This is a genomic window from Prauserella sediminis (assembly GCF_014195435.1).
Taxonomy (GTDB): Bacteria; Actinomycetota; Actinomycetes; order Mycobacteriales; family Pseudonocardiaceae; genus Prauserella; species Prauserella salsuginis.
In genome coordinates this window covers 2,264,569-2,321,503 of the sequence record NZ_JACIBS010000001.1, presented here as the reverse complement: position 1 = coordinate 2,321,503, position 56,935 = coordinate 2,264,569, and the positions used below count along the sequence as shown (strand labels likewise).

Below are 56,935 nucleotides of genomic sequence, written 5' to 3'. Positions count from 1 at the left end.
CGGCCTCTTCGTCGCCGCCGAGCTCGAACGCCTCGTGGATCGCACGCACCGCGTCGTCGACCTGCTCGTCGCGGATCAGTACGGAGATGCGGATCTCGGAGGTGTTGATGATCTCGATGTTGACACCGGCGTGGGCCAGCGCCTCGCAGAACGTCGCCGTGACACCCGGGTGCGAGCGCATGCCCGCACCGACGAGCGACACCTTGCCGACGTGATCGTCGTAGAGCACTGCCGAGAAGCCGATCTGCTCCTTGAGCGCCTCGAGCTCGCTCACCGCGCTCGGCCCGTTCGCCTTCGACAGGGTGAAGGTGATGTCGGTGCGGCCCTGGGTGTTGGACACGTTCTGCAGCACCATGTCGATGTCGATCTCGGCGTCCGCGACCGCGCGGAAGATGCTGCCCGCTGCGCCCGCATGGTCCGGGACCCCGGTGACCGTGATCTTCGCTTCGGACCGGTCGTGCGCCACACCGGTGATCAACGCCTGTTCCACGGGGATCTCCTCAATCGAGCCGGCCACCGTTGTGCCCGGCTTGTCGCTGTAGGACGAGCGAACCCGGATCGGCACGCCGTACCGCCTGGCGTACTCGACCGAGCGCAGGTGCAGGATCTTCGAGCCGCTCGCCGCGAGCTCGAGCATCTCCTCGTACGGCACCGTGTCGAGCTTGCGGGCATCCGGCACGATCCGCGGGTCCGCGGTGTACACACCGTCCACATCGGAATAGATCTCGCACGCGTCGGCCTCGAGCGCCGCGGCGAGCGCGACGGCCGTCGTGTCCGATCCGCCACGGCCCAGCGTGGTGATGTCCTTGGTGTCCTGCGCAACGCCCTGAAAACCCGCAACCAGTGCGATGTAGCCCTGGTCGAGTGCCTCGGTCACGCGCCCCGGCGTGACGTCGATGATGCGGGCGTTTCCGTGCACGGACGTCGTCACGACGCCCGCCTGCGAGCCGGTGAACGACCACGCCTCGGCGCCCTGCGCCGAGATCGCCATCGCGACAAGCGCGTTCGAGATCCGCTCGCCCGCGGTCAGCAGCATGTCCATCTCGCGCTCCGGCGGGACGGGATTCACCTGCTCCGCGAGGTCGAGCAGCTCGTCGGTCGTGTCCCCCATCGCGGAGCACACGACGACCACCTCGTTGCCTGCCTTCTTCGTGGCAACGATGCGCTCGGCGACACGCTTGATCCGGTCTGCGCTCTCCAGCGACGAACCGCCGTACTTCTGGACTATGAGCGCCACTTTGGCCGAACCTCCTCGAAGGAGCGGCGCCCGCTCGGCGGCCTTGTCGCAAAGGTGCGCACGCTCCGTATCGTCGTGACCAGGGTACCGATCGTTCACCCGGATGCCATTCGGCCTTGTGACTCCTCGCACGCCGCCGAGCTGCTGGTTTCCGGGCCCATGGAGGTGCGGAATGGGTGGCGGACAACAGGAAACGGCCGTCGGCGTGCACTCGCTGATCACCCTGCGGAGAAGCCCCCGGGCCCTCGACGCAATGAGCGACGTCACATCGGAGCAGATTCGCAGGCTCCTCGAGGCGGCCCGCTGGGCGCCCTCGTTCGGCAACACCCAGCCCGCGCGGTTCCTCGTCGGCCTCCGTGGTGACGAGACCTACGCGCGCGTGCTGGCAGCGTTGACGGAGCGGAATCGGGCGTGGGCCCACCGGGCGGGTGCGCTGCTGATCGGGTCGGCGGTGCGGCGCAACGCCAAGGGAGACGTGCCGTACGCCGAGTACGGCGTCGGGCTCGCGGCGGAGAACCTGGCGCTGCAGGCCGTGGCCGAGGGCCTGGCCGCGCATCAGATGGCGGGCTTCGACGCGGAGCAGGTGCGACGGGACTTCGACGTACCCGCCGACGTGGAACCGCTGGTGGCGATCGCCGTCGGGGTCCAGGCCGACGCGGAGGTACTCGGGGAACCGCGGGACGTCCAGCGGGAGCGGGCCCCGCGCTCCCGCCTGCCGCTCTCGGAGATCGCCTACGCCGGAACGTGGGGCGAGCCCCTGCGGTGACGCTGCGGTTGCGCTCAGTGCCGGCGTGAGCGCCCCCAAGGGCACCCTGGTCGCGTTGGGCGCGACGAATCCTCCCCTGATCATGGCGCAACAGCGAGCGCAACCCGTGCCCCCTTCACGGAGTGCGAGGGGAAGAAAGGGCGCGTTGAGTGCGACCAATGTGCCCTTGGGGGCGCCGCACCGCTCAGGCGCCGCCACCGACGCGGCGGATCACCTTCGCCACGATCGACGACACGACGAGCCAGAAGATCGCGGCGATGCCGTAGTTGATCAGAACCAGCAGTTTCGGATCCGCGGGCTGGAACAGGTCGTGGAACCCGACCGCGAGGTTCTCCGAGGTGTCGGCCACCCACTGCACGATGCCGTTTCCGGGGTTCGCCTCGCCGATCACGAAGACGACGTGGAGCACCAGGATCAGCGCGAACGCGAGGCCGACCCACCGGACGATCCCTGCGAGCAGGCCGACGCCCCGTTCGCGGACCGCCGTCCAGTCGACCGACGGCTCCTTCGCCTCACGCTGCGCACGCCGCGAACCGCCGGTCTGGCCGGCCGCCTTCCCGTTCGCCGCGTCGGGGGTGCCGTTCTGCGTCGCCGCCTGCGGCGCACCGCTGCCGCCGGACGTCGCTTCGGGAGCCGGCGGCTGATGCACCTGAGTGGCCTCCGTGTCGGCGCCACCACCCGCGCTACCCTGCGCGTTCTTCTCCGTGTGCTCACCCATGACCGCAGTCTGACACGTCGCATGGCCGATTGCTACGGGCCAGTAACCTGCAACGATGTTGCGCCGTAACATTTCGGTGTCGGGACCCACTCTCGCCAATGGGCCCGTCGTTGGGTTAGCCTCGCTCTCGTGGCACGCGCACTTCTGCTTCGCTGCCGCGACGGGGCCTGATCGGACCGGCTCCTCGTCGCGGGGTTTCGTCGTGCCGGTCTGAAGACCGAGGCCCTTTCAGCAGCGAGCAGGAGCATTCAGCACCATGAGTACGCCCGAGAGCGGAATCTCCGAAGTACCTTCTTCCAGTAGCCACATCCGTAAGCCGTCGCGTCCGGCGCCCGCCGACCAGGCCGTGTGGAACTTCCAGCGTGGCTCGTCCATGCCGTACCACCGCTACGAGCCGTGGCACCGGCTGGTCGAGGACATCCGGCTGCCCGACCGCACCTGGCCGGACAACCGCATCGAACGCGCCCCGCTGTGGTGCGCGGTCGATCTGCGCGACGGCAACCAGGCACTGATCGACCCGATGTCGCCCGCCCGCAAGCGCAAGTTCTTCGACCTGCTCGTGCGGATGGGCTACAAGGAGATCGAGGTCGGTTTCCCCGCGGCCAGCCAGACCGACTTCGACTTCGTGCGCGAGATCATCGCCGACGGCGCGATCCCCGACGACGTCCACATCCAGGTCCTGACGCAGTGCCGCCCCGAGCTGATCGAGCGCACTTTCCAGGCCCTCGAAGGTGCGCCGCGCGCGATCGTGCACATCTACAACTCGACGTCGATCCTGCAGCGCCGCGTGGTGTTCCGCGAGGAGCGCGAGGGCATCAAGAAGATCGCGCTGCAGGGCGCCTTGCTGGCCGCCGAGTACGCGAACAAGTACTCCGACACCGAGTTCCGCTTCCAGTACTCGCCCGAGTCGTACACCGGTACGGAGCTGTCGTACGCGGTCGAGGTCTGCAATGCCGTGGCCGACATCTGGCAGCCCACGCCGGAACGGCCCGCGATCATGAACCTGCCCGCGACCGTCGAGATGGCCACGCCCAACGTCTACGCCGATTCGATCGAGTGGATGGGCCGCAACCTCGACAAGCGCGACTCGATCATCCTGTCGCTGCACCCGCACAACGACCGCGGCACCGGCATCGCCGCCGCCGAACTGGGCTATCAGGCGGGCGCCGACCGCATCGAGGGCTGCCTGTTCGGCAACGGCGAGCGCACCGGCAACGTCGACCTCGTCGCGCTGGGTATGAACCTGTTCAGCCAGGGCGTCGACCCGCAGATCGACTTCTCCGACATGGACGAGATCAAGCGGACCGTCGAGTACTGCAACCAGCTGCCCGTGCACGAGCGCAGCCCGTGGGGCGGCGACCTGGTCTTCACCGCGTTCTCCGGCAGTCACCAGGACGCGATCAACAAGGGCTTCGCCGCACTGGAGGCCGCGGCGGAGAAGGCGGGCACCCCGGTCGACGAGTTCCCGTGGGAAGTGCCGTACCTGCCGATCGATCCGAAGGACGTCGGGCGCACCTACGAGGCGGTCATCCGCGTCAACTCGCAGTCCGGCAAGGGCGGCATCGCCTACATCATGAAGAGCGAGCACCAGCTGGACCTGCCGCGCCGCCTGCAGGTGGAGTTCTCGCAGGTCGTGCAGCACTACACCGACTCCGAGGGCGGCGAGGTCGACCCGGACACGATGTGGACGGCCTTCTCCCGCGAGTACCTGGAGTCCACCACGCCGCTGAAGCTCGAGCACGCACAGGTGGCCGCGACGTCGGACGGCTACGAGGTGAACGCGACCGTGCTGGTCGACGGCGACGAGCGCGAGATCAACGGCCGCGGCAACGGGCCGATCGCCGCGTTCTTCGACGGCCTGGCCACCGTGGGCTACGACGTGCGGCTGATGGACTACAGCGAGCACACCATGTCTCCGGGTGACGACTCGCGCGCCGCCTCGTACATCGAGTGCGGCATCGGCGACAACGTCTACTGGGGTGTCGGCATCGACCCGTCGATCGTCACGTCCTCGCTGCGCGCCGTCGTCTCGGCGATCAACCGCGCGCACCGCTGATCGGCCACGCGCCCCACCGAGGGGCCGCGCACCACTGAGGAATCCGCGAACGCGGGGTGGGCACATGCCCGCCCCGCGTTCGCGTTTCCGCCCGGTCGCCCGCCGCCCCCTCTCAGCGACGCGCCTTCTCTGGCCCGTGTCGCGTGGTCCGGGGAGGTCGTCCGCTAATCCTGGAGTCACGCGGACGCGCAGCTGACCCCGACGGCCCGTGTTGCGGCTTCCGGAAGACGATCCTCACGCACCCGGTTCGCCGAACTGGGCGGCCTCGGCACGGATCGCGTCGAGGACCGCGCGCACCGCGGGACGCCGATCCGGCGCACCGGGGCGGATCACGGCCTCGACGTGCCTGGCGGCCTTGATGCCGGCGAGCGGTTTGCACCGCACCTTTGCCGTGTCCACTGTGTACCGTGGCAGGAGCGCGATGCCGTGGCCCGCGGCGACGAGCGATTCGATGATCCGGAAGTCGTTGATCCGCTGCACCACCCGCGGCCGGACACCGGTCCTGGTGGCCAGCGACATCAGCAGGTCGTCGACGGGGAATCCGACGTCGACGCTGATCCAGGACTCCGCGGCCAGGTCTGCGAGCTCGACGCGGTCGGCGCCCGCGAGCGGATGCTCCGGGGGCAGTGCCACGTCGAGGGGCTCCCGCAGCAGTGGCAGGACCTCGAGCCGTTCGGAGGCGACGGGCGGGGCGTACTCGTCGCGGTGCATCACCACGATGTCGAAGTCGGCCATGAGCCCCGGCACTTCCGGTGGCGTCATGTCGACATCGCGGACGTCCAGCTCGAGGCCGTCGACGGCCTCGACCTGTCGCAGCAGTCCCGGCAGCAGTACGAGGGCCGCCGACGGGAACACCGCCAGCCGCACACGTCCGCGTGGGGTGCTGCGGAAGGTGTCGAGTTCGGCCTCCGCGCGGTCGATCGCGCCGAGCACGTCGTCGGCCCGCGCGACGAGCGCGGTTCCGGCGTCGGTGAGGCGCAGTCCGCGGCCGTCAGGCTCGGTGAGGACGAGTCCGACTTCGGCCTGCAGCGCGCGCAGCTGTTGTGACACCGCCGACGGCGTGCAGCTCAGGGCTTTCGCGGCCTCCGACACACTGCCCCGATCGGCGAACTCCCGCAGCGTCCTCAACTTGCCCACATCCACGAGGAAATTGAAGCATAACTACATACTTTCTGCAAATATTCTCGCTGGACTACAGAGTCATGGGGCTGCAGGCTGGAGCCATGGCGCTGAGAGATCGACTGCTCGCCGCGTTCGTCGCCGTCATCTGGGGTTGCAACTTCCTGGCGATCCACGCGGTACTGACCCACTTCCCACCGCTGTTCGCGGGCGCGATCCGGTTTCTCGTCATCGCCGTCCCCACGATGCTGCTGATCCCCCGTCCCAAGGTGAAGGCGCGCTGGCTGATCGGCTACGGCCTCGGCTTCGGGACGTTCCAGTTCGCGTTCCTGTTCGTGGGCATGTACACGGGAATGCCCACGGGCCTCGCGTCGCTGGTGCTGCAGTCCTCGGCGCCGTTCACGGTGCTGCTCGGCGCGGTGATGCTGCGGGAACGGCTGTCGCGCAGGCAGCTGGCGGGCATCGCACTCGCCGTCGTCGGCATGGCCGCCATCGCCTGGCAGCGCGCCGAGTACGCCGCCCTGCTGCCGGTGATCCTGACGCTGCTGGGCGGGCTGAGCTGGGCTGCGGGCAACCTGTGTTCCAGGCAGGCGAAGCCGGACAACCCGTTGCACTTCACGCTGTGGATGAGCGTGGTGCCGCCACTGCCCATGCTCGCGTTGTCGCTGGTGTTCGAGGGACCCGAGCGCCAATGGCTGTCGCTGGCGACCCTGGACGAGGCGTGGCTCGCGCTGGCCGGACTCGCCTACATCGTCCTGCTCGGTACCGTCCTCGGTTCCGGAATCTGGACCACACTCATGCGCCGCAACCCTGCCAGCTCCGTCGCCCCGTTCTCACTACTCGTGCCGGTGGTCGGGATGACGCTGTCGTTCGTGCTGCTCGACGAACGGCCGACCCCGGTCGAGATCACGGCCGCGGCCGTCGTCGTGGTCGGCGTGTTCCTCGGCTCCACCACCGCACGGCTCATCCGAGGCCGAAGCCGACACCGCGACCCCGTCGTCGATGCCGAAGAGCCCGGCGAGGTGCAACCGAGCGTGTCGCACGTGCCCCCAAAGGCACCATCGGGGCGCTGACCGCAGCCACGCGTCAGCGTGTCCTTGAGGGGTAGTGGTCGGGCCGGAGGTGCCCCAAGGGCACCTTGGGGCACCTCCGCCGGTCACGAGTCGGGGTGGACGAGTTCGGGTTCGACTTCGTGCGAGGTGATCCTGCCCGCGAGGATGTCCTCGGCGTAATGGCACGCGACCCGGTGGCCGCCGCCCACGTCGCGGAGCTGCGGCCGGTCCGTGTCGCACAGCGTTTCCTGTTTCCACGGGCAACGCGTGTGGAACCGGCAGCCCGTCGGCGGATTCGCGGGCGATGGCAGGTCGCCGGTCAGCAGAATCTGTTCCCGCTCGTCCTCGACCGTCGGATCCGGCACCGGAACGGCCGACAGCAACGCCTTCGTGTAAGGGTGCATCGGCTCGGCGTACATCTCGTCGGAGCTCGCCTCTTCGACGAGCGAGCCCAGGTACATCACGCCGATCCGGTCGGAGATGTGCCGAACCACGGCCAGGTCGTGGGCGATCACCAGGTACGTCAGCCCGAGTCGCTGCTGCAGCTCCTCCAACAGGTTCAGCACCTGCGCCTGCACCGACACGTCCAGTGCCGACACCGGCTCGTCGGCCACGATCAGGTCCGGTTCCACGGCCAGTGCCCGCGCGATACCGATCCGCTGCCGCTGACCGCCCGAGAACTCGTGCGGATACTTGTGCAGCGCGCTCTCCGGGAGACCGACGGAGTCGAGGAGTTCCACGAGCCGGGCCCGCGTCGACTCCTTGCCGGAGTCGAGTCCGTGTGCGCGCATGCCCTCGATGAGGATCGACTCCACGGACTGCCGCGGGTCCAGACTGGACAGCGGATCCTGGAAGATCATCTGCATGCGTCGGCGCGACTTACGCAGCCTCTCACCCTTGAGCGTCGACACGTCGATGTCGTCGAACACGACGCGCCCGCCGGTGGGCTCGACGAGCCGCAGCAGGCCGCGGCCCAGCGTGGTCTTGCCGCAACCGGACTCGCCGACCAGGCCGTAGGTCTCGCCGCGCCGGATCGTCAGGTCGACGCCGTCGACCGCGTAGACGTAACCGACGGTGCGTTCCAGCACGATTCCCCGCTTGATCGGGAAATGCACCTCGAGGCCCTCGACGGTGACGAGCACGTCGTCGCCGCCCGCGGCACCGTCACCGGACCGGGACGTGCCGTCGTCGGGCCCGGCCGTGCCGGCGACCTGCGCTCCGGTGACGTCGCCGTCTTCCGGTGTGGCGCCGGTGGCTGCTCTCTCGGTGCCGGTGACGTCCGTCGTCGTGGCGGGTTCGTCGGTCACAGGGCTCCCTCCGTTACGGCATCGCCGATGGCGACGGGGTTGTGACAGCGCAGCATCCTGCCGTCGTCGGCCTTCAGCTCGGGCGGCTCGCTCCAGCACACGTCCGTCGCATTGGGACAACGCGGCGCGAACGCGCAGCCCTGCTCCCATTCGATGTTGTCCGAAACCGAGCCACGGATCGGCGTCAACGGCTCACCCCGCGGCGCGTCGAGCCGCGGGATCGACTGCAACAACCCGTGCGTGTAAGGATGCCGTGACCGCTGGAACAGGTCGTGCCGCTGCGCCTGTTCGACGATGCGGCCGCCGTACATGACGTTGACGTCGTCGCACAGTCCCGCCACGACACCGAGGTCGTGCGTGATCATGATCAGCGCGGTGTCCGTTTCGGACACCAGTTCCGACAGCAGCGACAGGATCTGCGCCTGGATCGTCACGTCCAGCGCGGTCGTCGGCTCGTCGGCGATCAGCAACTTCGGCCTGCACGCCAGCGCGATCGCGATCAGCACACGCTGCCGCATACCACCGGAGAGCTGGTGCGGGTACTCGTCGATCCGCCGCTGCGGATCCGGCAGTCCGACCCGGTCCAGCAATTCGGCGGCCTCGACCCGCGCCTCCTTCCGCGACATTCCGCGGTGACGTTCGAGCACCTCGGTGATCTGCAACCCGATGGTGATCACGGGGTTCAGGGACGACAGCGGGTCCTGGAACACCATGCCCAGGTCCCGGCCACGCCGATCGCGCAGCTGCTTGTCGGAGAGCGTCAGCAGTTCGGTGTCTTCGAACGTCACCGAGCCGCTGATCTCCGCACCGCGTTTGGGCAGCAGCCCCATGATCGCCAGCGACGTCACGGACTTGCCACTGCCCGATTCCCCGACGAGCCCCACGGTCTGCCCCGGTTCGACGGAGAAGCTCACGCCGTCGACCGCGGTGAACGGGCGGGTCCCCTTGCGTTTGAACACGACGCTCAGGTCGCGTACGTCCAGTAGTGCCACGTGAGTTACCGCCTGTTCTTCGGGTCGAGCGATTCCCGCATCGACTCGCCGAGCAGTGTGAAGCCGAGCGCCACGATGATGATCGCGATGGCGGGGAAGAACGCCAGCGACGGTTTCACGCTGAGCAGCTCCTGCGCGTTGCCGAGCATCAGGCCCCACTCCGCGCGCCGCCAGTCGGAATCGCCGAGGCCGAGGAACGACAGCGCCGCCGCGTCGATGATCGCGGTCGCGAGCGTGAGCGTCGCCTGCACGATCACCGGGCCGATCGAGTTCGGCAGCATGTGCCGGAACACGATCGTCTTCCGCTTGACGCCGAGCGCCGTCGCCGCGAGGACGTGGTCGCTCGACCGCTGGGCGATCATCGCGCCCCGCAGTAATCGTGCGAACACCGGAACACCGATCATCGCCACCGCGATGATCACCGTCCACTGACTACCCGGCAGCAATGCCGCGATCGAGATCGCCAGCAGCAGCGAGGGGAGCGACAGCATGATGTCGGTGAGTCGCATCAACAGACTGTCGACCCAGCCGCCGAACGCGCCCGCGAGCCCACCGATGATCATGCCGATGGTGACGCCGATCAGCGTCGCGAACACACCCACGAACAGGGTCTGCTGCGCACCGACGAGCAGCCGGGAGAAGAAGTCGTACCCGTTCTGGTCGCTGCCGAGCAGGAAGCCCGGCATCGGACCCGGGATGTTCGACGGCGTCAGCTCGGACTGCAACTCCGGATAAGGCCGATACGGGTCCTTCGGCGCGATGAACGGCGAGATGATCGCCAGGATGACGAACAGGCCGACGATGACGAGACCGAGGATCGCGACCGGACTGCGGAACGTCCGGCGGAGCGCGTCCATGGCGAGGCTGGTTCCACCCTCGGCCAGCGAGTCGATCTTGTCGGCCTTCCGCGTGGAAAGAATGCTCATCGCACACGCACCCTCGGGTCGATGATTGCGTACGAAATGTCGACCAGCAGGTTGACCAGCACGAAGACCGTGGCGAACAGCAGGATGAGCCCCTGCAGCCGCGGATAGTCACGTTGCTGGATCGCCTGTTCGAGCAGGGTGCCGAGCCCGCCCCAGGCGAACACCTTCTCGGTCAGCACCGCACCCGACATGAGCAGGCCGGTCTGCAGGCCGATCGTCGTCGACACGGGAAGCAGAGCGTTCCGCAGCACGTGGCGCTTGCGCACGATCTGCGTCGTCAGACCCTTCGAGTTCGCCGTGCGGACGAAGTCCTCACCCTGCACGTCCAGCACCGAGGCGCGCGTGATCCGCACGATCACCGCGAACGGAATGCTCGCCAGCGCCACCGAGGGCAGGATCAGATGCAGCATCGCATCCCACGTGGCGTCGAACTCGCCCGTCAGCAGTCCGTCCAATGTGGCGATGCCGGTGATCCTGGTGGCGTCGATCAGCACGTCCTGCCTGCCGGACGGCGGCAGCAACGACATCTCCTGCGTGAAGATGTACTTGAGCAGGAAGCCGAGGAAGAACACCGGCACCGCGACGCCGACGAGCGTGGTGACGACCGTGGCGTTGTCGAGGAACCTGCCGCGGAACCGGGCCGCGATGTAACCCATCGGGATGCCGAACAGCACCGCGAGGAACATCGCCGCGGCGGACAGCTCCAATGTCGCGGGGAACGCCCAGCTGACCTCCTCCATCACCGGGTCACCGGTGATCAGCGAACTTCCGAAGTCACCGGTGAGCACGCGGCCGAGGAAGCGGAAGTACTGGACGAAGATCGGATCGTCCAGCCCCAGCACGGCGTTCATCGCCGCGACCCGCTCCGGGGTGGCCTTGTCTCCCAGCAATGCCGTCGCCGGCCCGCCGGGCAGCATCCGGAGCCACGCGAAAACCAAAATGGACAGTACGAACAGCGTCGGAACCGCCTGTAGCAGCCGACGCACCGTGAACCTGAGCATGAATAGGTGCCTTTGCCCCATGAAGCCGGGAGGCAGCGCTCACGCACGCGGCGCGCACGCAGGCACTGCCTCCCGGTGGGATGTCGAGCAGAGCGTCAGCTCTGGCCCTTGGAAACCGAGACGAACCGCTCGTCGGTCAGCGGGCTCGGGACGAGTCCCTGCACGTCGCCGCCCACGACGATCGCCGGCGGCGACGACGTCAGCGGGACGGCGGGCACGTACTCGGAGATCTTGACCGCGGCCTCCTCGTAAGCCTTCTTCTGCCCCTCGTCGTCAACCGTCGCGTCGGCGTCGGCCAGCGCCTTGAAGATCTCCTTGTCGTTGAAACCGAACTCCGCCTTCTCGCGGCCGAAGAACGTGCCGACGAAGTTGCCGGCGTCGCCGTAGTCGCCGGTCCAGCCGAGCAGGTGGATGTCGTGGTTACCGTGCTTCTGGATATCGTCCTTGAAGCCGCCGTTCCACGGCCGCTGCACCATTTCGACGTTGATACCGGCCGCGTCGAGGTTGTCCGAGACCGCGCCCGCGATGTCCACCGGGTTCGGCATGTACGGGCGGCTGACCTCGGTAGGCACGTAGAACTTGAGTTTCAGGTCCTCGGCGCCCGCTTCCTTCAGCAGCTGCTTCGCCTTGTCCACGTCGTGCTCGTGCTTCTCGACGTCGTCGGTGTAACCGTCGGTTTCCTCCGGCACGAACTGGTACCGGGCCGACGCGCCCTCGGGAAGCTGGTTCTTCGCGAGCTGTTCCTTGTTGATCGCGTACTCGATCGCCTTGCGGACGCGTTCGTCCTTCAGTTCCGGCGTGTTCTTCTGGTTGATGCCCAGATAGAGGATGTTGAACGTCGGGCGGACCATCACCTGGGCGCCCGAATCACGCAACGCCTGGTAGTCGGCGGGGTTCGGCAGATCGTAGCCGTCGATCTGGCCGGAGATCATGTCCTGCTTGCGGGCGTTCTCGTCCGGGATGACTCGGAAGACGATCTTCTCGAGCTTCGGCTTGTCGCCCCAGTAGTCGTCGTTACGCGTCAGCGTGATGGTGTTCGCCGACTTGTCGTAGGACTCGAACTTGAACGGCCCGGTGCCCGTCGGGTGTTCGTTGGCGTAGGCCGGGTAGTTGAACGACTCGCCGCTCTGCGTGACCTCGTCGGCGTTGTGCTCCTTCAGCGCCTCCGGGCTCGACATCGACAGCGACGTCAGGCCGAAGGCGTCGGGGAACGCACCCTTGGCCTCGTTGAGGTTCAGCACCGCGGTGTGCTCGTCCTTCGCCTCGCAGGACTTGTACACCGGGTCACCCGAGGCGTCACCCTTGTTCTCGGCGAAGCCCTCGAACACGTCGCCGTAATAGATCATCTGGCTCTGCGCGGCGGCGCCTGGCATGTTGTACCAGCGGTCGAAGTTGAAGCAGACCGCCTCGGCGTTGAAGTCGGTGCCGTCGTGGAACTTGACTCCTTCGCGCAGCTTGAACGTCCACGTCGTGCCGTCGTCGCTCGGGGTCCACTCGGTGGCCAGACCTGGCTCGAGTTCGGCGGTGCCGGGCTTGTACGCGACGAGCGTCTCGTACATCTGCCGGATCGGGCGGAAGCTTTCGCCGTCGTCGTTGAACACCGGATCGAAGTTCTTCGGCGCGCCGGCGGCGCCGAACACCAACGTGTTCGCGTTTCCGGCGTCCTCGCCACGTTCCGAGGCACAAGCGGACAACGCAAGCGCGCCCGCCAGCCCGATCAGGGCGAGGCGGCGCGTGCGGTTCACCCGTGAGTGGAGCATGTTCGCACCCCTTGAGAAAGGTCAGTCGGGTTACGCCCAGGTGGGCGCAGATGGGGGCAGACCTTAGCGGCTCGTTGCCGGTTCCTTAAGTACTTGAGGTTACGATCGGGCTACTTGACAGTCGTTTCCGGCGACTAATTCACGAATTCGGACACGGATAGTGCCTGAAAACCAAAATTTTCAGCGCCCTGCGACGAATGGATTAGACCGTTCGGACGAGTACGTCACGTCGGCCGCCTCATGAGGTTCGTCCACCGAGAACCAGCCGGCCTCGAAGCGCTGCCACCGCTCCAGGTGCGGTCTGGACCACTCGCCGTCGCGGGCCACCGCGCGCGCCAACCGGGCGTCCCGGTCCGCGTGGTCCAACCAGCACAGCACGGAGGTCGAAGCCCGCACCGACCGGCGGCCCGACGACACGCCTTCCAGTACGAGTACGTCCGGTACCGGAACGTCCACCTGCGCACCGGCGACCGGCTCCCCCTCATCGGTCCACTCGGTGCGCCGGAACCGACCGGGCCTGCCGGCCGCGAGTGGTTCGAGCACCCCCGCGGCCAGCCGCGGCCACCACGACACCGGGTCGTCCCACGTCGCGAAGTCGTCGGTACTCACCAGCGCAGGATCGGCCCCGCGGCCGCGAAGAACGTCGACGACCCGGGCCGCCAGGTGCGACTTCCCCGCACCCGACGGCCCGTCGATCGCGATCAGCCGCACCGCCCCGAGCCGCGGCGGCACGGCGAGAACCCGGTCGGCCAGCTCGCGGGCCGCGTCGACCGCGCGACCGTCACGCACCGTGCCGCAGTCCGGCCCCATGGCGGGTCACAGCGCGCGGCGGCCCGACAGCGCGCGGCCGAGCGTCAACTCGTCGGCGAATTCGAGGTCGCCACCCATCGGCAGGCCGGAAGCCAGCCGCGTGACCGTCAGCCCCGGGAAGTCACGCAGCATCCGCACCAGGTACGTCGCCGTGGCCTCACCCTCGGTGTTCGGGTCGGTCGCGATGATCACCTCGGTGATCTCCTCCGACCCGATACGCGTGAGCAGGTCCTTGATGCGCAGTTGGTCGGGCCCGACACCCGACAACGGGTCCAGCGCACCCCCGAGCACGTGGTAGCGGCCGCGGAACTCACGCGTGCGCTCGACGGCCAGGACGTCCTTCGGCTCCTCGACGACACAGACCGACGTGGCGTCACGGCGCAGGTCGTTGCAGATCCGGCACCGCTCGGCCTCGGAGACGTTGCCGCAGATCTCACAGAACCGCACGCCCTCGGCGACCTTGCCGAGCACCTCGCGCAGCCGCCCGATGTCCTGCGGATCCGAGGCGAGCAGGTGGAACGCGATCCGCTGCGCACTCTTCGGACCGACCCCGGGCAGCCTGCCGAGCTCGTCGATCAGGTCCTGAACGACACCTTCGTACACGCTTACATTCCGGGGAGGCCGAGGTTGCCCATGCCGGGCAGGCCTTCGCCGCCGCCGAGCCCACCCGTGATGGAGCCCAGCTTCTCCTGCTGGAGCTGCTGCGCGTTGCTCGTCGCGTCGCGGACGGCCGCCACCACCAGGTCGGACAGCGTTTCGACGTCCTCGGGGTCGACGATCCCCGGGTCGATGTCGAGCTTCTTAAGCTCGAGCTCGCCGCTGACCGTTGCGGTCACCTTGCCGCCGCCTGCGGTGCCGGTGACCTCGGCGTTGGCCATCTCCTCCTGCGCCTCGAGCATCTGCTGCTGCATCTGCTGCGCCTGCTGCATGATCTGCTGCATGTCGGGCATTCCGCCGCCGGGCTGCGCCATGGTGGTCGATCCGATCTCTCGCTTGAGCTGGCTGTACCGGCCAGCCTAGTCGCCGCACCTGTGGCACCGTGGACACCGTGCGAAGTTCGGGGGGCAGGTTCGCCACCGCGTCGGCCCGCGGGGTCGTTGCGGCGATCGGTATCGGCATGCTGGCGACGGCCTGCTCAGCGGCCGAACCCGCATCCAGCGGCCAAGTGGGCGACCAACGCGCGGCGACCCAGCGTTCGGCGGTCGTCAGCACGGAGCGGAACGCGACCGGTGAACCGGACCGGGCCCCGGACGGGCAGGCACAGGGCCGGCAGTCACGTGCGGCGCCGGGCAGGGACTCCGGCCGGGAACCGCGAGGCGACGTCGTCGTCCTCGATCCCGGGCACAACGGAGGCAACGGGGCCAACCTCGACCGGATCGAACGCCAGGTGCCGAACGGCCGCGGGGCACGCAAACAGTGCAACTCGACGGGCACGAGCACCGCCGACGGCTACCCCGAACACGCCTTCAACCTCGCCGTCGCCCAGCAGGTGCGCAGGCAACTGGCCGACCGTGGCGTCCGCGTCGTACTCACCCGCTCCGCCGACGACGGCGTCGGCCCGTGCGTCGACCAGCGGGCTGCGATCGGCAACCGAAACGACGCCGACGCGGTCGTGTCGATCCACGCCGACGGATCCGCGGCCGAGGCGAACGGCTTCCACGTCATCTACTCCGACCCGCCGTTGAACGATGCCCAGCGGACCGCCGCGCCCAGGCTGGCGCGCGCCATGGTGGCGGGGATGGCATCGACGGGCCTGCCGAAGGCGGACTACATCGCCTCGACCGACGGGCTCGACGGACGCGCGGACCTGGCCGGGCTCAACCTGTCGACGGTGCCCGCGGTGCTCGTCGAATGCGGCAACATGCGCAACCCCGACGAGGCGGCGGCGATGTCGACCGCCGAAGGACACCGCCAGTACGCCGAGGCCATCACCCGCGGAGTACTGCGCTACCTCGACCGCTGATCGCCCGCCACGACCGGGAACCTTCCCGGCGCCGCGGGAAGTTCCCGGAACCTCCCGGAGCGCGGACCGTCACCGCCGGTAGGCCGGAGCCGCGCAGCGAGCAGCGAACTGTCAGTCGATGGGACGGGCACCGAGATGATCCGTCAGGAGCCGCTGTGCGACGTCCTCCGGATCGTCCGAATCGGAGGACGTCGGCGCGGCCTGTGCACTGCCGTTGCCGGACGGGCCCTGCGACCGCTCCGTCCGGGCCGGTCCGGGACCCGGCGGCGGTTCGGGGGCGCCGTACTCGTCGTCCTCCGGCTCCGGAGGCAGCGGAATGTCGGGCTCGGTCGTCGTCACCTTCGGCCCCGCGTCCGCCGAGTCGGTGGCTCCCGACGGACGCTGCTGCCGGGCCGCGTTGTCCGGTGAGGCGTTGTCCCGTGATTCGTTGTCCGGTGATGCGTTGTCGGGTGATGCGTTGTCCGGTGATGCGGCTTGCGCCGCGGCCCCGGACGTCGCCTCGTGGCCGGTCGGCGCGGTGCCGCCGGACCCGGCGTCGGCGGGCCGGCTGCCAGCCGAGGCCGGAGCGGCGGCGGTCGACGCGGACGGGGCACCGCCGGCCGACGGGGCCACCTGCCGTGCCGAGTTCCCCTGCGCTGATGTCCCCTGCGCCGGAGCCGCCGTGCCCGACTGGGCAGGCGGGGCACCTGCGGCTCCCGCGTGCACACATCGCACCTGCCACCGGCCGCCCAGCAGTTCGCCGAGAGCCGCCGCGATGCAGTCCGCGTTGCGCGGTTCCGACAACCGCCGCGCCAACGGCTCGGCCGTGTGCGTGAGCGTGACACCGCCCGCCTCGACGCTGTGCACCGTCGCGTTGGTGAGCATCGCCTCCGTGCTGCGGCTCGCCTTGCGCACGGTCGACAACAGCTGCGGCCAGTACTGGCGCAACGCCGCCGCGTCGATCTGCCCCGGCTGAGCCGCCGGGGCCTCCTGCGCATCCGGTTCCGGCCGGGCCGACCCGTCCGGCTGTGCCGAAGCTGCCGGCTGGGCCGCCGGTACCGACTGCGCTGCGCCCCCGCCGGATGCCGGCGTCGCGGCTTGCGCTGCCGGTCGGGCCTGTGCTGTGGGTTGGTCCTGTGCTGTGGGTTGGGTGTGAGCAGACGGTGCCTGCGCAGGCGCGGCCGGGGCGGGCGAATCCGCCGAACCGGCCTGCGCCTCCGGCGCCGACGCGGTCGCGGACGCCTGCTCGGCCTGGGCGGCTGCCTGGACGGGCGCGGCCGGTTCGGCCTTCTGCGCACGCTGCGAAGGCCGTTCGAACGTTCGCTCCGGCGCGGCTTCCGCGGCCGGTGCCGCCCCACCTGCCGGAGCGGCACCACCCCCGGCGGTCATACGCCGTTCGAGACGTTCGAGGCGCTGCAGCGTCGCACCCTCGTCGTCGGCAACCTCGGGCAGCAGCATGCGCGCGGCGAGCAACTCGAGCAGCAGCCGGGGCGCGGTGGCGCCGCGCATCTCGCGCAGGCCGTTGTGCAGCAGTTCGGCATAGCGGGTGAGCGTGCCGGGCGCGACCCGTTCGGCCTGCGCCGACATGCGGTTGAGCTCCTCCTCCGGCGCGGCGACCATGCCGTTCGACGCGGCGTCCGGAACGGAACGTAGGAGGATCAGGTCTCGGAAGCGGTCGAGCAGGTCGCTGGCGAACCGGCGCGGATCGTGACCGGCCTCGGCCAGGCGGTCGATCGTGGCGAAGACCTCCTTGTGGTCCTCGGCGGCGAGCGCGTCGACCATGGAGTCGATCAGCGCCGCGTCCGTGACCCCGAGCAGCGCGACCGCGCGGTCGTAGGTGATGCCTTGGGGGCCCGCACCGGCGAGGAGCTGGTCGAGCACCGACTGGGTGTCCCGCGCGGATCCGCCGCCGGCACGCACGACCAGCGGGTACACGGCCGGTTCGACGTTGATGCCCTCGGCAGCGACGTTCCGTTCGAGCAGTTCGCGCATGGCCGTCGGCGGGATCAGCCGGAACGGGTAGTGGTGGGTACGCGAGCGGATGGTCGTGAGGACCTTGTCCGGCTCGGTGGTCGCGAAGATGAAGATCAGGTGTTCTGGCGGTTCTTCGACGATCTTCAGCAGGGCATTGAAGCCCTGCGTCGTGACCATGTGGGCCTCGTCGATGATGAACACGCGGTAGCGCGACTCGGCGGGCGCGTAGAAGGCGCGGTCGCGGAGTTCACGAGCGTCGTCGACGCCACCGTGGCTGGCGGCGTCGAGTTCGGTGACGTCGACGCTGCCTGGACCTTCCGGCGCAAGCGCTTTACACGGGCCGCACTCGCCGCAGGGATCGGACGTGGGCCCGCTTTCGCAGTTGAGCGAGCGCGCCATGATGCGAGCGCTCGACGTCTTGCCGCAGCCGCGGGGCCCTGAGAACAGGTAGGCGTGGTTGATACGTCCGGCCGCCAGCGCGGTGCGGAGCGGCTCGGTGACGTGTTCCTGCCCCACGACCTCGGCAAAGGTCGACGGCCGGTACTTGCGGTACAGCGCGAGAGCCACGGCAGCGAGCGTACCGGCCCGCACCGACACCCGGACGAGCACTTCGCCCCGACCCTCCCCGCCCCGTGTCCTGCACTCGGGCACGCGTGTCCTGCACTCGGGCACGCATGTCCTGCACTCGCGCACGCATGTCCTGCACTCGCGCACGCATGTCCTGCACTCGGGCCCGCGGAGGCCCGTCACGCACCCGGATGGCCTCCTGCGCTGAGTGACCGGACAACGACTGAGCAGGACATGCGCGACGAGACAGTCGCGCGGCATCGCGTCGTTGAGGGGCAGTAGCCGGACGACGACCGCCCGGATGCAGAAGACGCGGTGCTGAGTGCAGAACACGCGGTGCTGAACGCAGGACATGCGCCTGGCGGTTCGCCAACAGCACGGTGACGTACACCGGTGGGCACAGCACCGGCCGGGCACGGGACCCGAGCACTGCAACACGAAGAACAGGGAGGGATGCGCCGCCGAGACAGAGTCGGATCCCCACAAAAAAAAGGGGACCCCCGCACCCGTCAGAGCCTGCTTATCCTTGCTGCCTTCCGGCCCTGGGGAGGTTCACAGGGTGGACGCCGCGGGGGTCCGGTGCCCAGTCTACGGCCTGGCGACGGTTCTCCGGAACGGGGTCCGGCCAGACCGCCCGCCCGGCCGCCGAGAGCAGGACGCTCAGGCGGGCAGATCGAACTGACCTGCCTTTACGGCCGTGACGAACGCCTGCCATTCGCCCCGGGTGAACATGAAGACGGGACTGTCGTCGAGCTTGGTGTCCCTGACGCCGACGTTGCCGTCGCCGCAGGCGTCGCCGAGGTTGACCTCCACGCAGTTTCCACCGTTGGGTTCGCTCGCGAACGACTTCTGCCACCCGGTCGGATCGAACCGGCTCACAACAGTTGCCGGGTCGTAATAATCCGTCTCCACTGCGCGGTCGGCCATCTCTACCTCCGTACCAGGGCGACACCGGCACCAGCTCGGTGAGCTGGCCCGATTTCGTGTCGCTGTTCCGGTTTATCCCTGTGCCCAGACGTCAAACCGACAAAAGCGTGCGTCCATCCGTGGGAACTTCACGAACGCCGGTCGACACCGTGATTAATCCCGTCCTAGGATTATTCCTAACGCTCGGCGGCGGGTCGACCCCGGCCCACCCGCTGAGAGGCGAACCACAAGTCCGCAAGCGCGCGCACAGCGTGCTCTCTGGGGGTGGAGTGCATATGGCCGTACGACTTGAGATGCCCCGGGCGGGCGCACCGACCACGGAGCCGGACGTCCCCGACCTCACCGATCACGCCGTGCCCGCGCTGCCCTCGCCGCGCAAACCCCGCCGGTTCGGACCGGGCCTCGTCAGCCGCCGCCCGCCGCAACAGGACGGCGCCCCGGACGACCGCAGGCTCACCTCGCGGTACGTCGCCCGCCTCTGACCCACCTCGAAGGGCCACTCACTGCACAGCGCCCTGTCGCCGCGGTGCCCTCGACCGGCGCACCGCCCGAGTCCGGCAGCGGTCGCCGCCGAACGCCACCGGTCGAATCACCCCGCCGCCCGCGGTCGGCCGCGTCGTCACCGCGCGTGCAGCCACCGCGCGTGCAGCCACCGCGCGTGCAGCCACCGCGCGAACGGCCCATCGCGTGCCGCCATCCCACGGACAACAGAACCACCCGCGATCACTCCGCGTGCTGCACGCCCGCGTTCGTGTCACACGCCACATCCCGGCTCTCGGCACCCAGTCCGGCGAACGTGCCTCGGCCGCGCAAACACGCGCCACATTCCCGCATCACACCTCGCTCCGGCAGGCCCGCGAACGTGTCGCTTCCCTGCTGCTCGCCGGACCGCCTCAGGTGACCAGCTGGGAGCGGTAGTGCGCCGCCATCTCCTGGACGAACTCCCGCGTCTCGCCCCGTTCCAGCGCGGCGCCGCGCAGGCGGTCCCACGAGTCGACGAAGATCTGGAAGTCCTTCATGTCGTCGAGGTAGATACCACCCGCGGAGTGTTCGACGTAGACGAAGTCGCGGGTCCGGTCGGGGAAGCGCATGATCGTGAAGTCGTTGGGCACGGCGGCGAGCTTCGCGTCGAACGGCAGCACGTGGATGTACACCCGGGTGCGGCGTTCCAGCTCGAGCAGGTGCTCCATCTGATCGAGCATCACGCCGGGTGAGCGCCCGCCGGGCGCCCTGCGCAGCGCCGATTCGGACAGGATGAACCGGTAGTACGGCGGCTGTTCCTGATCGAACACGGCCTTGCGGTCGAGGCGGGCGCGCACGAGCGAGGTGATGTCGGCCGAGCCGAACTCGGTGAACTGCTTGAGCATGTAGTGCTCGGACTGCAGCGGCCCCGGAATGCGCTCGCCGTGCCACGTCATGATCTCGGCGGCCGCGGGTTCGAGGTCGGTGAAGGTGCGGAACCAGTGCGGCACCACGGATCGGTAGCCGGACCAGTGGCCGCGCTGCCCGGCCGCGGCACGCGCGAGGTTCAGCAGCGTGTCGGACTCTTCGCTGGAGACACCGTAGGCATCGATCATGGTCCGGACATCGCCGAGTTTCGCTCCGACGGCGCCGGACTCGATCTTGTTGACCTTGCCCTGCGTGCAGCCGAGGATCGCAGCCACCTGCTGCTGCGTCATCCCCGCGTTGGTACGCGCATGCCGCAACTCGTTGCCGAGTTGCTTGCGGCGAGAGGTCACGGTGCTTGCCATGGCGGGATGAACGTTACCTTTTCTCGCCGCTGCCCCAAAGCAGGAGGTCGGCGTAGGGTTAGGCCCATGACGAAGAAGGCCGATATCGGCGTGACCGGACTCGCCGTGATGGGGCGGAATCTGGCCCGCAACCTCGCTCGCCGCGGGCACACCGTCGCCCTGCACAACCGCTCCGAAACCCGCACCAGGGAGCTGGTGGAACAGTTCGGTGACGAAGGTGACTTCGTGCCCACTCACTCTGCGCGCGAGTTCGTCGACGCGCTGGAGCGCCCGCGCAAACTCGTCGTCATGGTCAAGGCGGGCGGGCCGACCGACGCCGTGATCGAGGAGTTCGCGCCGCTGCTCGACGAGGGCGACGTGATCGTGGACGCGGGCAACGCACACTTCGCCGACACCCGTCGTCGCGAGGCCGCGTTGCGGGAACGTGGTCTGCACTTCGTCGGCACCGGCGTGTCCGGCGGCGAGGAGGGCGCGCTGCACGGGCCGAGCATCATGCCGGGTGGTTCCGCCGAGTCGTACGAGTCGCTGGGCCCGTTGCTGGAGAGCATCTCGGCGCACGTGGACGGTGAGCCGTGTGCCGCCCACATCGGTCCGGATGGTGCGGGCCATTTCGTCAAGATGGTCCACAACGGCATCGAGTACTCGGACATGCAGCTGATCGCGGAGTCGTTCGACCTGCTCCGTGGCGCGCTCGGGTACGAACCGGCGCAGATCGCCGACGTCTTCCGCACGTGGAACACCGGACGGCTCGAGTCGTACCTGATCGAGATCACCGCCGAGGTCCTCGGCCACGTCGACGCCGCGACGGGCAAGCCCTTCGTCGACGTCGTGGCCGATCAGGCCGAGCAGAAGGGCACCGGCCGGTGGACGGTCCAGATCGGACTCGACCTGGGCGAGCCGATCACGGGCATCGCCGAGGCGACGTTCGCCAGGTCACTGTCCGGCCACGCCGATCTGCGTTCGGCGACCCGCGGCCTGGCCGGTCCTACCCGCGCCCCGCTGTCCGGCTCCGAGGCTGAGCGGTTCGCGGACGACGTCGAGCGGGCGCTTTACGCCTCCAAGGTGGTCGCCTATGCGCAGGGCTTCAACCAGATCCTCGCGGGCGGCGCCGAGTACGGCTGGGACATCGATCTGGGCAGGGTCGCGGCGATCTGGCGGGGCGGCTGCATCATCCGGGCACGCTTCCTCGACGACATCCGCGCCGCCTACGCCGCCGAGCCGGGACTGCCGACACTGCTGACGAGCGGCGGGTTCCGCAAGGCCGTCGAGGACGCCCAGGACTCCTGGCGGTCGGTGGTCCAGACCGCAGTGCGCCTCGGCATCCCGACACCGGGCTTCTCGACCGCGCTGGCCTACTACGACGCGTTGCGCGCCGAGCGGCTGCCCGCGGCACTGGTGCAGGGACAGCGCGACTTCTTCGGCGCCCACACCTACCGGCGGGTCGACGGAGACGGCGTGTTCCACACCGAGTGGGCCGCCGACGGCCGTCCCGAACACCCAGCGTGAGGTGACCGGCCGCTCAGCGAAGCGCCTACTGCCGAGCTGGCGGCAGCCGGCACGCGTCGTCGTCGCGGGGTTCGCGTTCGTCGTCGGGTGCGGCACGGTGCTGCTCGCACTGCCCGTCGCGGCCCAGCCCGGTGAGACCACCGGGCTGGTCGACGCGCTGTTCACGTCGGTGTCGGCGCTGTGCGTCACCGGGCTGATCGTCGTCGACACCCCCGAGCACTGGTCGGCGTTCGGGCAGATCGTCATCCTGGGGCTCATCCAGCTCGGCGGCATCGGCATCATGACGACGGCGTCGCTGCTGGGGCTGCTCGTGTCGCGGCGGTTCGGCCTGCGGATGCGGCTGACGGCGCAGGCCGAGACGAAGGCGCTCGATCTCGGTGACGTGCGGCGAGTGGTGCGCGGCGTCATCAGCGTGTCGCTGCTGCTGGAGCTGGTCGTCGCGGTCGTGCTCGCGCTCAGGTTCGCCACCGGCTACGGCTACGAAGCGGGGCGCGCGGCGTACCACGGGGTCTTCCACGCGATCTCGGCGTTCAACAACGCGGGCTTCGCTCTCTACAGCGACAGCCTCATGGGGTTCGCCACGGACGCGTGGATCTGTGTGCCGATCATGCTCGCCATGCTGGCCGGTGGACTGGGCTTCCCGGTGTGGCTGGAGCTGTGGCGGCACCGGCGGCCGCGCCGCCGCGGCGACGAGGTCCGGCGCTGGTCGATGCACGCGAAGCTGACGCTGCTGACGACGAGCGTGCTGCTCGGCATCGGCATCGTCGTGATCACCATCGCCGAGTGGAACAACCCGGACACGCTCGGCGGCTTCGGGCTGGCGGGCAAGCTGCTCGCCGGAGCGTTCCACGGTGCGATGCCGCGGACGGCCGGGTTCAACAGCGTCGACGTCGGCGAGATGGAATCGGGAACGCTGCTGGTCACCGACATCCTGATGTTCATTGGCGGCGGCAGCGCGGGCACGGCGGGCGGCATCAAGGTGACGACGTTCGCGCTGCTGGCGTTCGTCATCTACTCGGAGATCAAGGGTGAGCCGTCGGCGCACGCGTTCGGCCGCAAGATCCCGGCCCTGGTGCAGCGACAGGCGCTGACCGTGGTGCTGCTCAGCGTCGCGGCCGTCATGCTGAGCACCCTGGCACTGCTCGCGCTCACGCCGTTCCGCCTCGAGCAGGTGCTGTTCGAGGTCGTGTCGGCGTTCGCGACGGTCGGGCTCTCCACCGGTATCACCGGCGAGATCGGCACGGCGGGAGACCTCGTGCTGTCACTGCTCATGTTCCTGGGACGCGTCGGCCCCATCACGCTGGCGTCCGCGCTGGCGTTGCGGGACCGTTCTCGTCGATACGAACTTCCGGAAGAGAGGCCGATCGTTGGCTAGGTGGGGGAGCAGGAATGCGCCGCGGACGTCCCACGACGTCAACCGTGTCGTGGTCATCGGGCTCGGCCGCTTCGGTGGCTCACTGGCGCTGGAGCTGATCGCGAGCGGGTTCGAAGTGCTCGGGCTGGATCGCGACCCGAAACTCGTGCAGCACTTCGCCGACGAACTGACCCACGCGGCCGTCGCCGACACGACGGACCCCGACGCGCTGGTCCAGCTCGGCGTGCCGGATTTCCAGCGCGCCGTCGTCAGCATCGGCGACGACATGGAGGCGAGCATCCTGACGACGTCGGTCATCGCCGACTTCGGCATTCCACACATCTGGGCGAAGGCGACGAGCAAGCGACACCGGCGGATCCTCGAACGAGTCGGCGCCCACCACGTCGTGCTGCCCGAACACGACATGGGTGAACGCGTGGCGCACCTCGTGACGGGGCGGATGCTCGACTACATCGAATTCGAGGACGACTACGCGCTCGTCAAGACGACCGCGCCCGACGAGGTGCTGGGCGTTCCGCTGGGGCAGACGGCGATCCGCAAGCGCTACGGCGTGACGGTCGTGGGCATCAAGCGGCCCGGCGAGAAGTTCACGTACGCCACCCAGGAGAGCATCGTCGAGCGCCACGACCTCCTCGTCGTGGCAGGCCGTCGCGACCAGGTGGAGAACTTCGCCAACCTCACGTCGACACCCCCACGCTGAGTAACCACCCCTCGGGGGCGTGGGTGCCCCGCAGGGCTCCTTGGGGCGCGACATGCTGGCCGAGGCGGTCACGGTGCGTATCTCCGGAAAATCGATCGACGGCGCAGCGATACTGGCGGCATGCTGGCCGACCACTTCCCCTTCCTCGGGCTGCGAGTGCGCACACCGCGCCTGGAACTGCGACTGCCCGACGAGGACCAGCTGGCCGCGCTCGCCGAACTCGCCGCGGGCGGCATCCACGAACCGGACACGATGCCGTTCCTCACGCCCTTCACCGACGCGCCGCCGGACGTCGTCGCCCGCTCCGTCGTGCAGCACCACTACCGCATGCGCGGCGAGCTCACCCAGGACAAATGGGCGCTGCCGCTGACCGTGCTGTCCGGCGGCATCGTCGTCGGACAGCAGAGCCTCGAAGCCACCGAGTTCGCCGTCACCCACGAGATCGGGAGCGGTTCCTGGCTCGGGCGCGACTACCAGGGCACGGGGATCGGCACGGAGATGCGCGCCGCGGTGCTGCACCTGGCGTTCGCCGGCATGGGCGCCGAGGTCGCCCGTTCGGAGTCGTTCGACGACAATCCCGCGTCGGCGCGGGTGTCCCGCAAGCTCGGTTACGCCGACGACGGCACCGCCCGCCACGCCGTCCTCGGCCGCCGCCGCACCGGCCACCGCTTCGTGCTCACCCGCGAGGCATGGGAGCGGCACCAGGCCGTCGACGTGGCGATCGACGGCCTGGAGCCGTGCCTGCCGCTGCTCGGCGCCGACGGATCAGCGGCGTCCTGAGCTGTCTCGTGCGTGTGGTGAGACGTGCCCACCGCCCCCGCCACGTGACCGGCCTGTGAGGAGCCGCCGAGAGCCGACACAGGCGCCGAGAGGACCCGCTGAGGGCCACCACGGCGGGTGCACAGGCGCCGTGGTCGCCGCAGCTCAGACCCGCTATCAGCGGTAACTCACGGTCCTGTACCCTTTTCCGCGGAGGATTGGCCGAGCGGCCTAAGGCGCACGATTGGAAATCGTGTTGGGTTAATAGCCCTCACGGGTTCGAATCCCGTATCCTCCGCCAGCCACGAACGCCGGGCGCTCCCTCTGGGGCCGCCCGGCGTTCGTCGTTCCACCAGGGCGCCGGTTCCACCGCGTTCAGGGACGATCGAGCGTTCAGCACGACCGAGCGCGCGCAGGTCGACCAAGGCGTTCAGGGACAACCGAGCGGCCTGCGGTCAACCGAGCGGTGAGCTTCCTCGCAAAACGCTCGCGACCAACGGCCGGGCACACCTTAGGCTGGGACGTGCCGAGAGGCGTTGCAACGGGCTGCCATCGCCAGGGGGCAGCCCGCCACGCTCGGTGAGAACCTCCAAGGACGCCTTCCGACCAGGAAGGCAGGGCATGAGCAACATTCAGCCAGACCGCACCGACCAGCTCACCTCGCTCCTGCGTGAGCGAATCCTGATCATCGACGGTGCGATGGGCACGATGATCCAGCAGGAGTCGCCCGGCGAGGCCGAGTACCGCGGCGAGCGTTTCGCGGACTGGAGCTGCGACGTCAAGGGCAACAGCGACCTGTTGGTGCTCACCCAGCCCGACCTGATCGGCGGCATCACGCGCCAGTTCCTCGAGGCGGGCGCGGACATCGTCGAGACCAACACCTTCAGCGCGACCACCATCGCGCAGGCCGACTTCGAGATGCAGGAGTTGGTCTACGAACTGAACTACGAGGGCGCCCAGGTGGCCCGCAAGGCGGCCGACGAGTTCGCGACCGCCGACAAGCCCCGGTTCGTGGCGGGCGCGATGGGCCCGACGAACCGCACGGCGTCGATCTCCCCGGACGTCAACGACCCGGGCGCCCGCAACGTGTCCTACGACGAGCTGGTGACGGCGTACCTGCAGCAGGCCAACGGCCTCGTGGACGGTGGCGCCGACCTGCTGTTGATCGAGACGATCTTCGACACCCTCAACGCGAAGGCCTGCATCTTCGCGCTCGAGACGCTCTTCGAGGAGCGGGGCCGTCGCTGGCCGGTCATGGTCTCCGGCACCATCACCGACGCCTCGGGCCGCACGCTCTCGGGCCAGACCACCGAGGCGTTCTGGAACTCGATCCGGCACATCAACCCGCTGCTGGTCGGCCTGAACTGCGCGCTCGGTGCCGCCGAAATGCGCCAGTACGCCGCCGAGCTCAGCCGCATCGCGGACTGCTTCGTGCACTGCTACCCGAACGCCGGCCTGCCCAACGCGTTCGGCGAGTACGACGAGTCCCCCGAGCAGATGGCACCCGTGGTCCGCGAGTTCGCCGAGGCGGGCCTGGTCAACGTGCTCGGTGGCTGCTGCGGCACCACGCCCGAGCACATCGGTGCCATCGCGAAGGCCTCCGAGGGCCTGGCGCCCCGCGTGCCCGCCGAGCCCGAGCCCGCGATGCGCCTGTCCGGCCTCGAGCCCTTCAACGTCGACAACTCGTCGCTGTTCGTGAACGTCGGCGAGCGGACCAACATCACCGGCTCCGCGAAGTTCCGGAAGCTGATCAAGGACAGCGATTACGACACCGCCCTGTCGGTGGCCGTGCAGCAGGTCGAGAACGGCGCGCAGGTCATCGACGTCAACATGGACGAGGGCATGATCGACGGTGTCGAGGCGATGGATCGCTTCCTCAAGCTGATCGCCTCCGAACCCGACATCAGCCGTGTGCCGATCATGGTCGACTCCTCCAAGTGGGAGGTCATCGAGGCCGGCCTGAAGAACATCCAGGGCAAGCCGATCGTCAACTCGATCTCGCTCAAGGCGGGCGAGGACGAGTTCATCCAGCAGGCCCAGCTCTGCAAGAAGTACGGCGCGGCCGTCGTCGTGATGGCCTTCGACGAGGACGGGCAGGCGGACAACCTCGAGCGCCGTAAGGAGATCTGCAAGCGCGCCTACGACATCCTCGTCGACCGGGTCGAATTCCCCCGCGAGGACATCGTCTTCGACCCGAACGTGTTCGCGGTCGCGACGGGTATCGAGGAACACGCCACGTACGGCATGGACTTCATCGAGGGCGCCCGCTGGATCAAGGAGAACCTGCCGGAAGCGAAGATCTCCGGCGGTATCTCCAACGTGTCGTTCTCCTTCCGCGGTAACAACACCGTGCGCGAGGCGATCCACGCGGTCTTCCTGTACCACGCGATCGACGCGGGCCTGGACATGGGAATCGTCAACGCCGGCGCGCTCGCCGTCTACGACGAGGTCGCCCCCGACCTGCGGGACGCCATCGAGGACGTAATCCTCAACCGCACCGACGACTCGCAGGCCGCGACCGAGCAGCTGCTGGAGCTCGCCGAGCGGTACAAGGGCAACGGCACCTCCACCGACGAGACCGCCGACGAGTGGCGCGAGCTGCCGGTCGGCGAGCGGATCACCCACGCGCTCGTCAAGGGGATCGACGCCCACATCGAGGCCGACACCGAGGAGCTGCGCACCGAGATCGCCGAGCGCAACGGCCGGCCGATCGAGGTCATCGAGGGCCCGCTGATGGACGGCATGAACGTCGTCGGCGACCTGTTCGGCGCGGGCAAGATGTTCCTGCCCCAGGTGGTCAAGAGCGCCCGCGTGATGAAGAAGGCCGTGGCCTACCTGATCCCGTTCATCGAGCAGGAGAAGGCCGACGCGGGCACGACCGGCGAGAAGGACACCAACGGCACCGTCGTGCTCGCGACCGTGAAGGGCGACGTCCACGACATCGGCAAGAACATCGTCGGCGTCGTGCTGCAGTGCAACAACTTCGAGGTCATCGACCTCGGCGTGATGGTGCCCGCCCAGAAGATCCTGGACGCCGCCAAGGAGCACCAGGCCGACGTGATCGGCCTGTCCGGTCTGATCACCCCGTCGCTGGACGAGATGGTCAACTTCGCCTCCGAGATGCAGCGCCAGGAGTTCGACGTCCCGCTGCTGCTCGGCGGCGCCACCACCTCGCGTGCCCACACGGCCGTCAAGGTCGACCGCAAGTACGACGGCCCCGTGGTGTGGGTGAAGGACGCCTCCCGTTCGGTGCCGGTCGTGGCCTCGCTGCTGCACGAGGAGCAGCGCGAGACGCTGATGGCCGACGTGCAGGCCGACTACGACGCGCTGCGCGCCCGGCACGCGAACAAGCAGGGCAAACCGCTGATCAGCCTCGAGCAGGCGCGGGAGAACCGCACCCCGATCGACTGGTCGTCGTACACACCGCCGACGCCGGCCAAGCCGGGCGTGCACGTGTTCGAGGACTACGACCTGGCCGAGCTGCGGGACTACATCGACTGGCAGCCGTTCTTCAACGCGTGGGAGATGAAGGGTTCGTTCCCCGACATCCTCAACAACCCGTCGACCGGTGAAACCGCGCGCAAGCTGTACGACGACGCGCAGGCGATGCTCGACAAGCTGACCGAGGAGAAGTGGCTGACCGCCAGCGGCGTCATCAGCTTCTTCCCCGCCAACGCCGTCGGCGACGACATCGAGCTCTACACCGACGAGCAGCGCAAGGAGACGCTGTCGACGCTGTTCAACCTGCGCCAGCAGGGCGAGCACCGCGAAGGCGTCCCGAACCGCTCCATCGGCGATTTCGTCGCGCCGAAGGAGACCGGTCTCGAGGACTGGGTCGGCGGCTTCGCCGTGACCGCGGGCCTGGGCACGCAGAAGAAGATCGCCGAGTTCAAGGAGAACCTCGACGACTACAACGCGATCCTGCTCGAGTCGCTGGCAGACCGGCTCGCCGAGGCCTTCGCCGAGCGGATGCACGAGCGGGTGCGCAAGGAGTTCTGGGGCTACGCCCCCGACGAGGAGCTGGACAACGTCGGCCTGATCAAGGAGAAGTACGACGGCATCCGGCCCGCGCCCGGCTACCCGGCGTGCCCCGAGCACACCGAGAAGCAGACGCTGTGGAAGCTGCTCGACGTCGAGAACACCACCGGTATCGAGCTCACCGAGTCGATGGCGATGTGGCCGGGCGCGGCGGTCTCCGGCTTCTACTTCAGCCACCCGGAGTCGCGGTACTTCGTGGTGGGCCGACTGGGCCGTGACCAGGTCGAGGACTACGCCGAGCGCAAGGGCTGGTCGATGGCCGAGGCCGAGCGCTGGCTGTCGGCGAACCTGGGCTACGACCCGGAGGACTGAGCCGCGGACGCCGAGTAGCCGAACGCCGGCGAAACGCCGGGTGGGTCCGACGCGACCCACCCGGCGTTTCGCTGTCCGGGTTCTCAGCTGTCCGGGTTCTCAGTGGTGGTAGGCGTGCGCGAGGGCCGCTGCCGACGGGCACTCGCGCCAGACCGTCATTCGAACAAGGCCGACAGCTCCCGCGGGAGCTGGGCGATCGTGTCGTCGACCTGACCGGTCGGCGCCCACGAACGCAGCACGGACAGCACCGCGGAGGCCTGGCGCTCCATGCTCTCCATGTCGACCGTGTGGGTCTCACCGCCGATCTTGTTCAGAAAGGTCGTCTTGTCGAACCGCTCGGCGTGTCCGCTCTTGTCACCGAGTTCGGCTTCCAGGACGTCCGGCAGCCATTGCGCCAACTGCTTGGCCTGCCCTCCGGAAACGGAGGTGCCCAGGGCCCGCGCGGTTGCGCGGCACAGCTGATGGGCCTCGTTGTACGACTCCAGCCCGGCGCGCTGCTGCGCCGCACGAACGAACTCTTCCAGCTCGGCACTGTCCTGGCCGGGAACGTCGGTCATCACTGGTTCCTCCTCCCCGTGGGCGGTGGCATGCTGCGACCCCGCGTCACGGCCTGTCGCGGTCGGGAGTCTGGCCGGCGACACCGTGCCGGAGCGGAGCGCCCGGACCGGCTGCGGTGTCACGAGAGACGGGCGAGCCGTGCGGTGTGTCCGCGGGCTTGCCGGTGCCGTCCCATTGATCGCCGCCCGACGGCTCGGCCCCGTCGGCGAGCTCCTGCTGCCGGGTTCGCAACAGCTCCAGCACGGGTGTGCGGTTGCCGTGCTGCTGCTCGTGGTCGATCAGGGTCTGGATGTCGTCGGCCGACAGTGCGCGAATCTGGTGCTGCAGCTTCGCGATCGGCAATTCGTCGTAGTCGGGCAGGGGCAGGACGCTGTCGGACGTCATCGGGTGCACCTCACAGGACGTGGAAGGTCGATGTGGTCAACTTCCCCGGTTCTCGCCGAGTTCTTCGACGATCGGGGTCGACGCCCACCTCGGACACCGACGTCGCTCCGTCGGCGGGGGAGTCAACTGAGGACAGTGCTGCTTTCAAGGATTCGCGGTCCGCACTCATCGATGGCCCCTCCTGTTCCGGCCGGGCAACGACCGGCCGGCCCGGCATCGCGATGGGCGCCGGCCGATCGGGGAGACGATTGGACTCGCGGGACACCCGCTGCGGCTGCTAATCCGCAGGAACCACGGGGGCGACCCACCCGTCGTCGACCTTGGACCAGTCGGCGCTGCGGTTGAAACCGGCTGCGAGGAGTTCGCCGTCGATGTCGTTGGGGCCATCGACGTCGTGTTGCAGCTCGAGCTCGGTCACCGGAATGCCGCGATCGTCGCGCACCGTGATAGCCGGCGCACTGTCCGTGTCGGCGGCGCGGTAATGCGCTGTTCGTGCCACGCTGTCTCCCTTCTCGGTGGCTCTGCGGGTTCGTACCCGCATCGCCGCGTCGCCAAACCGCACGTCTCACCGCACGCGGGCCCACCGGGGCGGGCCCTGCCTGGTTCCGCCCTGCCGGCCGCCGACACGCCCCGGCGCACGGCGATCGGGCACCGGGGCAGCGCCTGTCACGCGGCGCGCTCGAGCTCCGCCATGTCGTTCTCGCTCAGGGCGACGTCGGCGATCCGCATGTTCTCCTCGAGATGCGCCACGCGTGACGTGCCGGGGATCAGCAGCACGTTGTCGCGGCGGGCAAGCAACCAGGCGAGCCCGACTTGCGCGGGCGACGCGCCGACGCGCTCTGCCACCGCCTGGACGGCGGGGTTGTCGGTGACCTTCGGCATGTCGGGGAACGCCGACCCGAGCGGGAAGTACGGCACGTAGGCGACCCCCGCGTCGTGACACAGGTCCAGTACCTCGGCGTCCTTCCTGTCGACGAGGCTGAACGCGTTCTGCACGCACACGATGCCCGCCTGCTCGATGGCCTGCTGCACCTGGGCGTACGTGGCGGTCGAGATGCCGATTCCCGCGATCTTGCCCTCGGCGCGCAGCCCGACCATCTCGGCGAGCTGATCCTCGAGAGGGATCAGCTGATCGGCGGGCAGTTCGTGCTCGTCCATCCGGCGCAGGTTCACGACCCCGAGCCGGTCGACGCCGAGCGTGCGCAGGTTCTCCTCGACGGCGGCCCGCAACTGGCCGGGGCGCTGCGCGGGGACGAACCCACCCTGTGCGTCACGGAGAGCGCCGACCTTGGACACCAGCACGAGGTCGGCCGGATACGGGTGCAGCGCCTCGCGGATCAGCTCGTTCGCGACGTCGGGTCCGTAGAACTGTGCGGTGTCGATGTGGTCGACGCCGAGTTCGACGGCGCGGCGCAGCACGGCGATGGCCTCGTCGCGGTCACGCGGTGGCCCCATCACGCCGGGGCCGGGCAGCTGCATCGCGCCGAAACCGATGCGACGCACGGGAAACTCGCCGAGGGAGTAGGTATCCATGGTCGCGACGCTAGCCGCGCCCGGTACGGGTCACAAACCGCGTTCCGTGCCGGCAGCCGTGAGCGACCACGGCCGCCGGGGCCCGGGTTGCGCATCCAGGGGCCCGGGTTGTGGATCCAGGAGCCCGGAACATGATCGTCGCCTCGGAGGAGCCGCCGTGGACCACCACCCGACCGACGCCACCCCGCGTGTCCTGCGCTCAGCCGCCCGAGAGCTGCATCCCGACCCGCCCGATCTGCGGCAGCGCCTGCAGGACTACGCCGACGCCAGAGCGTGGATCGTCTCCCTGATGTCCGGCACCGACGTCGAGCAGCTCGCCGGTCCGGCGCCCTGCGCCGAACTCGACGTCCGCACATTGATGGCGCACCTCATCGGCACGGCGCATCGCGGCCTCGGCACCGCACTCGGCACGTCCACGCGGCACGTTCCGTTCGCGGTCACCGACGTCCCCGACGCCGAGCTCGCGACGACGTACGCGCGGCTGTCGGACGAGATCGCCGACGCGTGGGCCGTGCTGGGCCCGGACGACGAGGTGCGCGCACCGTGGGGACCGTGCACCGCCTCCGCGGCCGCGGGCGGGTTCACCGTCGAGACCGTGACGCACGGCTGGGACCTGGCCGTCGCGACCGGCAGGCCGACGGCATTCGCCGATCCCATCGCGGAACGCTGTCTCCGCCTCGGCGCCCCGCTCGTGCCCGAACGGCTGCGCGGGGTGATGTACGACGAGCCCGCGGCCCCACCGGAGGAGGCCGCGCCGATCGAACGCCTCGCCACGCTCCTCGGCCGCACGATCGCGGTTCGGGCCACGACGCGGCACGGGACGGGCTGACCCGGCCGCAACTCGGTGTGGCGGGTGGAGTGGCCCCGCCGACGGTGTCCGAAGTCGATGACACACCCACTGCCCCGCTCACCGCGTGCGGTCGGCACGCTCGGCCGGTGACTCCTCGTCCACGCGGCGCTGCGCGGCCCGTACCGCCCCGACGACGGCCCGCGCGGCGACGCCCACGACGACGATCCCCACCGCCATCTGGATCATCGTGAGTATCCGGGCAGCCTCGGTGCTCGGTGCGATGTCTCCGAATCCGACCGTGGCGAACACCGTGATCGCGAAGTACAGCGCGTCGGTATGGCCGAGGTCCTCGGTGAAGCTGCCCGGCTGAGTCCGCGCCAGCCCGGCGTAGGCGGAGGCGAAGAGCACGAGCAACAACGGAAGGCCGACGGCGACCAGCTGCGTGGCCTTCAGCCGCGGAATGTCGGAGACCGCGATGACGCGGAGCTGCCAGGTCACCGCCACGCCGAAAGCCACCAGGGCGATGCCGAACCGCAGCCACGGGCCGGTTTCGAACGGACGGTCCAACGGCAGGAGGTAGTAGACGGTGATCACGAGCCCTGCGCTGAGCATTGTCCGCAGCAGCACACCGGCGACGATCCGTCTTCGCACCCCGGTGGGCAGCTCCTCGAATCGCCGTCGTCCCACGGCCGGACCTCCGGACTCCGCACCCTCACCTGCACGCCACGGGTATGGGTACCCCGGCCGCCGCAGGCGACACGTGGTCACCGGCCGTGGAGAGACGCCTCGACACGGCCGCGCACTCGGTCGACGACGACGGCCGGACGCAACACATCCCCCGAGAACTCAACACGGTCCCCGGAATCCGCAACACCCGTACCGGCACCGGACGCAGGACACGCGTGGCTGAGCGCAGGACACGCGGGAGAAGGTCAGGGGAGGTAGTCCTTCAGCCAGGCCGGCGGGTGCCCCTTGGTGAGCAGTTCCGGCCAGTCGCCGGGGCGCTCGTCGCCGTAGGCGCGTACGCGCAGTTCCTTGCCGAGGACGTCCGCGTACTCGGTGACCTCGGTGTAGTACATGTACGACATCAGCCGGTCGGCGAACCGCCAGCCGGTCGGGGTGCGGCGGTACACGTCCTGGTACCGCAGTGCGACCACCATGGCCTTGCCGTCTCGGACGACCTCGGCGTGCGAAGCGAGCTGACCGTGGGCGATGTCGGGGTCGGTGTCGTCGAAGCGCACGACGTGGCCGTGCGTGAAGTGGTTCGTCGGGCCGAGAGCCTTGAACCGGCCGAGATAGGTGGTCACGATGTCGTCGATACCGACGGCCGCGAACACCCCGTCCGCCGACCGCAGCGTGCCGTCCTCGCAGAAGATCCGGCGGATGCCGTCCTCGTCGCGCTCGTCCATGATGTAGCCGTAGAGCACGGCGAGGTCCTGGATCGCCGTCCTGTCCTCGATCCGCTGGATGCGCCGCTCGAGTGCTTCCGTCATCGCTTGCCTCCCGAAGCCGCCGCGCGCCCGGCGCGGTATCCGAACACGAGCGCGGGACCGAGCGTGCCGCCCGCCCCGCCGTACACCATTCCGGTGGGCCCGGCCATGGCGTTTCCCGCGGCGAAGAGCCCCGGTATCGGGTCTCCATCCACAGTGAACACAGAGCCGTCCACATCGGTCTGTGGACCGCCCTTGGTACCGAGGGTGCTGATGTGGAGTCGCACGGCGTAGTAAGGCCCCTCGTCGAGCGGTCCGAGGGTGGAGGCCGCTGCCGGGTAGTACCGCTTGTCGCCGACGAATCCGTCGTAGGCGCTCACGCCGCGGGCGAAGTCGGCGTCGACACCGTCGGCGGCCATGCCGTTGAACCGGTCGACGGTTCGCCCCAAAGTGGCCGGTTCGACGTCGATCTTCCGCGCCAGTTCGCCGATCGTGTCGGCGCGGAGCGCCCAGTCCGGCGCCTGCCCCGGCGGGAGCGTGAAGCCGCCGTACTCCTCGACGTGCCGGGCGTCGAAGATCAGCCAGCACGGGTCGCCCAGGTAGTCGAAGTCGGACGGGTCGAGCTGGTGGAACGCGCCGCCGAGTGCGTTGTAGTTGGCCGCCTCGTTGGTGAACCGCTCGCCCGCGCGGTTCACCATGATCGACCGCGGCAGCGTGCGCTCCCGCAGCACGAGGTGCACCGCCTGCTCGCCGTGGTTCTCCTGGCCGGGCAGCACGCACACCGGCACCCACCACGCCTCGCGCATGTTGCCGAGGCGCGCGCCGGCCTTCATCGCCATGCGCAGGCCGTCGCCGGTGTTGGTCGGCACCGTCGCGGGATAGGACATCGGACGCGGAGAAAATCGCGCACCAGGTCGGCGTCCCATTCGAACCCGCCGGTCGCGATCACGACGCCGTGGCGGGCCGTGGCCGTGGAGCCGTCGGCGAACCGCACGCCGCTCACCGATCATGCCGCGCGAGAGGGACTCGAGGTACCGCACACCCTCGGCTCGCGAATCCTCGACGCCGGCCTCCCGCGCGTACCGATTGTCCGGCAGCCACGCGACACCGCTCGACAGACAGGTCGTGCCACCGATCAGGGACGACTTCTCGAACAGGCCGACACTCGCTCCCGTATCGGCCGCCGACAGCGCCGCGGTCAGCCCCGCTGCCCCGGTACCCAGCACCACGACGTCGAACTCGGCCATGAGCTCTCCCCTCAATCGAGGATAACCATGCTAAGCGATTTCATCACAACGTCAATGAGTCGACCGCACCCCGGCACGGCACCCCGCCCCAGCTCTGCCACCCGAAGGAGACTCGCAATCGAGGATGAACACGCAGTGTCATCGGATTCGACCGACCTCCACACCCCTGCCGAGCCGTGGTCACGCTAAGTTGGTGAGCGACACGCACCGAACATGTCCTAGGAGCCCGCCCCATGGCCGGAGTGGAAGAGATCCGCGCGGGGATCGCCGCCGCGAACGAGAAGGCTTCCGCCAGCATCGCCGCACTTCAACAGGCCGCGCAGACCCTCGAGGAAGCGCAGCAGACCCTCGCGATGGCGACCGAGGGCAGCGCACAGGAGGACGTCAGCCAGGCACACGGACTCATGGCCGAGGCGATTCAGGGCATCACGGGCACGCAGAGCACCATCCAGGCGTGCATCTCCTCGACCGAGGGCTACGCGGCCCGCCTCTGAGCGGCGCCGTACCCGCAGCACGCGATGTCACTACACGAGCTCCGCGCCTCGCTGGGCGTCGTCCGGTCCGGCGTCACCGACACCGCCGCGCAGGCCGCCCACGCCAGGGAACTGCTCGAGGAGTATCGGCATGCACTGCTCAGCGTCCAGAGCGGTACCGGCGCGGACACCTCGGGCCAGCCGTGGCTACCGCCGCCGCTGGCACGCGCGTTCGACCAGCTGGACGAGCACATCGCCCAGCTCGGCAACGTCGAGTCGGCCCTGAACCAGTACGAAGCAAGGTTGTAGCAGGCGAATGGGCAGGAAGAAGGGCGAGCAGCGCGCTCGGGTCGTCACCGCTCTCGACCAGCTCCGCCACCAGATCGGCCTCGCGCTCGGGGCCGCCCGCAACGCGCGGGCGGCCGCGGAGCACGACCTCGCCCAGCGCAGGCTCGAACAGGAGGTCGTGCGCACCGGGCTGGAGCGTGCCGCCGCCGATCCGGAACTCGCCGCGCGCATGACGACGCCGGCGATGGCAGGTGTCGTGGAGCGGCTCGCGACGGTCCGCGACCGGTTCTACGCCGAATGGGCCGACGGCCCCCGCCGGTTACGAGAGCTCGTCGCCGGCGCCGCGCCAGGGCCCGCGGGAGCGCCGCCCGGCGAATGGTTGGGCCGCGTCGGCACCGATCCCGGCCTGTCCTCCCCGGAGCTGTGGCGGATCGGCGATTCCACAGTGGACATCGGCGGCAGGCAGACGTTCGACGTCGCGGTGCCACTGCTCGACGCCTCCCACCTGTCGATCACATCGGCGCCGAACACCCGGCCCACCGTCGACGCGCTCGTCGAATCGCTGCTGATGCGCGTGCTGTCGACGTTCGAACCGGGCGCCGTCAAGATCCACCTGTGGGACATCGGCCAGCTCACCGGCGTGCTGCCGAACTTCTACGCGCTCACCCGCACGAGCGCCGTCACGGTCCACGACCCGACACGCCTGGCCGACCTGCTCGACGACTTCGCCGGGCACATCCGCCGCATCCACGGCGTCGCGATGCAGGCGGGACACGTGTCGCTGCGGGCCATGCGGGCCGCGACGGGCAAACGCCTCGAACCGTGGCGGATCGGCGTGCTCTACGGCAACGGCGAGGACCTGCAGCCGGAGCAGATCCGCGACATCAAGCGCGTCGCCAGCGGGGCGCTCGAAGCCGGCATGGCGCTGATCCTCGTGGACGTGCCGACGATGCTCGACGGCGCCGTGGAGAACGTCCATGTGACGGCCGATCGCACCGCGGTGACGAGCATGACGGGCGCCGACCTCGCCGTCCGGCTCGACCCGCCGCTGCCCGCTAGCCAGGTGACGGCCGCCGCAAGCAGGCTCGCCGAGGCGCTCGTCGCCAAGCAGGGCGGTCCGCGCACGTTCGAGGACCTGCTGCCCACCGAGTTCGGCACCGAGTCGTCGGCGGTCGAGCTCCGCGCCCCGGTGGGCTTCCACGAGGGCGAACCGGTCGACGTCGTCATCGGCGACGCGACGCCGCACGCGCTGATCGGCGGCCCGAGCGGTTCCGGCAAGACGAACTTCCTGTACGCGCTGCTGGGTTCGCTGTGCGCGCGGTACTCGCCGGATGAGCTGTCGTTGTACCTGCTGGACTTCAAGGAGGGCGTGTCCTTCGCGGGGCTGGCGCCGGGCCGCAAGGAGGAGAGCTGGCTGCCGCACGCGCGGCTGGTCGGGGTGAACGTCAACACCGACCGCGAGTTCGGCCTGGCGTTGCTGCGGTTCCTCACCGACGAGCTGCGCCGCCGTTCGGCCGCGGCCAAGCAGCACGAGGTCACGACCCTGTCCGAACTGCGGCAGCAGGATCCGGGCGGGCACTGGCCGCGCATCGTGGCCGTCGTCGACGAGTTCCAGTACCTGTTCGGTGAACGCGATTCGGTGACGGCGCTGGCGACGTCGCTGCTCGAGGACGTCGCTCGCCGCGGCCGCTCGCAGGGCATCCACCTGATCCTGGCCAGCCAGGACATCGCGGGCATCGAGGCGTTCTGGGGCAAGCCCGCCGTGTTCGAGCAGTGCACGCTGCGGATCGCGATGCCGAAGGCCAGGCGGGTACTCGCGGAGGCCAATCAGGCGGCGGTGGCCGCGCCGCGCTGGCACGCGGTGGTCAACCACGAATCCGGCATCGGGCACGGCAACAGCCTGGCCCACGTCCCCGACGCGAGCTCGGGTGGCGTGTTCCCGGCGCTGCAACGCGAGCTGTGGCAACGCTACGGCTCGACTAGCGTGCCGCGACTGTTCGACGGCGCCCACGCACCCGTGCTGACCGAGTCGTCGGCCTACACGGCACTGTCGCGTTCGGACCGTCCACAGGCGATCGTAGGACAGTCGATCGACGTCGCCGATACGGCGCACGCCGTCGAGCTGTCGGCCGCGCCGGGACGCAACCTGGCCGTACTCGGCACCGGCCAACGCGACGCGGTCTCCATTCTGGATTCCGCGGTGCGTTCCGTGGCGCGGCAGTGCGCGCCGGGCGACGTGGAGTTCGCGCTGGCATGCCTGGTCGAGCAGTGCACCCCAGCGGTGACGGCACTGGCCGAGGAGCTGTCGGTCGACGGGCACAAGGCCGAGGTCGTCACCACCGACACGCTCACCGACCTCGTGTCGGCGTGGGCCGAGCAGCAGTCGGCGGCGCGGCGGATCGTCGTGGCCTACGGCGTCGACGCGGCACTTCCCACGTTGGAGGCGAAGGAACCCGGCAAGTCCAGCGGCCTCGACCACCTGCGGGCGCTGCTCAAGCACGGCCCTGCGCGCGGGGTGCACGTGCTCGGCTGGTGGCGCAGCGTGGCGCGGCTCAAGGACACGCTCGGCTTCGGCGGCACCGACGACATCGGCGCGTGGGCCGCGTTGGACGTACAGGGCAACGAGCTGTCGACCCTGGCGGCAGGACAGGTCGTGCACTGGTCGCCCCGGCCCGACCGAGCCCTGTTCTTCGACCGGACGACACTGTCGGCCCCGGAGATCGTCGTCCCGTTCCGGCGCGAGGAGGACACCGATGACTGACCCGCAGTGGCATCCCGAGCCGGACAACGCGATACAACCCGGCGCTATGCAACCCGGCGCTATGCAAGCCGGTGCGGTGGGCGCCGACGGCGGTGGGACGTCGGCGGCGGCGCGGTACAAGGAGATCATCGGACTGGCACGCAGCGCTGCCGAGGAGCTGCGCGCGTGGGAGCAGGCGCGGGAGCGGCAGCTGTACGCCGAGATCCAGGCGGCCGAGGAGAACGTCACCGCGGCGGGCGAGGCGGAGGAGGCGATGGCGGACCGCGCGCGCCGGTGGTGGTCGATGGCGCGGGACAACGTGGCGCGGCTGTCGTGGCTCGACGTGGGCGCCGATCCCGAGCCGGTGCCGACCGCGCGGGGCGAACAGGCCTCGCGCTACGCCGACGACATCCGCCCCGCCTATCACGAACTCACCCAGTCGGTGCTGAAACTGAGCTGGCGCGCACGCTGAAGCCGCGAGCCGGTGCGACCTCGGCCGACCGGTCTCGGCGCGCGGCCGTTCCCTGTCGAACCGTGCGCGATTGCGCCACACTCGTCACGGACGCATGGCCGCGCCCTTCGCGGGGAAGACGACAGGTGCACCGAGAGAAGGGACGTCGATGGGCAGGATCGTGCTCTACATGTGGATGTCCCTCGACGGCTTCATCGCAGGCCCGGAGGACGGTCCCGGCCGGGGCCTCGGCGTCGGCGGCGAGCGGCTCCACCGAACCCTCTCCCTCGACGACGGAGATCCGAGCACCGCTCGCTCCACCGACGAGGTCGGCAGCCGGATCCTGGCCGAGGTGAAGGACACCGGCGCGGTGCTGACCGGCAGGCGCACCTTCGACCACGCGGACCACTGGAACGGTGACCACCACGACGGTGTCCCGATCTTCGTGCTCACCCGCTCCGTGCCCGAACAACCCGCACCCGGGCACGCCCGCTACGTCACCGACGTCCACGAAGCAGCGGCGCAGGCCAGGCAGGCCGCTGGCGAGCGGGACGTCCTGCTGCACGGCGCGTCGGCGGCGCGCGCGTTGCTCGACGCCGGGGAGCTCGACGAGATGTCGCTGCAGATCATGCCCGTGTTGCTCGGAGAGGGCCGCCGACTCTTCGACGGCATGCCCGCCGAACACGTCGAGCTCCAGCTGATCCGCACCCTCGACAGCCCCGACATGCTCCACACCCGCTACCGGATCGACTCAGCGCGCCCGGACCGGAACCGGGCGTAAGGGCTCGACGCACGCTCGACCTCCGGTGGTACCTCCCGTGTCCGGCTGATCGAGCCACGCCCGCTGACCAGCAAGTTCCCAGAACACAGCCGCGAGGAAGAGCGCCGGCGTGGGGACGTGGCCGGGCGAGGGCGGGAGCAACACGGGCCCCGGAACCCGCAACACGACCCCTGGAATCCACAACACGCGCCCGGAAACGACGACACGGCCTCCGGAAAGCGCAACACGGTAGGCCCGCCTACCGCGGCATCACCTGCCGAAGCGTGACCAGAACCAGTCCCAGTAGTCGAGGAAGTGGCCCGCGGACGGCCGGAAGCGGACGATCTGCGGGTCGTGATCGCTGGCCTGCTCGGCGAACTCGGCGTTGATGCGCACCACGTCGTAGTCGACGCGGCGCAGCGAGTCGGACACGAGGATGTGGTCGAGGACCTGCGAGTTGCCCTCGTAGACGTAGCTGTACTGCTCGCCGGCGGGCAGGGTGTCGATCAGCGACGTCAACGCGCCGCCCTCGGTGAGAGTGCCCAGCGTGTCGGAGAACTGGAAGTCGTTCAGGTCCCCGGCGACGACGACGTTGGCGTTCGGCTGCACCTGCTGCAGCTCGTCGACGAAGCCCCGCACCACCTCGGCCTGCTGGTGGCGCTGCTTCTCGGACGAGCGCGTCGGCGGCTGGTGCCGGCCGTGGGTCGGCTCGTCGCCGCCCTTCGACGCGAAGTGGTTCGCCACCACGAACACCGTCCGCCCACGGAACGTGAACTCGCCCGCGAGCGGTTTGCGGCTGTCGTCCCACGCCTCGTGTTGCGGGTCGATCCTGCCCGGCGACACCGACAGCTTCGCCGCGCCCCGCCGCGTCTTCTCCACCTCGACGGCCGTCGTCGCGTCGCCGCCCTCACGGTCCACGAACGACACCCGATCCGGATCGAAGAGGAATCCCACGCGGATGTTGCCGCCCGGCTGGCCACCGTCGGTGAGCTCCTGCGGGTCGATCTGCCGGTATTCGTACTTCGGACCGCCCGCGGCCTCGATCGCCTCGGCGAACCTGTCGAGTGTCTCGTCGGCCGCGACGACCCCGTCGCCGTTGCCGTCGGCACCGTTGTTGTCCTGGATCTCCTCGAGCGTCACGACGTCGGGCGACCGCAGGTGCTTCACGATCCCCTCGGCGAGGTCGTCGAACTTGGCCTGCTCGTCGACGGCGGACAGGTTCTCGACGTTGTACGTCGCGACCGACAGCTCGCTGGGACGCTGCTCGCGCGTCGTCTCGCGTTCGATGCCACCGCTCTCGACCTCGCCCAGCTCGGTGGCCTGCATCGTGTAGCCGCCGTACTGGTCGTACTCGAGCGGACCGGTGGTGGTGCCGGTGAGCGTGTCGCCGACGTTCGCCGTCGGGAACGGGCGCTCGGAGAACGGGATCAGCGACTCGATCTTCAGCCGTCCCGTGTTGCCGTCGTCGTAGCCGCCGTAGACGACGCCGCCCCGCGGGGTGCGGTTCTGCTCGGGCTTCGTGGTCACGTACAGCTCGTCGTAGTCCGTGCTGCGGCTGATCAGCGGCACGTCGGCGACGGACACGCGCTCACCCTCATGGGCTTCCCAGAAGTCCAGCGCGTACTTGTCGGGCCGGAGTTCGAGCTCGTCGAGGTCGCCCTCCTCGGGCGCGAGCGTCTCCGGCACGGCGTCCGGGGTCAGCCGGGCGGCCTCGGGCAGTTCGTTGCCCGACGACGCGACCGTCCACTCCGCACCGGTCAGCTGGGTCGACGACTGGTACGCCGAGTCCTGCCCCTGCGGCCGGTACTCACCGACCTCGCCGGTGACGGACACCTCGTCGCCGACTGCCACGTCCGGCGTCTCGTCACCGTTGTAGACGAACAGCGCCTCGCTGGTACGCGGATCGTCGTCCGGCTGCGGGTCCTGCACCCAGAAGCCGCGGGCGCTGCCGAACTGCCGTTTCGCGGTCACGACGCCCGGCACGGTCACGGTCTCGCCGTCCATCGGGGAGATCCGGCCGGTGCCCTGCACGTCGTGGATTCGGGAGTCGGCGGTGGCCTCCGGGGTCGACTGGGGCTCTGCGTTCGCTGGGGTGGCGAGCGCGAGCGAACCGGCCACCGCTGTCGCGGAGAGTGCCGAGACGACCCGCGTCGCGCGTCTGGAATGTACGGTCACGGCACGCATCTTTACCCATTCGGGTTATCGCCGAAAGGAAAATGCCCAATGCGGAGGGGTCCGTTCGTCGGTTGTTCATCCGCGCGAACGCCCGAGGTGATCAGCGGCGCGCCGAGCGTCCCACCGTGGACCGGACCACGTGTGCCAGCGCCTCGACCCCGCCACGTGCGCTCGCCGCGAGGACGGTCGTCCAGTCGAAATAGTCCCGCCACAGCACGATCCGGCCGCCGGAGACCTCGAACGTGCCGCACACCCAGAACTCGGCCCGCCACGGCCTGGCGGCGAGCACGTCGGTGCGTTCGGTGAGCACGACCGGCCCGTCGGCGGCGATGCGGTGCACGCGCGCCTCGAACCCACTGCCGTACCGAGCCAGGAAGCGCATCTGCTTCTCGAACGCCGCCTTGCCACGCGCGGGAGGCAGCGGCACGTTCTGGTACACGATGTCACCCGCCGCGTAGCCGAGTGCGGCGTCGATGTCGAGCCGCTCCAGCGCCGACAGGAACGCGCGGACGACCGCGACGGGATCGGTGGGCCGGGCCTCGGCGGCGGGCTGGTCGGACATCGACGTCTCCTCGGCTCGCGTACGAGGTCCGAATGTTACTCCGCAGTAGTAAGCATGGGAAGCCGGTGCTCGTCACCGTCACCCACGTGACTCGTGGAAACGCCGTTCAACCGAGGAGGCCGGGGCCGCTCACCGGCACCGGCCCGAACACGAAACGGGGCAGGCACTCGCGATGAGTACCTGCCCCGTTTCCAGCTCCCCTAGGAGATGACTCTCCTGAGAGACCAAGCGCGGTAGCGGTGGGATTCGAACCCACGGAGGCTCTCACCTCACGCGATTTCGAGTCGCGCTCCTTCGGCCGCTCGGACACGCTACCGCTAAATAGGTTACGACACGGCCGACCGCCGATGACACGGGGGTGGGCCTCCCGCCACGCCCCGGCGACGCTCAGCCGGCGTCACCGCGATGCGCTGCGAAGAACTCGTCGAGCAGCGCCGAGCACTCGGTTTCGAGCACCCCGCCGATCACCTCGGGCCGGTGGTTCAACCTCCGGTCGCGCACGACGTCCCACAGTGATCCGGCCGCGCCCGTACGCGGTTCCCACGCGCCGAACACCACCCGGTCGACGCGCGCGAGCACGAGCGCACCCGCGCACATCGTGCACGGCTCGACGGTCACGGCGAGGGTGCAGCCCGTGAGCCGCCAGCCGTCACCGTGTTCGGCGGCCGCCGCGCGCAGCGCCAGCACCTCGGCGTGTGCCGTCGGGTCGCCCAACGCCTCACGCGCGTTGCGGGCGCCCGCGAGCAGTCGGCCGCCGGCGTCGAACACTGCCGCGCCGATCGGCACGTCGGCCTCCGGTGGCGCGGCACCGGCACCGTCATCGACCCCGAAGCCCTGCCGTGCGAAGCGCAGCGCCTCACGCACCGCGGATTCGTCGGCGTGCGACGGGTTCACAGCTCGTCGAGCGCCTTGTTGAACTCGTCGCCGAACCCGCAGCGCTGCGCGATCATGCCCAGCTGCTCGTCCGGGTACAGCTCCGTCTCGCCCGCGATCACCTCGAGCTCGGGCGCCGGCATGCCCAGGTCGGCCAGCACCTCGAGGTCACCTTCGGGCCAGATCGTGTCGTCGTCCTCGTCGGGCGGCTCGGCGCGCAGCAGGTCCAGCACGTCGGCCGCGATGTCGTAGTCCAGCGCCGCGGCCGCGTCCGACACCATCAGCTGAGCACCGCTCGGCGTGGGGCGGACGATCACGAAGAACTCGTCGTCCACCGCCAGCAGTCCGAACACCGCGCCCGTAGAACGCAGTTTGCGCAGTTCGGTGATGGCAGCGTCGAGTTCGGCGAGTGCGGCCTGGTCCAGCGCACTGCACTGCCACCGGCCGTCCTCGCGCACGACGGCCACCGCGAATCCCGTGATCGGCTCCTCCACCGGCATGGGCCCTACCGTATACCCGCGTGACCTTCGGTGACGGCTCGAAAGCCTCCCGCCTGTCTTCACGGCCGATCCGAACCGGTGACCGCGGCCCGCGTGAGGCTCGTGCCAGGATCGACCGCATGACCGGACCCGAACAGCTCCCCACCCTCCCCGACCTGGTGCTCCCGCGACTACTCGACGAGGCGCGGGAGCTGCAACCGGACACCGTCGCCCTCCGCAGGCGGCTGCACGCCCAGCCCGAGATCGGCCTCCAACTGCCGAACACGCAGCAGCAGATCCTCGACGCGCTCGACGGGCTCCCACTCGAGGTCAGCACCGGGAAGACGTCGACGTCGGTCACCGCCGTGCTGCGCGGCGCGAAACCCGGTCCCGCGGTGCTGCTGCGCGGCGACATGGACGCACTGCCCCTGCAGGAGGAGTCCGGCCTCGACTTCCCGTCGGAGATCGACGGCGTCATGCACGCCTGCGGGCACGACACGCACGTCGCGATGCTCGTCTCCGCGGCGCGGCTGCTGGCCCGGCACGTCGACGAGATCGCGGGCTCTGTCGTGTTCATGTTCCAGCCCGGAGAGGAAGGCCAGCACGGCGCGCGGCACATGATCCACGAAGGTGTGCTGGACGCGGCCGGTGAACGGGTCGAGCGGGCGTTCGGCGTGCACATCTACCCGACGCTGCCGAGCGGCCGGGTGCACACGCGCCCCGGTCCGCTGATGGCAGCCGTCGACGACTTCCACGTACGCGTCCTCGGCAAGGGCGGGCACGGTTCGGTGCCGGAGGCGGCCGTGGATCCGATCCCCGCGGCCGCGGCGATGGTCGGCGCGCTGCACACGATGTCGAGCCGCCGGTTCGCGGCGACGGAACCGGCCGTGTTGTCGGTGACGCACCTCGAGGCGGGCACGACCACGAACATCATCCCGGAGACCGCGTTCGTCGAGGGCACGATGCGCACCCTGTCCGACAGCGCGCGGGCCACGATGCGCGCCGAGGTGGAGAAGGTGTGCGAGGGCATCGCCGCGGCGTACGGCTGCCGCGTGCACGTGGACCTCACACCGGGGTATCCGGTCACCGCCAACGACCCCCACGAGGCCGCGCGCGTGCTGGACCTCGCGTCGACCGTCCTCGGACCGGACAACGCGGCCCCGCTGCCGGAGCCGATCATGGGCGGCGAGGACTTCTCGTACGTCCTGCAGCGCGTCCCCGGCGCGTTCGCCCTGCTGGGCGGCTGCCCACCGGACGTCGACCCCGCGGAAGCGCCGGCCAACCACTCGAACCGCGTCCGCCACCACGAGGACGCCATGGCCCACGGCGTCGCGATGCACGCCGCCTACGCCCTATCGACGCTGCGGTGAGTGACTGCGCTGCGGTGAGTGACTGCGCTGAATTCGGCCAAGGTGCCTTTGGGGCACTCAACGTTCAGTGAGGGGCGGGCGCGGAGCCACGGACGTGTGCCAGGATCTGCACCGTGCGTGACGTGTGTGTGATCGGACTGGGGCTCATCGGCGGATCGGTGCTGCGTGCGGCCGCTGCCGCCGGACGCAGCTGCTGGGGAGTCTCCGACTCGCAGGCGGACGTCGAGGCCGCGGGCGCCGACGGCTACGACGCCACCACCGAACTCGGCCACGCCCTGGACCGCGCGGCCGAGGCCGACGCACTGGTCGTGCTCGCCGTTCCGCTCACAGCGGTCGACGAGGTCCTCCGCACGGTCGGCGAACACGCGCCGCACTGCCTGCTCACCGACGTCACGAGCGTGAAGGCCCCGGTCCGTGACGCCGTCGCCCGCCTCGCCCCGCACGCACGCTACGCAGGCGGTCACCCGATGGCGGGAACCGCCGAGTCCGGCTGGAAGGCCGCGACGGCGTCGCTGTTCGACGGTGCGACCTGGGTCGTGTGCGCAGAGGAGCCCGCCGCCGACGACGAACCCGGCACGGACCTCACGGCGTGGCGGGAGACCGCCGCGCTGGCGTTCGACGCGGGCGCGCGGGTCCTCGCACTGCCCGCGCTCGCGCACGACGGCACGGTCGCCAGGACATCACATCTGCCGCATCTGCTCGCCGCGGTGCTGGCGAACGTCGCGGCGGGCGGCGGCCCGCTCGCCGCGGCCCTCGCAGCGGGGTCGCTGCGGGACGGCACGCGCGTCGCGGGCACCCGCCCCGAGCTGGTGCGCGCCATGACCGAGGGCAACCGCGGCGCACTGCTTCCCGTGCTCGACGAGGCACTCGGCCTGCTCGGTGCCGCGCGTGGATCACTGGCTTCGACCGGCGGCCTCGCCGCCACGATCGACGCGGGGAACGAGGCCGCCACAACCCTCATGCGACAGCAGGAGGCACCGCGCACGCCGGTCACGCTGGACCTGCGAGCCCCAGACGCCCTCGAAGGGCTGTTGTCGCTGGGGGAGCGCGGGGGCTGGTTCACCGCGATCGACGGCGACGTCCTCACCGGCGAGGTCGCCTGAACGCGGCCGACCTCGCCGAGCAATCGGCACTGCTGGTCCGACGGCCGGCACTGCCCGCCTGACCGGCGGTGTCAGGCCAGCACTGTCAGGCCGTCACTCTTAGGCTAGCACTGTTAGGCCGGCGTTGTCCGGCCGGCCGTGTCAGATCGGCATTCTCAAGACGGCGTTCGCACGCCGGTGGTGTCCGATCCGACCTCGCCGGATCGGACACCCGCTCACTGCCCGGTCGGTCCGGTCGGACCCGACGGACCCGGCTGCTGGCCACCCTGGCCACCGCCCTGGTCGCCCTCGCCGCCTGACTGCTTGTGCAGCGCGTCCTTCGCCTTCTGCGTCGCGTTGTCGATCTTGTCGGCCTTGTCGCCGAACTTCGACTTGGCAAAGCCGCTCGCCTTGTCCAAGCCCTGCTCGACCTTGTCGCTGTTCTTGCTCAGGGCGTCCTGAGCCTTCTTCTTGATGTCATCGAAGTTGATGCCCATGTACCCAATCCACCAGCATCGACGGCCCGAGCGCAAACGCTGGCGGGGGTGTCGCCCGAAAAGACCCGAGCGTGTCACGGACGAAAACCGCGGACTCCGTGCTTCCGGCCCGCCGCAGCCCTCGAATACGCGACGATTCCCCCGAAATACCGTCGAAACCCGTAGCAATCGGACTAACCGGATAAATCACCCGGACGGAGCGGTGCGGAGCCGGACGGCGTAGTGCCGGATACCCCGAGGTGGCGGGTACGCGACGACGCTGGGGATCGGCGGAACGTGCCGAGCGCAGAACGTCACTGGCCCGGGGCATCCACGAGCACAGGGCCATCCGAACGCAGCACCATCCAAGCGAAGCGCCGTCCGAGCGCAGGGCCCTCCAAGCGCAGCACCATCCGAACGCAGGCCGTCCGAACGCAGGCCGTCCGAACTCGCCGCCGGGCCCGACCTCACCGCCGCCGGAACCGGAACCGCGGCCGCATCGGATCCGGCCCGCGGACGGCGGCGAACGCGGCGGACAGCTGATCGGTCACGCCCGAGAGCTGCTCGGACGCGGGCAGCTCGACGTCGCCGGGGTCACGTGACTCCCGCACGGCGGATGCCAGCTCGCCGAGCGCGGCCGTCACGAGCCGGACGTCCGCCTCCGCGGGCCGTTCGGCGCCGTGGGAGATCGTCACGACGACAGCCGTGACCGCGTCGGTGACCTGTTCCAGCGCCACGATCGCGGGCCACCACGCCGCGGCCTGCCTGCCCGCGGGCGAGGGCTCCACGACCAGCTGCTGGAACGCCGTGCGCAGGTCGGACAGTCCGCGATAGGCACGTCGCCTGCAGCGGGACTGCTCTGCCCGGTCCTCGTCGGACGGGCCGAGGCTGACCGCTACGTACCGGGCGACGGTGTCGGCGACCTCCGCGAGCCGCCCGCCCACGCGCGGGCGCAAACTGCCCGGCCACAACAGGTAGCCGAAGACCAGCACGATGGCGCAGCCCAGCACGGTGTCGGCGAGCCGGGCGATCACGACACCCCAGTCGCCGCCGATCGTGAGGTCCATCTGCAGGATGATCAGCGGCGTCACGAACGCGCTGAGGATGCCGTAGTTGCGGACCTTGCCGATGGCCACGCCCGCGCCCATGATCGCGACGAGCAGCACCAGCACGACACCGTGGGAATCGGCGCCGAGGCCGAGGATCGCCGCGCCGATGCCCACACCGACCACCGTGCCCACGCCGCGCAGCACCGCCCGGCCGAACACCGACCCGAAGTCCGGTTTGAGCACGAGCCCGACGGTGAGGGTGATCCAGTACGAGTTGTCCAGCGGCACGATCAGACGTGCCAGCTCGGCGAGCGCCACGCACAGCGTCAACCGGGCCGTGGCCACCCACGTGAGCGGACCCGATGTGAGCGAGTCCAGCCACTCGCCCAGCTTCGTGTGCCAGGGCGAGGGGGCACGCCTGCGGCGGTCCCGGTCGGTGCTGATCCTCGTCAGCGCGTGGTACAGCGCCGCCGCCGGTGAATCGGCGGGTTCGCCGCGGCCACCGGTCGCCGACTCCGGGTCTGGCGGCTCCGGCAGCGGCATGTCCGCCAGCACGGCCGTGGCCAGGTCGGTGAAGTGCGCGATGATCTCCTTAGGAGCGCGCTGCCCCGCGTTGACCATCGCGACCGAGGCCTCGACGGCCGGCGTCGTGGCCGACAGCAGGTTCAACAACCTGCGGTACGTCGCGTCCCGACCCGACAGCCACGACCGTGCGGTGAGCAACCGGTCGTAGGCGGTGTTCATCGCGGTCGTGAGCTGGGCTCGGGCGGTGAGCGACGTCGCGTCGTCGGGCGCCGAATGCATCGCAGCCAGCTCGATGTAGACCTGGGCGACGGCCGTGCGCTCCGGCGACGTCCCACGCACCGGCCAGCCGGACAGCGCGACGAGCAGTCCCCACACCCCACCGGTCACGATGCACAGCAACGCCACGCCGACATCGGCCCCGGCCTCGGCCTGGCCCGTTCCGAGGGTGACGAACACGAACAGCTGCAGCGCGGCGAACGAGGCGTTGTTGCCGCCCGCACTGATCAGCGCCGACACGGCCGCGACGGCCACGACCGTCGGGTGCGACAGCCACGGGTCGGCGCCGGAGACGAGACCGATCCCGAAGCCCGCGATCGCGGCGAGCACCGTGCCGCCGAGCCGCTTCGCGCGATACCGGTACGGGCCCGCCACGTCGCCGGTGACGACCGGCAGCACGCCCGCCGACACCAGTGCACCCGTCGCGGGCGCGCCGAGCAGGTAGCCGACGGCGATCGGCACGGCGAACGTCACGGCGGCGCGCGCCGCGCCGCTCCACGGCACCGGCGCCGGATTGGTGCGCAACAGGTGCGCGAGCCAGCGCGGCGCGGGCAGGTCGGCACGGGGCGGGCTCACGCCACCATCTTGACCCAGCACCGCCACCGCCGAGTAGCGGCCACCGGAGCGAGATGATCACGACGACAATCGTGTGCCGCCAGGGACGGTGCCCCTCGTCGACTCGTGACCCCGCCGAGTCGACGGCAGCATGTCGAATCGCGACCCGGTCACTGCGGCGGCACCGGGTCGATTCGGCAGCGCCGGGTCGTTTCGACGGCCCTGTGTCGAGTTCACAGACCTGGGACGTCGAATCCACGGCGCCTCCTCGAACCCACGCCCCTCGGACGAATCCGCACCGGGTCGATTCGGTCGCCCTGGCGGCGAATCATCGCCGCTGGCCGGCACGCGCGAAGCGGTACGGCTGCCCTCCCTGCGAACCGCACCCGCCTCGAGCTCCGTGGTCCGGACCTGCGCCGTGGCGTGGCCCGGACCGATTCCCGCATCCCGGACGGATGGCCGACACCCCCACTGCGTGTCATCCGACAGTCGGCCAGCCGCACCCGCTTGCGGGGAACACTGCCTCCGACCTACTGCACCCGCCCGCCGGTTCCGTCCTGCGGCCAACGGATTTCACGAACCCACCGGCCGCCGCTCACCGGTCGGCGTTCAAGGACTCCCAGCGGGCGAACAGCTTCGGGATCTCGACGACCAGGTAATCGAGGAAGTCGGCCATGTTGGACAGGCGAATCCCGGCCGGCGTGTCGGGCCCCACGGCCTGCACCCCCTCCCGCGTCGCGTCTCGCCACATCTCGAGCATGCGCTCGCGCTTGAGCATCGAGGCGAACCAGAAGTCGTCGAACACGCGGTAGTGGTCGCGGCGCGCGCCCGGGGCCCGCTCCCTGGCGATGAGCCCGGTCTGTTCGAGGTACTTGACGGCGCCCGAGACGGCGGCGGGGCTGACAGACAGGGCCTCCGCGATCTCGGCCGCCGTCATCTCCCCACTGTCCGACGTGGTCAGGGCGGCGAACACGCGCGCGGGCATGCGCGGAAGGCCGATGTTGTTGAGCGTCAGCCCCAGGCTCTCGACGTACTTGGCGACGGCCTCCTCGTCTCGAGCGCCGGCCTCGCCGGGGGTGTTCACCCCGTTGCGGCCGTTCTCGTCGCGGGCCTCGTCGGTGCGGGCCTCGCCGTCGCGGGCGTCGTCGCGGTTATCGGCGTCCTGCTGTCCGGCTGACTTCTCGACCACGGGCACATCCTCCCTCACGCCGATCCGGGAACCACACGGCGCGCGCCCTAGGGTTCACATCGATCACGAACTTTTCAGTATTCACAAGTTTGTGAAATCAGTGTACCTTCGTTCGCATGACATACAACGCCGCGAGCACCACCACGAGCGGCACGACCGCCCACGAGGCGATCGGCGTCGCCGGGCTGCGCAAGACATTCGGCCGCACCATCGCCCTAGACGGACTGGATCTGCACGTCGAGACCGGCGAGGTGCACGGCTTCCTGGGCCCCAACGGCTCCGGCAAATCGACCACCATCCGCGTACTGCTCGGCCTGCTACGCGCCGACGGCGGCGACGTGCGACTCCTCGACGGCGACCCGTGGCGGCAGGCGGCCACGCTGCACCGCAGGCTCGCCTACGTGCCGGGCGACGTGAACCTGTGGCCCAACCTCTCGGGCGGCGAGGTCATCGACCTGCTCGGCAGGTTGCGCGGCGGCATGGACAAGCGCAGGCGCGCCGAGCTGATCGAGCGGTTCGAACTGGACCCGACCAAGAAGGGCCGCACGTATTCGAAGGGCAACCGGCAGAAGGTCGCACTCGTGGCCGCACTGGCCTCGGACGCCGAACTGCTGATCCTCGACGAGCCGACCTCGGGGCTCGACCCGTTGATGGAGGCCGCATTCCAGGAGACGATCCGCGAAGTCCGCGGCGAAGGCAGGACGGTGTTGCTGTCCAGCCACATCCTCGCCGAGGTCGAGGCGCTGTGCGATCGCGTGAGCATCATCCGCGCGGGCCGCACCGTCGAGACCGGGACCCTGGACGACCTGCGGCACCTCACGCGGACGTCCATCTCCGCCGAGCTCGCGGGCCACCCGAACGGGCTGGCGACCCTGCCCCACATCCACGACCTGCGCGTGGACGGCAACACCGTGCATTTCGACGTGGACACCGACGCACTCGACGAGGCGTTGCGGCGGCTCACCGCCATCGGCGTCCGCAGCCTGACGAGCACACCGCCGACCCTCGAGGAACTGTTCCTGCGGCACTACACCGACGAGCTGCCCGACGCCGAGGCCGACCGCACGGAGAATGCGAGGACGGCGCCATGACTGCGGACGTCACCCACGTGCCCGCCACCCACGAGCGGCCGTCGGCCACGGCGGGCGCACTGGCGGGCACGGGCCAGCTGATCCGGCTCGCACTGCGCCGCGACCGGATCGTGCTGCCCGTGTGGGCACTCGTGATCGCCTTCCTCGCCGCATCGGGCGCGAGCGCGTACGAGGCGCTCTACCCCGACCCCGCCGAACGTGCTGGGCTGACGGCCAGCGTGGCGGCCAACCCGTCGTTCGCGATCATGTTCGGCCCGGCCTACGACCTGCAGACGGCAGGCGGGTTCACGGCCTGGCGGTTCGGCACGATCGCGGCGCTGCTGACGTCGTTGATCGCGGCGTTCACCGTCACCCGGCACACCCGCCAGGAGGAGGACACCGGGCGCCAGGAACTGCTGTCGGCGGCGGTGGTCGGCCGCTACGCACCGCTGACCGCGGGCGTGGCCACGGCCGGCCTGTTCAGCGTGGTGACCGGGGTGCTGCTGACCGCGATGATCGCCGGGGTCGGCGCGGACGTCACGGGATCGGTGGCGTTCGGCGCGGCCGTGGCGCTGTGCGGCCTCGTGTTCACCGGCGTCGCGGCAGTGACCGCCCAGCTCGCGGAGTACTCGCGTACCGCCAACACGCTCGCCGGTTCGACGTTCGGCGTGCTGTTCCTGCTGCGTGCCGCGGGCGACACGTCCGAGGCCGAATGGCTGTCGTGGCTGTCGCCGGTGGGTTGGGTGCACCGCGTGCGCGCGTTCGCCGAGAACGAGTGGTGGGTGTTGGCCCTGCCCGCCGCGACAACGCTCGTGTTGTGCGCGGTGGCTTACGCACTGCTGCCGAAACGCGACGTCGGGATGAGCCTCATCCCTGGCAGGCCGGGGCGCGCGACGGCCACGCCGGGGCTGCGGACGTCGCTGGCGCTCTCGTGGCGGCTGCACCGCGGCGCGCTCATCGGCTGGATCGTCGGATTCGCCGTGATGGGAATGCTGTTCGGCACGCTCGCCTCCGGCGTCAGCGACATCATGGGTGACAGTGCCGAGATGAAGCAGATGCTGCAGCAGATGGGCGGCGCCCGCGGCATCGAGGACGCGTTCCTGAGCTCGATCACCGGCATGATCGCCATGATCGGTTCGATGTACGCGGTACAGGCGACCCTGCGCATGCGGTACGAGGAGACCGCGCTGCGCGTCGAACCGCTGCTCACGACCGGTGTCGGACGGCTGCGCTGGCTCGGCGGGCACCTGCTGTTCGTGCTGGCGGGCACGGCCGCGGTGCTCACCGTGTGCGCCGCGCTGCTCGGCGTCGGCTACGGGCTGAGCTCCGGCGACGTCGGCGGCGAGTGGCCACGCGTGTTCGGCGCGACCCTCGCCCAGCTGCCCGCGATGTGGGTCGTGGCGGGAGCCGCGGTGCTGCTGTTCGGGCTGGTGCCGCGCGCGACGGTGGCGGCATGGGCGCTGGCCGCGGCGTTCGTGCTGATCTCCATGTTCGGCCCCATCCTCGACCTGCCCCAGGCCGTGCTGAACGTCTCGCCGTTCACGCACGTGCCGCAGCTGCCGCACGCCGAGTTCACCGCTACCCCGCTGCTGTGGCTGACGGCTACGGCCGCGGCACTCGTCGCCGTGGGCGTGACCTCACTGCGCAGGCGCGACATCGGCTGATCGGGCCGGCGAGACCGGCGGGCGGGCCGGTCGCCGGCGGGGGAGGTGCGGCCGGTCCGGCGTCGGGGGCCGGGCCGGCCGCACCGCCGCGGGCGGATCACCCGGGACGCACCGCGGCGTCCCGGTCGACCGTGACCGAGGCGGCCGGTCCGAGCGCCGGGCATTCGTCGCCGTTGGGGCGGACCGGCTCCGGGACGACGGTCACCGGATTCAGCCGTCGCCCGTCGGCGACGAGCGTGACGCGGACGGGTTCCGCGGGCAGCTCCCGGATCTCGACGAAACCTCGCTGAGGCTCCGACGACCAGTGACGGCTCACCTCGTACTCCTGGCACGTTCCGTCCCAGCACGCCTCGAGCACCAGATCGGTGGGAACCAGGCCGTCGCCGGACGGAGCGGGCGCCGTGGGAGTTGTGCCGCCGGGCGCAGGATCACCGGGCTCCGGCCCGCCCGGCTGCGACTCACCGGACGGTGCTTCTCCGGACGGTGCTTCTCCGGACGCCGACTCACCGGATGTCGCCTCACCGGGCACTTCCGGAGCGAGAACGTTGATACCCGGCGGTGAACCGATCGCCGTACAGGTCTGCCCGCTCGAACCGCACCCGCCGACCGCAACGACGGCCAACAGTCCCGGTATCAACATTCGCCACACACCACTGGGACGCACCCGGACGTCGATTCGGTTGCACATCCGCCCCTGGTCCATATCGGACCGATCGGTCCGGCACTTCTGCCGGTTCCCGCACCCTGGGCGGCTTCGTCCCCTCACCGCCGTTCGATGCCCGTCCGCCGACCTGCTCCGTTGTGAGACGCGACGTCGTGCGACGGCGACCACCGCCGGTCCCTGCGCCCGTGGTCCGGTACCGCTGCCGAACTGCACGTCCGATCAGGTGCCCTGCGGCGACTCCGGCTGCGCGCCGGCGACAGGTCCGTAACATGAGGATCCGGCGAGTCGGGTGCGAAGGGAACGGGATGGACAGCGATCGGCGCTCGGAGTGGTCACCCGCCGAGCGGGCCGCGTACCGGCGGTTCGTGCGGGATCACCATCCCGACAAGGGCGGCGACCCCGAGGTGTTCGCGGCCGGACTGCGCCGGTTCCGGCAACGTCCTCGCCCCGACGCCGAACCCGTCGTGTTCGTCGCCCGTAAACGCGGTCTGCCACGACTGTGGTCCGCGCTGTCGGCGCGCCGCCGTCGCAAGAGGAAGTCGCGGGTGATCTAGGAACAGGAACCGCACATCGCAGGCCCGTCCCGGAAACGGACAGCGCCCGGTGACCACGGCGGCGTCCACGTGGCGGCCGTCACCCGGGTACGCGCGTGACGACGGTGCGATTCCGGTGTCCTACGAGGTGAACAGGAGGGATGTCGCCATGACGGTCACCGGGACGCAGCTGGACGACGTCACACTGGTCGCCAGAGCCCGGGACGGGGACGCACACTCCTACGAGCAACTGGTGACACGCTACGAGGGGCCGATCTATCGTCTTGCACTGCGGATGCTCGCCAACGCGGCCGACGCCGAGGACGTCACCCAGGAGGCGTTCCTCGCCGCCTGGCGGCAGCTCGGACAATTGCAGGAGGACGCCGCATTCGTCGGCTGGCTGTACCGCAGCGCCACCAACAGGTGCCTGAACGTCATCCGATCGCGGAAACCGCTCGCCGACAGTACGCCCGAGGAACACGCCGCATCGGGCCCCGACGGGAAGCCGGAACAACAGGCCGAGACGAGCGCTCAGCTCGCCGCGCTGTCGACGGCGATGGGCCGGCTCACCCCCGAGAAGCGAGCCTGTTGGCTGCTGCGCGAGGTGCACGGCCGTTCCTACGACGAGATCGCGACGACATTGGGGGTCTCCGCCACGACCGTGCGCGGACGGATCGCACGCGCACGAGCAGAACTGGCTGAGGTGATGTCACCATGGCGCTGAGCCCGGGCACGGACACATACCGGCTGCCCTGCGGCCGGAACGTCGAGCGCCTCTGGGAGGACCTCGACGCACCCGACGAGCACGGGACGAGCTGCCCGCACTGCCAGGCGTCCCGAGCCAGCCTGCAGCTGTTGCGCCAGGCGACCGGCGAGCTGGTCGCCGACGAGGCCGGACCGCCCGCCGGCCTGACGGCCCGGATCATGGCCGCGGTGCGGGCCGACATCCGGCGCAGGGACCTCCTCGAACTGCCCACGACCGAGCCGGGTGCCGCGCGCATCAGCGCCCAAGCCGCCGCGACGATCCTGCGGTTCGCCGCCGACACCGTCGAAGGCGTGCGGGCACGGCACTGCCGGGTGGACCTGGACGCGACGGGTGCGGTCGTCGAGCTGAACATCGCAGTCGACAGCCGCACGTTCACCCACCCCGCGCTCGAGCAGGTTCGGCAGCGGGTCGAGACCGCTGCCAGCAGGCGCATCGGCTGGCCGACGGTCACCCTGCATCTCACAATGACGGACGTCTTCGAAGCGTGATCGTGCTCCACATGCGCGACGAAAGGAAACCGACAGCCGTGCCGACCGTGGATCTCGCCAAGTGACCGGCCAGGAACGCGAACCGGATTGGGACGTGGAACCGCCCGTACTCGCCGCGATCGCGGCGCGGGCTGCGTCCCGAGTGGTCGGTGTGCAACGCCTGCAGAGCGGCCTCGTGGGTCTCACCGGAGCCGCCATACGCGCCGTCCGGCAACGGATCGCCGACGTGGATCCCGCCCCCACCGAGGGAGTACGGATCGAGGTCGACGACACCACCGGCAGCGTCGACGTCGAGATCGACCTGACGATCTCGCACTTCGAACAGGCCGCGGCGGTGGCACGGGCGGTGCAGCACTCGGTACACCGCACCGTCACCGATGCGACCGGGATCGCTCCGAGGAACGTCTCGGTGAACATCCTCGACGCCGACCCGGGGACGGCAGTGTGATCACCGAGAGAACCGACCTCGTGCAGGCGCTGCTCACCGTGCTCCGCGGGCTTCCCGGACTGCGCCCGGCCACTCCCGTGACCCGATCCTGGGTTCCCTGGGACGCCGACACCATGGCGTTGGACGTCGACGACCACACGGTGGAGATCCGGGTCGTCGCACTGGCCCTGCCGCTCGAACCGTTGCTGCGCGAAGCCGCCTCGGCGCTGGCACCGTCCTTGAACGACAGTGCCTGGCGGAACGCACGGCTCCGGCTCGTCGTGACCGACGTGGATCGTGGTGCGCTGGACTCGCTGCACGTTCCGGAGACGTAGACCACACGAACGGGTCGTGACGTTCTTCCGTCCGTGGGGTCTTTCCTGTGTAGGCATCCGATGAAGGAGGACGGCATGACCGAGACCGACAAGACCACCACGCAGGGTTCGGCGTCCAAGACGAACAC

The 56,935-nt window shown here is 69.8% G+C and carries 54 protein-coding genes, 2 tRNA genes, 1 other RNA gene, 1 pseudogene and 1 riboswitch (2 of these 59 running past the window's edge); of the genes and pseudogenes, 27 read left to right on the top strand and 31 right to left on the bottom strand.

From position 1 onward, the window contains the following. Positions 1-1,237 carry the 5' portion of an aspartate kinase gene (locus FB384_RS10670; RefSeq protein WP_183782185.1) on the bottom strand. The gene continues 26 nt to the left of window position 1, outside the view, so only the first 1,237 of its 1,263 coding nucleotides appear in the window; its start codon is at positions 1,235-1,237; its stop codon lies off the left edge, out of view. Between the two features lie 172 nt (positions 1,238-1,409). Here FB384_RS10670 and FB384_RS10665 point away from each other — a divergent pair, with 172 nt between their 5' ends. Then, positions 1,410-2,003 (top strand): nitroreductase family protein, encoded by a 594-nt coding sequence (locus FB384_RS10665; protein ID WP_183782182.1) that lies wholly within the window; start codon positions 1,410-1,412, stop codon positions 2,001-2,003. A 184-nt stretch (positions 2,004-2,187) separates the two neighbouring features. Here FB384_RS10665 and FB384_RS10660 read toward each other — a convergent pair. Beyond that, positions 2,188-2,505: pseudogene (locus FB384_RS10660) on the bottom strand (hypothetical protein); the annotation flags it as partial. Between the two features lie 472 nt (positions 2,506-2,977). Here FB384_RS10660 and leuA point away from each other — a divergent pair. Beyond that, complete coding sequence (gene leuA, locus FB384_RS10655; RefSeq protein ID WP_183782179.1) at positions 2,978-4,777, top strand: 2-isopropylmalate synthase; 1,800 nt, start codon at positions 2,978-2,980, stop codon at positions 4,775-4,777. Between the two features lie 234 nt (positions 4,778-5,011). Here leuA and FB384_RS10650 read toward each other — a convergent pair whose 3' ends face one another. Then, positions 5,012-5,920: a LysR family transcriptional regulator gene (locus tag FB384_RS10650; RefSeq protein ID WP_183782176.1), complete on the bottom strand. Its 909-nt coding sequence runs from the start codon at positions 5,918-5,920 to the stop codon at positions 5,012-5,014. Between the two features lie 80 nt (positions 5,921-6,000). Between FB384_RS10650 and FB384_RS10645 the strand changes: the two genes are divergently transcribed. After that, the gene (locus FB384_RS10645; RefSeq protein WP_183782173.1) at positions 6,001-6,969 is read left to right on the top strand and encodes an EamA family transporter; all 969 of its coding nucleotides are present in this window, start codon (positions 6,001-6,003) and stop codon (positions 6,967-6,969) included. An 83-nt stretch (positions 6,970-7,052) separates the two neighbouring features. Here FB384_RS10645 and FB384_RS10640 read toward each other — a convergent pair whose 3' ends face one another. The 8 genes from FB384_RS10640 to FB384_RS10605 all read right to left on the bottom strand — a co-directional run bounded on the left by FB384_RS10640 (position 7,053) and on the right by FB384_RS10605 (position 14,715). After that, the gene (locus FB384_RS10640) at positions 7,053-8,090 is read right to left on the bottom strand and encodes an ABC transporter ATP-binding protein (RefSeq protein WP_183785305.1); all 1,038 of its coding nucleotides are present in this window, start codon (positions 8,088-8,090) and stop codon (positions 7,053-7,055) included. 161 nt (positions 8,091-8,251) lie between these two features. Continuing rightward, on the bottom strand, positions 8,252-9,247 hold the full coding sequence (locus tag FB384_RS10635) for an ABC transporter ATP-binding protein (protein ID WP_183782170.1): 996 nt from the start codon (positions 9,245-9,247) through the stop codon (positions 8,252-8,254). Between the two features lie 5 nt (positions 9,248-9,252). Beyond that, positions 9,253-10,173, bottom strand: coding sequence for an ABC transporter permease (locus FB384_RS10630; RefSeq protein WP_183782167.1), 921 nt, complete (start codon positions 10,171-10,173; stop codon positions 9,253-9,255). Continuing rightward, complete coding sequence (locus tag FB384_RS10625) at positions 10,170-11,174, bottom strand: ABC transporter permease (RefSeq protein ID WP_183782165.1); 1,005 nt, start codon at positions 11,172-11,174, stop codon at positions 10,170-10,172. Before FB384_RS10625 ends, FB384_RS10630 begins: the two co-directional genes overlap by 4 nt. Before the next feature lie 95 nt (positions 11,175-11,269). Then, entirely contained in the window at positions 11,270-12,934 is a 1,665-nt protein-coding gene (locus FB384_RS10620) for an ABC transporter substrate-binding protein (RefSeq protein ID WP_183782162.1), read from the bottom strand. Positions 12,935-13,114: 180 nt separating this feature from the next. Continuing rightward, positions 13,115-13,723, bottom strand: a complete 609-nt coding sequence (locus tag FB384_RS10615; RefSeq protein WP_407676077.1) for a uridine kinase family protein — start codon at positions 13,721-13,723, stop codon at positions 13,115-13,117. 27 nt (positions 13,724-13,750) lie between these two features. After that, positions 13,751-14,347 carry a recombination mediator RecR gene (gene recR / locus FB384_RS10610; protein WP_183782156.1) on the bottom strand — a complete coding sequence of 199 codons (597 nt, stop codon included), beginning with the start codon at positions 14,345-14,347 and terminating at the stop codon, positions 13,751-13,753. Positions 14,348-14,349: 2 nt separating this feature from the next. After that, positions 14,350-14,715, bottom strand: coding sequence for a YbaB/EbfC family nucleoid-associated protein (locus FB384_RS10605; RefSeq protein ID WP_183782153.1), 366 nt, complete (start codon positions 14,713-14,715; stop codon positions 14,350-14,352). 77 nt (positions 14,716-14,792) lie between these two features. Between FB384_RS10605 and FB384_RS10600 the strand changes: the two genes are divergently transcribed. Beyond that, positions 14,793-15,707, top strand: a complete 915-nt coding sequence (locus FB384_RS10600; RefSeq protein WP_258937029.1) for an N-acetylmuramoyl-L-alanine amidase — start codon at positions 14,793-14,795, stop codon at positions 15,705-15,707. A 111-nt stretch (positions 15,708-15,818) separates the two neighbouring features. On the opposite strand, the gene FB384_RS10595 is transcribed toward FB384_RS10600, so the two are convergent. From FB384_RS10595 to FB384_RS10585, 3 genes are all read right to left on the bottom strand, one after another. After that, positions 15,819-18,227, bottom strand: a complete 2,409-nt coding sequence (locus tag FB384_RS10595) for a DNA polymerase III subunit gamma and tau (protein WP_183782150.1) — start codon at positions 18,225-18,227, stop codon at positions 15,819-15,821. Positions 18,228-18,715: 488 nt separating this feature from the next. Further along, positions 18,716-18,808, bottom strand: an RNA gene (gene ffs / locus FB384_RS10590) — signal recognition particle sRNA small type. A gap of 79 nt (positions 18,809-18,887) precedes the next feature. Beyond that, positions 18,888-19,154: a DUF397 domain-containing protein gene (locus FB384_RS10585; protein ID WP_183782146.1), complete on the bottom strand. Its 267-nt coding sequence runs from the start codon at positions 19,152-19,154 to the stop codon at positions 18,888-18,890. A gap of 275 nt (positions 19,155-19,429) precedes the next feature. Between FB384_RS10585 and FB384_RS10580 the strand changes: the two genes are divergently transcribed. After that, positions 19,430-19,636, top strand: a complete 207-nt coding sequence (locus tag FB384_RS10580; RefSeq protein ID WP_183782143.1) for a hypothetical protein — start codon at positions 19,430-19,432, stop codon at positions 19,634-19,636. Between the two features lie 411 nt (positions 19,637-20,047). Here FB384_RS10580 and FB384_RS10575 read toward each other — a convergent pair whose 3' ends face one another. Beyond that, positions 20,048-20,905 (bottom strand): helix-turn-helix domain-containing protein, encoded by an 858-nt coding sequence (locus FB384_RS10575; RefSeq protein ID WP_183782140.1) that lies wholly within the window; start codon positions 20,903-20,905, stop codon positions 20,048-20,050. Between the two features lie 66 nt (positions 20,906-20,971). Between FB384_RS10575 and gndA the strand changes: the two genes are divergently transcribed. From gndA to metH, 6 genes are all read left to right on the top strand, one after another. Then, positions 20,972-22,411, top strand: coding sequence for an NADP-dependent phosphogluconate dehydrogenase (gene gndA / locus FB384_RS10570; protein ID WP_183782137.1), 1,440 nt, complete (start codon positions 20,972-20,974; stop codon positions 22,409-22,411). 1 nt (position 22,412) lies between these two features. Continuing rightward, positions 22,413-23,786: a TrkH family potassium uptake protein gene (locus tag FB384_RS10565; RefSeq protein WP_183782134.1), complete on the top strand. Its 1,374-nt coding sequence runs from the start codon at positions 22,413-22,415 to the stop codon at positions 23,784-23,786. Next, a complete protein-coding gene (locus tag FB384_RS10560; protein ID WP_221212693.1) occupies positions 23,779-24,486 on the top strand; it encodes a potassium channel family protein in 708 nt (235 codons plus the stop codon). The genes FB384_RS10565 and FB384_RS10560 overlap by 8 nt, the downstream gene beginning before the upstream one ends. A gap of 120 nt (positions 24,487-24,606) precedes the next feature. Further along, a complete protein-coding gene (locus FB384_RS10555; RefSeq protein WP_183782131.1) occupies positions 24,607-25,266 on the top strand; it encodes a GNAT family N-acetyltransferase in 660 nt (219 codons plus the stop codon). A 191-nt stretch (positions 25,267-25,457) separates the two neighbouring features. After that, positions 25,458-25,546: transfer RNA gene (locus tag FB384_RS10550), tRNA-Ser, on the top strand. Positions 25,547-25,767: 221 nt separating this feature from the next. Next, positions 25,768-25,853, top strand: a riboswitch (S-adenosyl-L-homocysteine riboswitch). A 13-nt stretch (positions 25,854-25,866) separates the two neighbouring features. Beyond that, on the top strand, positions 25,867-29,595 hold the full coding sequence (gene metH, locus FB384_RS10545) for a methionine synthase (RefSeq protein ID WP_183782128.1): 3,729 nt from the start codon (positions 25,867-25,869) through the stop codon (positions 29,593-29,595). Positions 29,596-29,750: 155 nt separating this feature from the next. On the opposite strand, the gene FB384_RS10540 is transcribed toward metH, so the two are convergent. From FB384_RS10540 to FB384_RS10525, 4 genes are all read right to left on the bottom strand, one after another. After that, positions 29,751-30,152 (bottom strand): DUF2267 domain-containing protein, encoded by a 402-nt coding sequence (locus FB384_RS10540; protein WP_183782125.1) that lies wholly within the window; start codon positions 30,150-30,152, stop codon positions 29,751-29,753. 46 nt (positions 30,153-30,198) lie between these two features. Next, positions 30,199-30,537, bottom strand: coding sequence for a hypothetical protein (locus tag FB384_RS10535; protein WP_183782122.1), 339 nt, complete (start codon positions 30,535-30,537; stop codon positions 30,199-30,201). Positions 30,538-30,814: 277 nt separating this feature from the next. Next, a complete protein-coding gene (locus FB384_RS10530) occupies positions 30,815-31,036 on the bottom strand; it encodes a hypothetical protein (protein WP_183782119.1) in 222 nt (73 codons plus the stop codon). Between the two features lie 167 nt (positions 31,037-31,203). After that, complete coding sequence (locus FB384_RS10525) at positions 31,204-32,070, bottom strand: oxidoreductase (protein WP_183782116.1); 867 nt, start codon at positions 32,068-32,070, stop codon at positions 31,204-31,206. Positions 32,071-32,227: 157 nt separating this feature from the next. On the opposite strand from FB384_RS10525, the gene FB384_RS10520 reads away from it, so the two are divergent. Then, positions 32,228-32,899: a TIGR03086 family metal-binding protein gene (locus FB384_RS10520; RefSeq protein WP_221212692.1), complete on the top strand. Its 672-nt coding sequence runs from the start codon at positions 32,228-32,230 to the stop codon at positions 32,897-32,899. A 78-nt stretch (positions 32,900-32,977) separates the two neighbouring features. Here FB384_RS10520 and FB384_RS10515 read toward each other — a convergent pair whose 3' ends face one another. From FB384_RS10515 to FB384_RS10505, 3 genes are all read right to left on the bottom strand, one after another. Further along, a complete protein-coding gene (locus tag FB384_RS10515) occupies positions 32,978-33,547 on the bottom strand; it encodes a potassium channel family protein (RefSeq protein WP_258937021.1) in 570 nt (189 codons plus the stop codon). Between the two features lie 245 nt (positions 33,548-33,792). Next, positions 33,793-34,353 (bottom strand): nuclear transport factor 2 family protein, encoded by a 561-nt coding sequence (locus tag FB384_RS10510; RefSeq protein ID WP_183782110.1) that lies wholly within the window; start codon positions 34,351-34,353, stop codon positions 33,793-33,795. Next, on the bottom strand, positions 34,350-35,537 hold the full coding sequence (locus FB384_RS10505; protein ID WP_221212691.1) for an FAD-dependent oxidoreductase: 1,188 nt from the start codon (positions 35,535-35,537) through the stop codon (positions 34,350-34,352). The genes FB384_RS10510 and FB384_RS10505 overlap by 4 nt, the downstream gene beginning before the upstream one ends. Before the next feature lie 233 nt (positions 35,538-35,770). Between FB384_RS10505 and FB384_RS10500 the strand changes: the two genes are divergently transcribed. The 5 genes from FB384_RS10500 to FB384_RS10480 all read left to right on the top strand — a co-directional run bounded on the left by FB384_RS10500 (position 35,771) and on the right by FB384_RS10480 (position 40,270). After that, positions 35,771-36,031 carry a hypothetical protein gene (locus FB384_RS10500; RefSeq protein ID WP_183782107.1) on the top strand — a complete coding sequence of 87 codons (261 nt, stop codon included), beginning with the start codon at positions 35,771-35,773 and terminating at the stop codon, positions 36,029-36,031. A gap of 24 nt (positions 36,032-36,055) precedes the next feature. Continuing rightward, positions 36,056-36,319, top strand: a complete 264-nt coding sequence (locus FB384_RS10495; RefSeq protein ID WP_183782104.1) for a hypothetical protein — start codon at positions 36,056-36,058, stop codon at positions 36,317-36,319. Between the two features lie 7 nt (positions 36,320-36,326). Beyond that, positions 36,327-39,059: an FtsK/SpoIIIE domain-containing protein gene (locus FB384_RS10490; protein ID WP_183782101.1), complete on the top strand. Its 2,733-nt coding sequence runs from the start codon at positions 36,327-36,329 to the stop codon at positions 39,057-39,059. Further along, positions 39,052-39,510, top strand: coding sequence for a hypothetical protein (locus FB384_RS10485; RefSeq protein ID WP_407676076.1), 459 nt, complete (start codon positions 39,052-39,054; stop codon positions 39,508-39,510). Before FB384_RS10490 ends, FB384_RS10485 begins: the two co-directional genes overlap by 8 nt. Before the next feature lie 148 nt (positions 39,511-39,658). Then, positions 39,659-40,270, top strand: a complete 612-nt coding sequence (locus tag FB384_RS10480; protein ID WP_183782098.1) for a dihydrofolate reductase family protein — start codon at positions 39,659-39,661, stop codon at positions 40,268-40,270. A 249-nt stretch (positions 40,271-40,519) separates the two neighbouring features. Here FB384_RS10480 and FB384_RS10475 read toward each other — a convergent pair whose 3' ends face one another. The 5 genes from FB384_RS10475 to FB384_RS10455 all read right to left on the bottom strand — a co-directional run bounded on the left by FB384_RS10475 (position 40,520) and on the right by FB384_RS10455 (position 44,359). Beyond that, entirely contained in the window at positions 40,520-42,424 is a 1,905-nt protein-coding gene (locus FB384_RS10475) for an endonuclease/exonuclease/phosphatase family protein (protein ID WP_323985186.1), read from the bottom strand. A 100-nt stretch (positions 42,425-42,524) separates the two neighbouring features. Then, entirely contained in the window at positions 42,525-42,986 is a 462-nt protein-coding gene (locus FB384_RS10470) for a limonene-1,2-epoxide hydrolase family protein (protein ID WP_183782093.1), read from the bottom strand. A 231-nt stretch (positions 42,987-43,217) separates the two neighbouring features. Further along, positions 43,218-43,302 (bottom strand) — tRNA-Ser (locus FB384_RS10465). Between the two features lie 71 nt (positions 43,303-43,373). After that, entirely contained in the window at positions 43,374-43,880 is a 507-nt protein-coding gene (locus tag FB384_RS10460) for a nucleoside deaminase (protein ID WP_183782090.1), read from the bottom strand. After that, entirely contained in the window at positions 43,877-44,359 is a 483-nt protein-coding gene (locus tag FB384_RS10455; protein ID WP_183782087.1) for a tRNA adenosine deaminase-associated protein, read from the bottom strand. Before FB384_RS10455 ends, FB384_RS10460 begins: the two co-directional genes overlap by 4 nt. Before the next feature lie 119 nt (positions 44,360-44,478). On the opposite strand from FB384_RS10455, the gene FB384_RS10450 reads away from it, so the two are divergent. Continuing rightward, complete coding sequence (locus tag FB384_RS10450) at positions 44,479-45,708, top strand: M20 metallopeptidase family protein (RefSeq protein WP_183782084.1); 1,230 nt, start codon at positions 44,479-44,481, stop codon at positions 45,706-45,708. A gap of 113 nt (positions 45,709-45,821) precedes the next feature. Next, entirely contained in the window at positions 45,822-46,811 is a 990-nt protein-coding gene (locus FB384_RS10445; RefSeq protein ID WP_183782081.1) for a prephenate dehydrogenase, read from the top strand. 215 nt (positions 46,812-47,026) lie between these two features. Here the strand turns inward: FB384_RS10445 and FB384_RS10440 are convergent, their stop codons facing one another. The 3 genes from FB384_RS10440 to FB384_RS10430 all read right to left on the bottom strand — a co-directional run bounded on the left by FB384_RS10440 (position 47,027) and on the right by FB384_RS10430 (position 50,755). Then, positions 47,027-47,287, bottom strand: a complete 261-nt coding sequence (locus FB384_RS10440; protein WP_183782078.1) for an antitoxin — start codon at positions 47,285-47,287, stop codon at positions 47,027-47,029. A 446-nt stretch (positions 47,288-47,733) separates the two neighbouring features. Further along, the gene (locus tag FB384_RS10435; RefSeq protein ID WP_183782075.1) at positions 47,734-49,692 is read right to left on the bottom strand and encodes an FUSC family protein; all 1,959 of its coding nucleotides are present in this window, start codon (positions 49,690-49,692) and stop codon (positions 47,734-47,736) included. 574 nt (positions 49,693-50,266) lie between these two features. Beyond that, complete coding sequence (locus FB384_RS10430) at positions 50,267-50,755, bottom strand: GbsR/MarR family transcriptional regulator (RefSeq protein WP_258937206.1); 489 nt, start codon at positions 50,753-50,755, stop codon at positions 50,267-50,269. 221 nt (positions 50,756-50,976) lie between these two features. Between FB384_RS10430 and FB384_RS10425 the strand changes: the two genes are divergently transcribed. Both FB384_RS10425 and FB384_RS10420 read left to right on the top strand, forming a co-directional pair. Then, a complete protein-coding gene (locus FB384_RS10425; protein WP_183782072.1) occupies positions 50,977-51,951 on the top strand; it encodes an ABC transporter ATP-binding protein in 975 nt (324 codons plus the stop codon). Next, on the top strand, positions 51,948-53,594 hold the full coding sequence (locus FB384_RS10420) for an ABC transporter permease (RefSeq protein WP_183782068.1): 1,647 nt from the start codon (positions 51,948-51,950) through the stop codon (positions 53,592-53,594). Before FB384_RS10425 ends, FB384_RS10420 begins: the two co-directional genes overlap by 4 nt. A 97-nt stretch (positions 53,595-53,691) precedes the next feature. Here the strand turns inward: FB384_RS10420 and FB384_RS10415 are convergent, their stop codons facing one another. After that, the gene (locus tag FB384_RS10415; RefSeq protein ID WP_183782064.1) at positions 53,692-54,234 is read right to left on the bottom strand and encodes a hypothetical protein; all 543 of its coding nucleotides are present in this window, start codon (positions 54,232-54,234) and stop codon (positions 53,692-53,694) included. 329 nt (positions 54,235-54,563) lie between these two features. Between FB384_RS10415 and FB384_RS10410 the strand changes: the two genes are divergently transcribed. The 6 genes from FB384_RS10410 to FB384_RS10385 all read left to right on the top strand — a co-directional run. Continuing rightward, positions 54,564-54,812 (top strand): hypothetical protein, encoded by a 249-nt coding sequence (locus FB384_RS10410; RefSeq protein ID WP_183782062.1) that lies wholly within the window; start codon positions 54,564-54,566, stop codon positions 54,810-54,812. Between the two features lie 148 nt (positions 54,813-54,960). After that, a complete protein-coding gene (locus FB384_RS10405; RefSeq protein WP_183782060.1) occupies positions 54,961-55,515 on the top strand; it encodes an RNA polymerase sigma factor in 555 nt (184 codons plus the stop codon). After that, positions 55,506-56,045 (top strand): anti-sigma factor, encoded by a 540-nt coding sequence (locus FB384_RS10400; RefSeq protein WP_183782058.1) that lies wholly within the window; start codon positions 55,506-55,508, stop codon positions 56,043-56,045. The genes FB384_RS10405 and FB384_RS10400 overlap by 10 nt, the downstream gene beginning before the upstream one ends. Before the next feature lie 61 nt (positions 56,046-56,106). Further along, the gene (locus FB384_RS10395; protein ID WP_183782056.1) at positions 56,107-56,493 is read left to right on the top strand and encodes an Asp23/Gls24 family envelope stress response protein; all 387 of its coding nucleotides are present in this window, start codon (positions 56,107-56,109) and stop codon (positions 56,491-56,493) included. Next, positions 56,490-56,807: a hypothetical protein gene (locus FB384_RS10390; protein WP_258937007.1), complete on the top strand. Its 318-nt coding sequence runs from the start codon at positions 56,490-56,492 to the stop codon at positions 56,805-56,807. The genes FB384_RS10395 and FB384_RS10390 overlap by 4 nt, the downstream gene beginning before the upstream one ends. 75 nt (positions 56,808-56,882) lie before the next feature. Then, positions 56,883-56,935 carry the start of an Asp23/Gls24 family envelope stress response protein gene (locus FB384_RS10385; protein ID WP_183782053.1) on the top strand. The gene runs 442 nt beyond the window's last position, so 53 of the gene's 495 nt are visible here — the first part of the coding sequence; the start codon lies at positions 56,883-56,885; its stop codon lies beyond the right edge, outside the window.

Excerpts from the sequence above, each read along its gene's own strand:
- FB384_RS10665 (WP_183782182.1), top strand. The coding sequence starts at position 1,410 with ATGGGTGGCGGACAACAGGAAACGGCCGTCGGCGTGCACTCGCTGATC.
- leuA (WP_183782179.1), top strand. The coding sequence starts at position 2,978 with ATGAGTACGCCCGAGAGCGGAATCTCCGAAGTACCTTCTTCCAGTAGC.
- FB384_RS10645 (WP_183782173.1), top strand. The coding sequence starts at position 6,001 with ATGGCGCTGAGAGATCGACTGCTCGCCGCGTTCGTCGCCGTCATCTGG.
- FB384_RS10630 (WP_183782167.1), bottom strand. The coding sequence starts at position 10,173 with ATGAGCATTCTTTCCACGCGGAAGGCCGACAAGATCGACTCGCTGGCC.
- FB384_RS10625 (WP_183782165.1), bottom strand. The coding sequence starts at position 11,174 with ATGCTCAGGTTCACGGTGCGTCGGCTGCTACAGGCGGTTCCGACGCTG.
- FB384_RS10620 (WP_183782162.1), bottom strand. The coding sequence starts at position 12,934 with ATGCTCCACTCACGGGTGAACCGCACGCGCCGCCTCGCCCTGATCGGG.
- FB384_RS10605 (WP_183782153.1), bottom strand. The coding sequence starts at position 14,715 with ATGGCGCAGCCCGGCGGCGGAATGCCCGACATGCAGCAGATCATGCAG.
- FB384_RS10585 (WP_183782146.1), bottom strand. The coding sequence starts at position 19,154 with ATGGCCGACCGCGCAGTGGAGACGGATTATTACGACCCGGCAACTGTT.
- FB384_RS10580 (WP_183782143.1), top strand. The coding sequence starts at position 19,430 with ATGGCCGTACGACTTGAGATGCCCCGGGCGGGCGCACCGACCACGGAG.
- FB384_RS10575 (WP_183782140.1), bottom strand. The coding sequence starts at position 20,905 with ATGGCAAGCACCGTGACCTCTCGCCGCAAGCAACTCGGCAACGAGTTG.
- gndA (WP_183782137.1), top strand. The coding sequence starts at position 20,972 with ATGACGAAGAAGGCCGATATCGGCGTGACCGGACTCGCCGTGATGGGG.
- FB384_RS10555 (WP_183782131.1), top strand. The coding sequence starts at position 24,607 with ATGCTGGCCGACCACTTCCCCTTCCTCGGGCTGCGAGTGCGCACACCG.
- metH (WP_183782128.1), top strand. The coding sequence starts at position 25,867 with ATGAGCAACATTCAGCCAGACCGCACCGACCAGCTCACCTCGCTCCTG.
- FB384_RS10540 (WP_183782125.1), bottom strand. The coding sequence starts at position 30,152 with ATGACCGACGTTCCCGGCCAGGACAGTGCCGAGCTGGAAGAGTTCGTT.
- FB384_RS10535 (WP_183782122.1), bottom strand. The coding sequence starts at position 30,537 with ATGACGTCCGACAGCGTCCTGCCCCTGCCCGACTACGACGAATTGCCG.
- FB384_RS10525 (WP_183782116.1), bottom strand. The coding sequence starts at position 32,070 with ATGGATACCTACTCCCTCGGCGAGTTTCCCGTGCGTCGCATCGGTTTC.
- FB384_RS10510 (WP_183782110.1), bottom strand. The coding sequence starts at position 34,353 with ATGACGGAAGCACTCGAGCGGCGCATCCAGCGGATCGAGGACAGGACG.
- FB384_RS10505 (WP_221212691.1), bottom strand. The coding sequence starts at position 35,537 with ATGGCCGAGTTCGACGTCGTGGTGCTGGGTACCGGGGCAGCGGGGCTG.
- FB384_RS10500 (WP_183782107.1), top strand. The coding sequence starts at position 35,771 with ATGGCCGGAGTGGAAGAGATCCGCGCGGGGATCGCCGCCGCGAACGAG.
- FB384_RS10495 (WP_183782104.1), top strand. The coding sequence starts at position 36,056 with ATGTCACTACACGAGCTCCGCGCCTCGCTGGGCGTCGTCCGGTCCGGC.
- FB384_RS10490 (WP_183782101.1), top strand. The coding sequence starts at position 36,327 with ATGGGCAGGAAGAAGGGCGAGCAGCGCGCTCGGGTCGTCACCGCTCTC.
- FB384_RS10485 (WP_407676076.1), top strand. The coding sequence starts at position 39,052 with ATGACTGACCCGCAGTGGCATCCCGAGCCGGACAACGCGATACAACCC.
- FB384_RS10480 (WP_183782098.1), top strand. The coding sequence starts at position 39,659 with ATGGGCAGGATCGTGCTCTACATGTGGATGTCCCTCGACGGCTTCATC.
- FB384_RS10470 (WP_183782093.1), bottom strand. The coding sequence starts at position 42,986 with ATGTCCGACCAGCCCGCCGCCGAGGCCCGGCCCACCGATCCCGTCGCG.
- FB384_RS10455 (WP_183782087.1), bottom strand. The coding sequence starts at position 44,359 with ATGCCGGTGGAGGAGCCGATCACGGGATTCGCGGTGGCCGTCGTGCGC.
- FB384_RS10450 (WP_183782084.1), top strand. The coding sequence starts at position 44,479 with ATGACCGGACCCGAACAGCTCCCCACCCTCCCCGACCTGGTGCTCCCG.
- FB384_RS10440 (WP_183782078.1), bottom strand. The coding sequence starts at position 47,287 with ATGGGCATCAACTTCGATGACATCAAGAAGAAGGCTCAGGACGCCCTG.
- FB384_RS10425 (WP_183782072.1), top strand. The coding sequence starts at position 50,977 with ATGACATACAACGCCGCGAGCACCACCACGAGCGGCACGACCGCCCAC.
- FB384_RS10420 (WP_183782068.1), top strand. The coding sequence starts at position 51,948 with ATGACTGCGGACGTCACCCACGTGCCCGCCACCCACGAGCGGCCGTCG.
- FB384_RS10415 (WP_183782064.1), bottom strand. The coding sequence starts at position 54,234 with ATGTTGATACCGGGACTGTTGGCCGTCGTTGCGGTCGGCGGGTGCGGT.
- FB384_RS10410 (WP_183782062.1), top strand. The coding sequence starts at position 54,564 with ATGGACAGCGATCGGCGCTCGGAGTGGTCACCCGCCGAGCGGGCCGCG.
- FB384_RS10405 (WP_183782060.1), top strand. The coding sequence starts at position 54,961 with ATGACGGTCACCGGGACGCAGCTGGACGACGTCACACTGGTCGCCAGA.
- FB384_RS10400 (WP_183782058.1), top strand. The coding sequence starts at position 55,506 with ATGGCGCTGAGCCCGGGCACGGACACATACCGGCTGCCCTGCGGCCGG.